Annotated in this window: 47 protein-coding genes and 3 tRNA genes (2 of these 50 only partly in view); 15 read left to right on the plus strand and 35 right to left on the minus strand. The window is 61.1% G+C overall.

Translation table 11 applies throughout. From position 1 onward, the window contains the following. On the plus strand, nucleotides 1-986 hold the 3' portion of the coding sequence (locus SHEL_RS13050; RefSeq protein ID WP_012799751.1) for a tyrosine-type recombinase/integrase. Its footprint begins 346 nt before the window's first position; 986 of the gene's 1332 nt are visible here — the last part of the coding sequence; the start codon falls outside the window, past its left edge; its stop codon occupies nucleotides 984-986. Nucleotides 987-1113: 127 nt separating this feature from the next. Here the strand turns inward: SHEL_RS13050 and SHEL_RS13055 are convergent. After that, nucleotides 1114-1189 (minus strand) — tRNA-Thr (locus SHEL_RS13055). Nucleotides 1190-1380: 191 nt separating this feature from the next. Between SHEL_RS13055 and SHEL_RS13060 the strand changes: the two genes are divergently transcribed. Then, on the plus strand, nucleotides 1381-2295 hold the full coding sequence (locus tag SHEL_RS13060; protein ID WP_012799752.1) for an SPFH domain-containing protein: 915 nt from the start codon (nucleotides 1381-1383) through the stop codon (nucleotides 2293-2295). 197 nt (nucleotides 2296-2492) lie between these two features. Further along, nucleotides 2493-3773: a cation diffusion facilitator family transporter gene (locus tag SHEL_RS13065; RefSeq protein ID WP_012799753.1), complete on the plus strand. Its 1281-nt coding sequence runs from the start codon at nucleotides 2493-2495 to the stop codon at nucleotides 3771-3773. Nucleotides 3774-3835: 62 nt separating this feature from the next. Here SHEL_RS13065 and SHEL_RS13070 read toward each other — a convergent pair whose 3' ends face one another. The 5 genes from SHEL_RS13070 to SHEL_RS13090 all read right to left on the minus strand — a co-directional run bounded on the left by SHEL_RS13070 (nucleotide 3836) and on the right by SHEL_RS13090 (nucleotide 8482). Further along, nucleotides 3836-4642: an amidohydrolase family protein gene (locus SHEL_RS13070; protein WP_012799754.1), complete on the minus strand. Its 807-nt coding sequence runs from the start codon at nucleotides 4640-4642 to the stop codon at nucleotides 3836-3838. A 426-nt stretch (nucleotides 4643-5068) separates the two neighbouring features. Further along, nucleotides 5069-5142, minus strand: a tRNA-Gln gene (locus tag SHEL_RS13075). A 53-nt stretch (nucleotides 5143-5195) separates the two neighbouring features. After that, nucleotides 5196-5271, minus strand: a tRNA-Lys gene (locus SHEL_RS13080). A gap of 463 nt (nucleotides 5272-5734) precedes the next feature. Continuing rightward, nucleotides 5735-7135: an argininosuccinate lyase gene (argH, locus tag SHEL_RS13085; protein WP_012799755.1), complete on the minus strand. Its 1401-nt coding sequence runs from the start codon at nucleotides 7133-7135 to the stop codon at nucleotides 5735-5737. Nucleotides 7136-7267: 132 nt separating this feature from the next. Continuing rightward, a complete protein-coding gene (locus SHEL_RS13090; RefSeq protein ID WP_012799756.1) occupies nucleotides 7268-8482 on the minus strand; it encodes an argininosuccinate synthase in 1215 nt (404 codons plus the stop codon). Nucleotides 8483-8896: 414 nt separating this feature from the next. On the opposite strand from SHEL_RS13090, the gene SHEL_RS13095 reads away from it, so the two are divergent. Next, nucleotides 8897-10039: a serine hydrolase gene (locus SHEL_RS13095; protein WP_012799757.1), complete on the plus strand. Its 1143-nt coding sequence runs from the start codon at nucleotides 8897-8899 to the stop codon at nucleotides 10037-10039. Nucleotides 10040-10080: 41 nt separating this feature from the next. On the opposite strand, the gene SHEL_RS13100 is transcribed toward SHEL_RS13095, so the two are convergent. Continuing rightward, entirely contained in the window at nucleotides 10081-11358 is a 1278-nt protein-coding gene (locus SHEL_RS13100) for a molybdopterin-binding protein (protein WP_012799758.1), read from the minus strand. A 504-nt stretch (nucleotides 11359-11862) separates the two neighbouring features. Between SHEL_RS13100 and SHEL_RS13105 the strand changes: the two genes are divergently transcribed. Next, nucleotides 11863-13017 (plus strand): hypothetical protein, encoded by a 1155-nt coding sequence (locus SHEL_RS13105; RefSeq protein ID WP_012799759.1) that lies wholly within the window; start codon nucleotides 11863-11865, stop codon nucleotides 13015-13017. A 168-nt stretch (nucleotides 13018-13185) separates the two neighbouring features. Here the strand turns inward: SHEL_RS13105 and SHEL_RS13110 are convergent, their stop codons facing one another. Both SHEL_RS13110 and SHEL_RS13115 read right to left on the minus strand, forming a co-directional pair. Further along, nucleotides 13186-15405 carry an oxidoreductase gene (locus tag SHEL_RS13110; protein WP_012799760.1) on the minus strand — a complete coding sequence of 740 codons (2220 nt, stop codon included), beginning with the start codon at nucleotides 15403-15405 and terminating at the stop codon, nucleotides 13186-13188. 154 nt (nucleotides 15406-15559) lie between these two features. Further along, nucleotides 15560-16444 carry a LysR family transcriptional regulator gene (locus SHEL_RS13115; protein ID WP_012799761.1) on the minus strand — a complete coding sequence of 295 codons (885 nt, stop codon included), beginning with the start codon at nucleotides 16442-16444 and terminating at the stop codon, nucleotides 15560-15562. 229 nt (nucleotides 16445-16673) lie between these two features. On the opposite strand from SHEL_RS13115, the gene SHEL_RS13120 reads away from it, so the two are divergent. Then, nucleotides 16674-17435: a sulfite exporter TauE/SafE family protein gene (locus SHEL_RS13120; protein WP_012799762.1), complete on the plus strand. Its 762-nt coding sequence runs from the start codon at nucleotides 16674-16676 to the stop codon at nucleotides 17433-17435. A gap of 578 nt (nucleotides 17436-18013) precedes the next feature. Here SHEL_RS13120 and SHEL_RS13125 read toward each other — a convergent pair. The 11 genes from SHEL_RS13125 to SHEL_RS13175 form a co-directional block, all read right to left on the minus strand. After that, nucleotides 18014-18388, minus strand: coding sequence for a hypothetical protein (locus SHEL_RS13125; protein WP_012799763.1), 375 nt, complete (start codon nucleotides 18386-18388; stop codon nucleotides 18014-18016). 167 nt (nucleotides 18389-18555) lie between these two features. Beyond that, nucleotides 18556-20682, minus strand: coding sequence for an NAD-dependent DNA ligase LigA (gene ligA / locus SHEL_RS13130; RefSeq protein ID WP_012799764.1), 2127 nt, complete (start codon nucleotides 20680-20682; stop codon nucleotides 18556-18558). Nucleotides 20683-20769: 87 nt separating this feature from the next. Further along, a complete protein-coding gene (locus tag SHEL_RS13135) occupies nucleotides 20770-21354 on the minus strand; it encodes a DUF308 domain-containing protein (RefSeq protein ID WP_012799765.1) in 585 nt (194 codons plus the stop codon). 128 nt (nucleotides 21355-21482) lie between these two features. Beyond that, nucleotides 21483-22073, minus strand: coding sequence for a holo-ACP synthase (gene acpS / locus SHEL_RS13140; protein WP_012799766.1), 591 nt, complete (start codon nucleotides 22071-22073; stop codon nucleotides 21483-21485). A 9-nt stretch (nucleotides 22074-22082) separates the two neighbouring features. Next, nucleotides 22083-23918: a glutamine--fructose-6-phosphate transaminase (isomerizing) gene (glmS, locus tag SHEL_RS13145; RefSeq protein ID WP_012799767.1), complete on the minus strand. Its 1836-nt coding sequence runs from the start codon at nucleotides 23916-23918 to the stop codon at nucleotides 22083-22085. A gap of 187 nt (nucleotides 23919-24105) precedes the next feature. Continuing rightward, nucleotides 24106-24963 carry a tetratricopeptide repeat protein gene (locus tag SHEL_RS14630; protein ID WP_083762383.1) on the minus strand — a complete coding sequence of 286 codons (858 nt, stop codon included), beginning with the start codon at nucleotides 24961-24963 and terminating at the stop codon, nucleotides 24106-24108. Then, a complete protein-coding gene (locus tag SHEL_RS13155; RefSeq protein WP_012799769.1) occupies nucleotides 24956-25366 on the minus strand; it encodes an HIRAN domain-containing protein in 411 nt (136 codons plus the stop codon). The genes SHEL_RS14630 and SHEL_RS13155 overlap by 8 nt, the downstream gene beginning before the upstream one ends. Continuing rightward, nucleotides 25356-26174 carry a molecular chaperone DnaJ gene (locus SHEL_RS13160; RefSeq protein ID WP_012799770.1) on the minus strand — a complete coding sequence of 273 codons (819 nt, stop codon included), beginning with the start codon at nucleotides 26172-26174 and terminating at the stop codon, nucleotides 25356-25358. The genes SHEL_RS13155 and SHEL_RS13160 overlap by 11 nt, the downstream gene beginning before the upstream one ends. Before the next feature lie 227 nt (nucleotides 26175-26401). Continuing rightward, nucleotides 26402-28873, minus strand: a complete 2472-nt coding sequence (locus tag SHEL_RS13165) for a YhgE/Pip domain-containing protein (protein WP_012799771.1) — start codon at nucleotides 28871-28873, stop codon at nucleotides 26402-26404. 9 nt (nucleotides 28874-28882) lie between these two features. Further along, entirely contained in the window at nucleotides 28883-29572 is a 690-nt protein-coding gene (locus SHEL_RS13170) for an ATP-binding cassette domain-containing protein (protein WP_012799772.1), read from the minus strand. A 187-nt stretch (nucleotides 29573-29759) separates the two neighbouring features. Further along, nucleotides 29760-30161 carry an RrF2 family transcriptional regulator gene (locus tag SHEL_RS13175; protein ID WP_012799773.1) on the minus strand — a complete coding sequence of 134 codons (402 nt, stop codon included), beginning with the start codon at nucleotides 30159-30161 and terminating at the stop codon, nucleotides 29760-29762. A 314-nt stretch (nucleotides 30162-30475) separates the two neighbouring features. On the opposite strand from SHEL_RS13175, the gene SHEL_RS13180 reads away from it, so the two are divergent. From SHEL_RS13180 to sufU, 6 genes are all read left to right on the plus strand, one after another. Next, nucleotides 30476-31474 carry an IS1595 family transposase gene (locus tag SHEL_RS13180; protein ID WP_012797493.1) on the plus strand — a complete coding sequence of 333 codons (999 nt, stop codon included), beginning with the start codon at nucleotides 30476-30478 and terminating at the stop codon, nucleotides 31472-31474. Nucleotides 31475-31563: 89 nt separating this feature from the next. Next, nucleotides 31564-32376, plus strand: a complete 813-nt coding sequence (sufC, locus tag SHEL_RS13185; RefSeq protein WP_012799774.1) for a Fe-S cluster assembly ATPase SufC — start codon at nucleotides 31564-31566, stop codon at nucleotides 32374-32376. A gap of 14 nt (nucleotides 32377-32390) precedes the next feature. Further along, nucleotides 32391-33800, plus strand: coding sequence for a Fe-S cluster assembly protein SufB (gene sufB, locus SHEL_RS13190; protein WP_012799775.1), 1410 nt, complete (start codon nucleotides 32391-32393; stop codon nucleotides 33798-33800). Nucleotide 33801: 1 nt separating this feature from the next. Beyond that, nucleotides 33802-35043 carry a SufB/SufD family protein gene (locus SHEL_RS13195; protein WP_012799776.1) on the plus strand — a complete coding sequence of 414 codons (1242 nt, stop codon included), beginning with the start codon at nucleotides 33802-33804 and terminating at the stop codon, nucleotides 35041-35043. Nucleotides 35044-35046: 3 nt separating this feature from the next. Beyond that, nucleotides 35047-36276: an aminotransferase class V-fold PLP-dependent enzyme gene (locus tag SHEL_RS13200; RefSeq protein ID WP_012799777.1), complete on the plus strand. Its 1230-nt coding sequence runs from the start codon at nucleotides 35047-35049 to the stop codon at nucleotides 36274-36276. Further along, complete coding sequence (gene sufU / locus SHEL_RS13205) at nucleotides 36269-36706, plus strand: Fe-S cluster assembly sulfur transfer protein SufU (protein ID WP_012799778.1); 438 nt, start codon at nucleotides 36269-36271, stop codon at nucleotides 36704-36706. The genes SHEL_RS13200 and sufU overlap by 8 nt, the downstream gene beginning before the upstream one ends. A 66-nt stretch (nucleotides 36707-36772) precedes the next feature. Here sufU and SHEL_RS13210 read toward each other — a convergent pair whose 3' ends face one another. Together SHEL_RS13210 and SHEL_RS13215 are read right to left on the minus strand one after the other, a co-directional pair. After that, complete coding sequence (locus SHEL_RS13210) at nucleotides 36773-37237, minus strand: type II toxin-antitoxin system VapC family toxin (RefSeq protein ID WP_012799779.1); 465 nt, start codon at nucleotides 37235-37237, stop codon at nucleotides 36773-36775. Between the two features lie 2 nt (nucleotides 37238-37239). Continuing rightward, nucleotides 37240-37536, minus strand: coding sequence for a hypothetical protein (locus tag SHEL_RS13215; protein ID WP_012799780.1), 297 nt, complete (start codon nucleotides 37534-37536; stop codon nucleotides 37240-37242). Nucleotides 37537-37890: 354 nt separating this feature from the next. Here SHEL_RS13215 and SHEL_RS13220 point away from each other — a divergent pair, with 354 nt between their 5' ends. Next, nucleotides 37891-38628, plus strand: a complete 738-nt coding sequence (locus tag SHEL_RS13220) for an NAD-dependent protein deacylase (protein WP_012799781.1) — start codon at nucleotides 37891-37893, stop codon at nucleotides 38626-38628. A gap of 113 nt (nucleotides 38629-38741) precedes the next feature. Here SHEL_RS13220 and SHEL_RS13225 read toward each other — a convergent pair whose 3' ends face one another. The 12 genes from SHEL_RS13225 to SHEL_RS13280 form a co-directional block, all read right to left on the minus strand. Continuing rightward, a complete protein-coding gene (locus tag SHEL_RS13225) occupies nucleotides 38742-39617 on the minus strand; it encodes a radical SAM protein (protein ID WP_012799782.1) in 876 nt (291 codons plus the stop codon). Between the two features lie 762 nt (nucleotides 39618-40379). Continuing rightward, the gene (gene larC / locus SHEL_RS13230; RefSeq protein ID WP_012799783.1) at nucleotides 40380-41957 is read right to left on the minus strand and encodes a nickel pincer cofactor biosynthesis protein LarC; all 1578 of its coding nucleotides are present in this window, start codon (nucleotides 41955-41957) and stop codon (nucleotides 40380-40382) included. A gap of 8 nt (nucleotides 41958-41965) precedes the next feature. Continuing rightward, complete coding sequence (gene larB / locus SHEL_RS13235; protein WP_012799784.1) at nucleotides 41966-42733, minus strand: nickel pincer cofactor biosynthesis protein LarB; 768 nt, start codon at nucleotides 42731-42733, stop codon at nucleotides 41966-41968. A 191-nt stretch (nucleotides 42734-42924) separates the two neighbouring features. Further along, nucleotides 42925-44562, minus strand: a complete 1638-nt coding sequence (locus tag SHEL_RS13240) for a helix-turn-helix domain-containing protein (protein ID WP_144298196.1) — start codon at nucleotides 44560-44562, stop codon at nucleotides 42925-42927. Nucleotides 44563-44566: 4 nt separating this feature from the next. Next, nucleotides 44567-45847 (minus strand): nickel-dependent malate racemase, LarAH6 family, encoded by a 1281-nt coding sequence (larAH6, locus tag SHEL_RS13245; RefSeq protein WP_012799786.1) that lies wholly within the window; start codon nucleotides 45845-45847, stop codon nucleotides 44567-44569. A 33-nt stretch (nucleotides 45848-45880) separates the two neighbouring features. Continuing rightward, complete coding sequence (locus SHEL_RS13250) at nucleotides 45881-46363, minus strand: hypothetical protein (RefSeq protein WP_012799787.1); 483 nt, start codon at nucleotides 46361-46363, stop codon at nucleotides 45881-45883. 75 nt (nucleotides 46364-46438) lie between these two features. Then, nucleotides 46439-47329, minus strand: a complete 891-nt coding sequence (locus SHEL_RS13255) for a CoB--CoM heterodisulfide reductase iron-sulfur subunit B family protein (RefSeq protein ID WP_012799788.1) — start codon at nucleotides 47327-47329, stop codon at nucleotides 46439-46441. Nucleotide 47330: 1 nt separating this feature from the next. Beyond that, nucleotides 47331-48278: a succinate dehydrogenase/fumarate reductase iron-sulfur subunit gene (locus SHEL_RS13260; protein ID WP_012799789.1), complete on the minus strand. Its 948-nt coding sequence runs from the start codon at nucleotides 48276-48278 to the stop codon at nucleotides 47331-47333. Further along, nucleotides 48278-49996, minus strand: a complete 1719-nt coding sequence (locus SHEL_RS13265; RefSeq protein ID WP_012799790.1) for an FAD-dependent oxidoreductase — start codon at nucleotides 49994-49996, stop codon at nucleotides 48278-48280. Before SHEL_RS13265 ends, SHEL_RS13260 begins: the two co-directional genes overlap by 1 nt. A gap of 11 nt (nucleotides 49997-50007) precedes the next feature. After that, a complete protein-coding gene (locus SHEL_RS13270) occupies nucleotides 50008-50571 on the minus strand; it encodes a Fe-S-containing hydro-lyase (RefSeq protein ID WP_012799791.1) in 564 nt (187 codons plus the stop codon). Between the two features lie 48 nt (nucleotides 50572-50619). After that, nucleotides 50620-51465, minus strand: a complete 846-nt coding sequence (locus SHEL_RS13275; RefSeq protein WP_012799792.1) for a fumarate hydratase — start codon at nucleotides 51463-51465, stop codon at nucleotides 50620-50622. A gap of 76 nt (nucleotides 51466-51541) precedes the next feature. Beyond that, the gene (locus SHEL_RS13280) at nucleotides 51542-53095 is read right to left on the minus strand and encodes an anion permease (RefSeq protein ID WP_012799793.1); all 1554 of its coding nucleotides are present in this window, start codon (nucleotides 53093-53095) and stop codon (nucleotides 51542-51544) included. Nucleotides 53096-53370: 275 nt separating this feature from the next. On the opposite strand from SHEL_RS13280, the gene SHEL_RS13285 reads away from it, so the two are divergent. Beyond that, on the plus strand, nucleotides 53371-54870 hold the full coding sequence (locus tag SHEL_RS13285) for an SLC13 family permease (protein WP_012799794.1): 1500 nt from the start codon (nucleotides 53371-53373) through the stop codon (nucleotides 54868-54870). A 229-nt stretch (nucleotides 54871-55099) separates the two neighbouring features. Beyond that, nucleotides 55100-56755 (plus strand): FAD-dependent oxidoreductase, encoded by a 1656-nt coding sequence (locus tag SHEL_RS13290; RefSeq protein ID WP_012799795.1) that lies wholly within the window; start codon nucleotides 55100-55102, stop codon nucleotides 56753-56755. A gap of 206 nt (nucleotides 56756-56961) precedes the next feature. On the opposite strand, the gene SHEL_RS13295 is transcribed toward SHEL_RS13290, so the two are convergent. Continuing rightward, nucleotides 56962-57671: the 3' portion of a LysR family transcriptional regulator gene (locus tag SHEL_RS13295; protein WP_012799796.1), read on the minus strand. Its footprint extends 241 nt past the window's final position; the window shows 710 of its 951 coding nt (coding positions 242-951); the start codon falls outside the window, past its right edge; the stop codon is at nucleotides 56962-56964.

Genomic DNA, 57671 nt, shown 5'->3' on the forward strand with positions numbered 1-57671 from the left:
TGAAGCTAAAGGACATTACCCCGCAGATGGTGGAAAGGCTCTACGACGCCATACGGGAGGACAAGCGCAAGACGGGAAAGCCCTACTCCGAAACGACAATGAACCGGATGCACGGAACCATGAGGCAGATCATGGACAAGGCGGAGCGTTACGACCTGATACTCAGGAACCCGTGCAAGCGGGTAGACCCTCCCAAGATAGAGGATTCGGATAGAAAGAGCCTCGGGCGGGCCGAATGCGTGAAGCTGCTCAGGGCGATAGACTCCGAGGAATCCGAAATGGAGCAGGGGTATAGGGCCAAGGAGCAGCGGCGCGAGGAATGGAACGCAGCCAGGAACGCGAAGAAAGGCCCTCGGGGCCGTCTCTACGGCCTGGGCAACCTGGGACGCCTCGAAGCCGTCAGAATCGGCCTCGCAACGGGAATGAGGCTCGGGGAAGTCCACGGGCTTAAATGGTCTGATGTGGTGTTGGCGGAACGAGGCGGCGAATGGGGCGGAGTAATCAGCGTGAGCAAGTCCCTCTCATTCAGCGGGAAACTGCAAAGCCCGAAAACCAAAGCGGGGAACCGAAGCATCAACATCGACGCGCATACTGCGGAAAGGCTCTCATGGTGGAAACGCACCCAGGCCGAAATGCTGGGCAAGATAGGCAGGGAGCAAGGGCCTGATACGTTCATTTGCTGCAACGACGAGGGCGGCTCGGGGAGCATCCCCAACTTTGAAAGATGGTGGAGGGAGTTCCGAACCCGTGCGGGTCTCCCGGGCTTGCGATACCACGAACTCAGGCACACCCAGGCAACCCAGCTTCTAGCGGCGGGCGTCGATGTGAAAACGGTGCAGAACCGGATGGGCCACGCGAACGCCTCAATCACGCTTGACTGGTACGCGCACGCGCAGCCCGAGAACGACGTCAAAGCGGCTGCTCTCATGGGAGCGATCATGGAGGAAGAGCCGCCCTCGAACGTCGTTCAAATCCGCACGGCATAGCGGAGAGGATAGCACCCGTGAACACAGGAGCTGCGGCGAATGTCCCCCAAATGTCCCCCGTTCGGAGAACCCGCCCCGCGAAAAGGAAACAGGCCACCAGGTTTCACCCTGATGACCTGCGGTTTCCTGGAGCCGATGACCGGACTCGAACCGGTGACCTACGCATTACGAGTGCGTTGCTCTACCAACTGAGCCACATCGGCATGTAGGTCTGCTGCGAACAGCTGCGTTATTGTACCTTGAAGCGCCTGATTATGCCACACCTCCAACAAGATTTTTCAATTGTCCACATTTTGCGCGTTTCGCTGGAGGATGCCGACCGTTGCCAAACCGATACGGAGCCCCGCCGATGATAGAATGAATGCACATGTAACGGCCCGTAGAAAGGATTGTCATGGGCTTCGGACTTTTCTTTATTCTCCTCATACTGATCATTGCAGCGCTGGTCGCGGACGGCTTCTACATCGTGAAGCAGCAGCACGCCGTCATCATCGAGCGGCTCGGTAAATTCAACCGCTTCACCGGCGCAGGCTTCCACGTGAAGATCCCCGTTATCGAGCGCAAGGCTGCCGTCGTGTCGCTGCGCACCATGAAGAACGGCTTCAAGATCGATGCGAAAACCGCCGACAACGTGACCATCGGACTTGAAGTGTCCGCGCAGTACCACGTCGACTATGCCATGGGCAACGCGCCCTACGAATCGGGCATCTACAAGAGCTTCTACATGCTGCAGGAGCCCGAGGAGCAGATGAAGGACTTCATTACCGACGCGTTGCGCTCGGCCATCCCCACCTACTCGCTGGACGAGGTTTTCGCCAAGAAGGACGACATTGCCCGCGACGTGAACAACACCGTGTCCTCGCAGATGTCCGGCTACGGCTTCACCCTGGTCAGCACGCTGATTACCCGCATCGCCCTGCCGCGCGAGGTCGAGGATTCCATGAACCAAATCAACTCCGCGCAGCGTACGCGTCTGGCCGCTCAGGACCTGGCCGAGGCCGACCGCATCAAGACCGTGACCGAAGCAATCGCCGAGGCCGAGAGTATGGAAAAGGCCGGCGAAGGCATCGCGCTGCAGCGCAAGGCCATCGCGCAGGGCATCAAGGATTCGCTGGAAACCATCAAAGAGTCCGGCGTCACCCCGCAGGAAGCCAACCAGTTGTTCATGTTCACCCAATGGGCCGACATGATGAGCCGCTTCGCCGACCAGAAGGGCGGATCCACGGTAGTGCTGCCGAACGATTTCAGCGCCACAGCCGGCATGTTCGAGCAGATGCTCGTGGCGCAGAAGGCCGACGACGAGCAATAACGGCCTGCAACATATCCCGTATCGACCGGCCTGCAACCCCGTTTGCGGGCCGGTTTCGTTTTGGCGAAGGTGCCTTCGAAACGCCCGCGCGCTGTCGCTCTCTTCATTACGCTGCCGCAACGAACGTTGTCATACGTGCAAGATCGGCCACAAACCGCTACACTATAGAATCAGTCGATTTTGAAGGAATGAGATACATGCCCCAACCCGTTACCAGTTCAGACAGCGGCCATCACATACAAACTCCGACCGATGATGCGCTGCCCGACGTAAAGCAGCCCCAAATCACATCGTTTCTGGATGATGATGACGATGATGAAGAGCTTAACTGGATACACGGCGACCTCGACGAAGACGATGACGACATAGACGACAACGTCAACGACACCTCATCAATCGCATTCAAACGACGCCAGGAGCTCCTGAATCAAGAGGAGCCTTCCATCGGCGTCAAGCTCCGCAGCAACCTGACCGTCGTCGCGGCGGTCGTCGCCGGCATCACGGTGGCGTGTGTGAAGTTCATCGCGTCCGCCATCACCGGTTCGGTCGCGATGATGTCCGAAGGCGTCCACTCGCTGGTCGACGCATCCAACGACGCGCTGCTGCTCATCGGCACGAAGAAATCGCAGCGCAAGCCCGACGTGGAACACCCCTTCGGCTACGGCCGCGAGCTTTACTTCTGGACCTTCGTCGTGTCCGTCGTGATTTTCTTCTTCGGCGGAGGCTTCACCCTGTTCCAGGGCGTGAAGTCCTTCATGGCCGGCGGCAACGTGGTCGAGAATCCCCTGATCAACTACATCGTGCTCATCATCGGCATCGTGCTGGAGGGCACATCGCTGACCATCGCCCTAAACGACGTGAACAATGCCCGTGGCGAGCGCTCCATCTGGGAATACATCCGCAACTCCAAGTCGCCCACCAACTTCACGGTGCTGCTTGAGGACTCGGCAGCCGTCGGCGGCATGATAATCGCGCTTATCGGCATCGCGCTGTCGCTGCTGCTCAAAATGCCGCGGCTCGACTCGGTGGCGTCCATCGTCATCGGCCTGACCATGGCCACCGTGGCCGTCATCCTGCTGCGCGAGACCCGAAGCCCGCTCATCGGCGAGGGCCTGACCATGGACGAAGTCGACGACGTGGTGTTCATCGTCGAGGAGGACCCCGCCGTCATCAAGTGCGGCCGCGTCCTGTCGATGTACATGAGCCCCCGCGACATGCTGCTCAACCTTGACGTCACCTTCGACGATGAGCTTGACGAAGGCGACGTGCTGCAGGCCATCGACCGCATCGAAGCCGAGCTGATCGACGAATATCCGCAGTGCACGTCCATCTTCATCGAGGTCGAGTCTCTGAACCAGGTGTACCGCCAGCGCCGCGACCGCCGCGAGGCCTTCGAGGAGGCCGAGGAGGACGACGACGAGCCGCGCATCCCCGGACCGCGTTTCCCGAAAGCCCGGTTCGCCCGCACCCGCGGTTAGCTTCATCAAAACGAAAGCCCCTCATCGGAGGGGCTTTTTCATGTACTGGGCAGGTGCGTTCGCTAACTCAGCTCCACGTTGGCGAACCGCTCCGCCGTGCGCCAGAGCACGTTCTCCAATTCGTCCTCGGTCAGCTCGCAACGCATCATTTTGTCCAGCTCGCTGCCAGGATTCCACATGGGGTAGTCGCTGCCGAACATGACGCGCTCGGACCCCCACATGCGGATGAGCTCGCGCATGTGGCGGCAACCCGTCATGAAAAAGGCGCTTGAGGCGTCAACGTACAGGTTGTCGAAGCTGCTGAGCGCTGCATGGTATTCGTCGAACGCGACATCGTATATGGACCATCCGCCCAGATGGGCTGCATCAACTACCAAGTCCGGGAAAGCCTTCATGACGTTGATGAGGCGCCGCGGGTGCGAGTAGTCGTAACGGTAGTCGCCCGTGTGGACGACCAGCGGCAGCCGGCCGGCGATGATTTCGTAAAAGCGCATGAGACGGGGGTCGTCCATATCCACTTCCTGGGTGTCAGGATGCAGCTTGAACCCATGGAGCCCCAGTTCAATGGCACGTTCAACTTCGGCTTCCATATCCTCGAAGTCCTGATGCATGGTGCCGAACCCGATGAATTCCGGATGCTCCTCGCACGTTGCAGCGATGTAGTTGTTGATAGTCGTGACGGATTTCGGGGTGGTGGCCACGGAGTGCACGATTGCGTGCGTGATGCCCGCCTGTTTATGGATGGCCAGCAGCTCCTCCGGCGTGCCCGCGCCCGCCATCTTGATCGTGTAGAACTGCCCCACAGCCTCGACCGCCCGCGGGGCGATCTTGCCAGGGTATATGTGCGCATGCGCGTCGACAATCGGCATGGTTATCCTTTCACTAGCGTGTGGTAAAGCGAATCTAGCACAAATCCGGATGGCGGCAAGCGCACTTCGAACAATGCCGCCGCAAAACCACGAAGGACGAGGCACCTCCCCCAACCCCGGGGCCCTGGGGGCACAGCCCCATCCCAGAACCCCGAAGGGGCGCGCTTTTGCCGAAGGCAAACAGCCGCCCGGCGGGACAGCCCCCCCCCGAGCAATGCAGCGAAGGGGGCGCGCTTTGCGAAGCAACAGCGCCCCCGGCGGGACGGCCCCCAACTGGGATCCCACCAGCAGAATTAGGCAAAGACAGCGAGGTCCGCTCTGGCGCCCAAGATTGGCTTGACACGCGAACGTAGCGTACTAGGCGTACGTGAGTGAGCGTGGAATGCCAAGATTGGGCGCCAGAGCGGACCGCAGCGGCGATCGGAATGGCTGGGCCACCAGGACTCGAACCCGGACTAAGGGCACCAAAAACCCCTGTGCTGCCATTACACCATGGCCCAATACAAGAAGCGCGCCCTTGAATCGGCGCGTCACAAGAACGCATGCAAAAAAGTGGTGGGCCGTGAGGGTCTCGAACCCGCGACCTTGGGATTAAAAGTCCCCTGCTCTACCAACTGAGCTAACGGCCCACTTCAAACTTCGCGCACATGCGCATTGACGTATTGTAACCACACAACCACCGATGGTCAATCATAAAACCCGACCTGCCCATTTACCCCACATTAACCGACGAGACCGACGGAGCTGCAGCCCCACGAATCCAGACGGTCGAGCTCGCGAAGGACATGTCTTGCTCCGGCACACATCGCATCGTATTGCGCCTTCTTTCAGATTCGTTTAAGGAAGGCGTCGCATAATGAAACCATCGCAAGGGGGCAACCCCAAGCGAGCACCTAGACAAACATCTCGTAAGGAACCGGCCCCACTCCTTCCTGCATACCCAAGGCCGCGTTTCGTTGAGGCATCAGCGCGAAACCCTACCCTCCCTTCCATCTTGCACCGCGCCGACGCCCACAACAACAAAAGGCCGGCGAGAAACCGGCCTTTGTTGTGTTTTCGGGAAGGACATGACGCCTTAAGCGCCGCCCGTTATTATTTCAGGGTGTCGAGAAGCTCCTTGTCGGCAGCAAGCGCCTCGGCGGCTTCGCCCATCTGGACCTTTACGGCCGAATGCCCCGTTCCGCCGTAGGTGGTACGGGCGCGGACGATGGCCTCCAGGTCCAAAGCGGACACGATGTCCTCCTCGAACAGGGCCGATGCCTTCTTGAACTCCTCAAGGGTCAGATTTTCCAGGCCCTTGTGGTTCTTCTCGCAGTACAGGACCAGATTGCCCACGACCTCATGCGCCTGACGGAAGGGCATGCCCTTTTTGGCCAGGTAGTCGGCAACGTCGGTTGCCGCGGTAAAGCCCTTGCCGGCGCCCTTGCGCATGGCCTTCGGATGCACCTTCATGGTGTCGATCATGCCGTCCATGATGATCATGCAGTCGTTCAGGGTCTTGGCGGCGTCGACGGCGCCCTCCTTGCACTCCTGCAGGTCCTTGTTGTATGCCAACGGCAGCGACTTCATGGTGACCAGCAGGCCGACCAGATCGCCCACCACGCGGCCCATCTTGCCACGGGTCAGCTCCGCGAAGTCGGGGTTCTTCTTCTGGGGCATGATCGACGAGCCCGTGGAATACGAGTCGGCCAGCGTGATGAAGGCGAACTCGGTGGTGGACCACATGACGATCTCCTCGCAGAGGCGCGACAGGTGCATCATGGCCACGCTGCACGCATACTCCAGGTCAAGCAGGTAGTCGCGGTCGGACACGGCGTCCAGCGAGTTGGGTGTGGGGTGGTCGAAGCCCAGAAGTTCGGTGGTCATCTGACGGTCGATGGGGTAGGTGGTGCCTGCCAGCGCGGCGCTTCCCAACGGGTTGGCGTCGGCGGCCTGATAGGCGCTGTACAGACGCTTGTAGTCGCGGGTGAACATCCAGAAGTACGCCAGCAGATGGTGGCTGAACAGCACCGGCTGGGCATGCTGCAGATGCGTGAAGCCCGGCATGATGACGCCGTAATGCTTTTCGGCCTTGTTGTAGAAGCTCTCGCGCATGCGGCAGTTCTGCTCCATGAGCTCCTTGATCATGAACTTCGCATGCAGGCGGATGTCCGTGGCCACCTGGTCGTTGCGGGAGCGGCCCGTGTGTAGGCGCGCGCCAGACTGACCGATGTCCTCGATCAGGGTTTTCTCTACGGCCATGTGGATGTCTTCGTCATTGATGTCCCAGGTGAAGAGACCCTTGTCGATCTGATGACGGATCTCCATCAGGCCGACTTCGATGCGGTCGGCATCGAACTGGCTGATGATGTCCTGCTTGGCGAGCATCTTCGCATGGGCGATGGAGCCCTGGATGTCCTGGGCGTACATATGCTTGTCGATGGGCAGCGACGCACCGAACTCCTGCGTGAACTTGCCGACGCCCTCTTCAAACCGTCCGGACCAAAGTGCCATGTTCAACCTCTCAACTACATGCGTATGCGGGCACACGGCCCGCATACGTGCTATTCCTCTCTCATACGCACAGCGGAAGCACCGCACGCGCGCCACGAATAACGCGCCGATGCCCGAGTGCGCCGCGAAACGCTACTCGACTTTCGCGCCCTGAACGCCGGCCCACACGCTGATGGGAAGGCTGGTCAGGTCGATAAAGCCCTTGGCGGCAGAACGGTCGAAGGTGTCCTCCGCGCCGTAGCTGGCCAGACAGAAATCATACAGCGAAACGTCGCTCTTCATGCCGACCACGGTGGCATTTCCCTTATAGAACTTGATTTTCACCACACCGGTCACAAAACGCTGGGTTTCGGCCATGAAGGCATCCAGAGCCTGCTTGAGGGGCGAGAACCACTTGCCGAAGTAGACCTCGTGAGCCCACTGGTGCTCCAGGTTGAGCTTGGTGAAGAGGGTCTCGCGCTCGAGGCACATGGTCTCGAGGGCCTTATGGGCGATGATCAGGGCCGTTGCGGCCGGGGTCTCGTAGCATTCGCGGGACTTCACACCGATCATGCGGTCTTCAATCATGTCCAGGCGGCCGACGCCGTGGTTGCCTGCGATGGCGTTCATCTTGTTGATGACGCTCAGGAAGTTCATCTCCTCGCCGTTGACAGCGGTGGGCACGCCCTCCTTGAAGGTGATTTCGACATATTCGGGAACGTCAGGTGCGTTCTCGGGGCTGTTGGAGATGGTCCAGATGTCCTCGGGCGGCTCGTTCCAAGGATCTTCCAGAACGCCGCATTCGATGGCACGGCCCCACAGGTTGTCGTCGACGGAGTAGGGCTTCTTCTTGGTGGTGGGCACCGGCACGCCGTGGGCGACGGCCCAATCCATCTCGTCGTCGCGGGTCAGCAGGTCCCACTCACGCACGGGAGCCAGAATCTCGATCTTCGGGTCAAGGGCCTTGATAGAGGTTTCGAAACGAACCTGGTCGTTGCCCTTACCGGTGCAGCCGTGGGCGATGTAGTCGGCGCCGTGCTTGTGGGCCACGTCCACCATGTACTTGGACAGCAGCGGGCGGGACAGTGCGGACAGCAGCGGGTACTTGTTCTCGTACAGACCGTTGGCCGCCAGGGCCTTGGTCAGGTACTTGTCGGCGTATTCTTCACGCATGTCGACCGCGTCGGCGGCGATGGCGCCCATATCGAGGGCCTTCTGCTTGATGAAGTCCAGGTCTTCGTCGTCCTGACCGACGTTTCCGCAGATGGCGATAACGTCGAGGTTCTTCTCAACCTGCAGCCACTTCAAAACGACGGACGTGTCCAGACCGCCGGAGTACGCCAATACGACCTTTTTCTTTTCGCTCATGATCTTTATCCTTTGCCTTCCGTATCGTCGGATCTTTACCTTTGTGCATGCTGCCTGTCTTCTCGGATCTTTCCGCATGCACAAAAAGACCCGGCGACGCCGGGTGCTGCCTAGAGTCCTATGTTCATGCGACAGGAGATTTTACCTGGTAGGGACCGCAGACAACACACGCGCACGTCGCAGCGTGATTCGTCGGCCCTGGCGTCGGAGGGATGCCTGCAGCATGGTGATCATATGTGCGGCTCCTTTCCGATGCCGTGTCCCGCAAGACTATTGCCAAGTAAAGTGTTTTTACCCTAACGGTTCATGAAGAATAATGCAACCCATTATAAAAAAATATTCAGAATTCTTTCCACACTTGCATATTTATGCATTCGGTCCTTGTGCATATACCACGCGTGATACACTTACCGCATGGTCAAGCACGTCGTCATAAGCGCCACCGTCCGCCTTTGGAACACGAAGGCCTTGCAGACGTTTCTCGCATGTGCGCTGGCGATCGCCGTTGTGCTGTGCGCCTCCTGCGACGCCGCTGACGAGCCCAAGCCCGATTCGGCGACGGGAACCACCGGACCCGCCACCGAAGCACCCGAAGAGTCCGCCGGCAAGGAAACGCCCGGCGTCGTCCGCGGAACCGGAACCGCAAGCATGCCGGAGGTCCAGAAAGCCGCGCGCGAATCCCGGGCGTCGGTGGAGCTGACCTGTGAGCTTCTGGACGACATCGCATCCACGCCCGATTTGCAGGTGTTTTCTTTGTCCGAAGAGCCGGCCCCGGCCCTGGAAACCAAGACCTACGACAACCTGACCAAGGCGATGCAAGCCATCCAATCCAAGGGTGACCTGGGCTTTTTCATGATGGATGTGGAATCGGGCGCAGGCATCGCCTACAACCTGGACGAGCCGTTCTACGGCGCGAGTTCCTTCAAGGGGCCTTACGCGGTGTTCCTGTGCCAGGAGCTGATCGAGACCGGCAAGGTGAAACTGGACGACGAGTGCAAGATCTGCACCCGGGTGGACAAGCTGGGGTCCTATCCGTTCGGCGGCAGCGACACCGTCCAGAATCTGATTTACGCCGCGGTGGTCGAATCCGACAACAATGCATACGTTTCGCTGCGCGACACCTTCGACACCTTGGGATACGACGAATGGGCCACGGGACTCGGCGTAAAGGATTGCCCCTGGACGCAAGGTTTTCACTACCCCACCTACTGCACTCGCAGCTCAGCGAAGCTGTGGCTGAACACCTACCGGTATTTCGAGACGGGCAGCGACACCTCCGTGTGGCTTGAGGCCGTCATGCAGATTGCGGAGGATTCGTTCATCCGCGAGGCCCTCAAGGGCACCGATGCCGTCGTGGCCGACAAGGGCGGTTGGATTGCCAGCGACGACGAGCCCGAGTATAACGTACTTGTGGATGCAGGCCTCATCGAGTACGAGGGACGCACCTATATCATGTGCGTCATGGCCGGCCTGCCCGACTGCGAAGAGCACCGGGCGTTATGCTCCGATCTGGCCGCAGCCCTGTTCGCAACCCATGAATCGCTGTCCTGGAAATAGCCGGGCACGCCGTCTGATAAGGTTTTTTCTTGCTCCAATCCCTATGCCCAAGGCTTCAGGTCGACTTCGATGAAGTCTCCCACCTGAGGCGGATTGACCCCCGTCCCTGACGGCATCATGTAATAGCCGTTGACGGCATCTTCGGACAAGCCGCCTGGTTTGCCTGGGACGCCAACCGCCTCCAGCACGCCATCTTCCGCCTGGCGCACGATCATGAACTTCACGCCGTAAAAAATCGAGCCGTCGGCGTTTTCGGAAGGCCTGACCTCGCCAGGAAGCTGTTTGGCGCCGGCCATGTGCTTATGGGCGCCCGGCCCGCCAGGACGGATTTCGGATGCAAGGCGGGCTTTCACCTTCGGCAGATTCTCAGGCTGACGCAGATAGCGCTTGATGACGGGCCGCAGATAGAAATCGGCCGTAAAGCCTGCTCCGCGAGGCGGTCCCGAGATGCCCACGACAGGCGTGCCGTCCACCACGGCGGCGCTGCTGTGGTGGCCTGGCCCGTGATTCGTCTGGTGGTAGAGCACCGTGCCGACCTCGTCGAGCATTTCGATGTTCCAGTCGTCGGAACCCTTTGAGCTTCCGGCGTTGACCACTACAATGTCGGCCTTGGTGCAGGCCTCGCAAATCGCCGCCGTGATGCGTTCGCGGTCATCTGGAACGATGTCCCAAAGAACGGGTTCGCCGCCCCACTGGCGGATCTTCTCAGCAATCAGCAGCCCGTTTGTTTCGAAATGTCCGCCGCGCTTCAGCTCGTCGCCGATGCGCGTGAGCTCGTTTCCGGTGGGGATGAAGGCCACCGTCGGGCGTGCGATAACCGACACGTCAGTCACGCCGCCCATGGCCATACGGGCCATGATATCTACCGTGACCAGGGTGTTTTCAAAGGCCAGCACCTCGCCTTGCCTCATTTTGCTGCCTTGCGGGTTCGTACCTGCGAATTTTGCCGAAGGCGCCGCATCGATGGTAATGTGCCGTTCATCATCGGACACCGTGACGTGCTCGATGACGATGGCCGTATCGAATCCCTCCGGCATACCGACGCCGGTGTTCGCGAACTCCCAGTCGACGCCTCGCACCCATTCCGACGTATCCGGCATGCCGTTTTCGAAATCCGCATAGTGCACGGCCACTGAGTCCAAGCAGCATTCCAGGCAGTTCGGAATGTCGGTCTGAGCCTTCGCATCCTCAGCCAGCACTCGACCGCAAGCCTCTTGAACAGGTATGGTTTCCTTACGCCGATCAAATTCGCACGCATCGCGCAGAAGTTCGACGGCCTTCTCGCGTGTGACTTGCACATGGTTTGAGTGGTCGCGCATGGGCAATCCTTTCGTCATCCACGTTCGGCGCACCCGGTGCAGCCGCAAAGATTCCGCATCGAATTCCGATGGCCAGAGGAATCTTGCGGCAACACGAGCTTGGTGCAAACCGAGTCCGACCCGTGTAGCCTTCGAGCTCGCATTATAGTGATGCGTGCCAAGCGCGACGCCGACCGATGCAGAAATCCATGATTCCGAATTCGCCGTCCGCCTTGTGATTGCCAGCGTTTTCGCCCAAGCCGCAGATAAGGCAGCGCTTTCCTGGCAATGGGCTAGGCAAGCGAACTGAACTGCGCACCTGAGGCAATATGGCAACATCACATGGCCAGCCGAAATGCAATCGGCTTAAGCCCGAACGCAGCGGTGCTCGAAATAATCCAGTCGGGTAAAGCGTTTGATCTTCTTGAAGGCATACATGCTGTATCATTCCCGTTCAAGCGGAGCCCGTGTGTCGCACGTGTGTCCGGCCTCGCAAGTACTGAGCTGTGCCGAAGGGTGGTTGAAGTGAAGAAAGCGCTGATTCTTGTCATGATGATGGCCTGCTTGCTGGGCGTCGTCGTGGGGTGCGGGTCCCAAAGCAACACGGAGCCGAAAGACTACGGTCCGCCCATGGACATAAGCTTGAGTACCGAGGAGACCGAAATGTATGGGGTTCATCTGCTTCTCCCCGACAACTCCCCGCTCGAACAGAGCGAGTCGGACCCCAATTACGCCCAAACAGTCGCGAACCTCGACGATTCCCTCACGATTGAAATAGTGGTTAGTATGAGCTATTTCCCCGGTGATGAGCAAAGTTACACCACCAATCCGAACAGCGAAGAGACGTATACGCCTGCGGCGATTCTGAAAGACTGGGCCGACGCCTACTCTGACCCTGATTCAATAACGGTTGAGGGTAAGACGCATATCGGCGGCACCGCTGCGCTTGTTACAACGTCGAGTGCAGAAAGGAAAGAGAGGGGCGGCATCTACGATCTCACCACTATTAGTCTTGCCATGAACTCGGGGTATGTTGTCATCTCCTACGAGGATCGCGGTGGACGGTATGGCGACCTTATCCAGCAAAGCATCAAAAGCATCTGGATCGACGAAGAAGAGATTCCCGACTTCGTTCGCGCGACGAGCCCTGAAGGCTTGCAGGCTGCCGGATTGATGGAGCAGCCCTGGCAGATTGACTGCGACATGTTCAGCATCTACGTGAATCCCCCTGCGGATTTCATTCCTCTCGAGCGAACCGAAGGGAACTACGAATGGATAGCCCCCGACGGGAACACGGTGATTTCGGCGACGGTCACCGACAGGTCCACATTCGGTCTGTCCGAGGAAGATCTGGAGCAGCTGGAACAACGCATGGCTTTGACCGCACCAGGGTTTAGCGACCTCGAATATAGCTCCGGGGTACATAACGACATGGACGCTTCTAAGATGAAGTACAAGATTGAAAACGAAAACGGCACGACATGGATGTACGTGGTTACGGTCGCACCTGAATACTCTAATGAAGCAATCGCTGTAACAGTGGGCAGCCGGTCCGAGGACAACGTGGAGCTGCCCGAGATGATGAACATCCTGCGCTTTGCCGACGGGTGGAACAACGGCGGCGTTCTGAACATGGAAGAAATCGCCGTGGCCCCCGAATCCGCCGAAGACCAAGGATAATCGGCCACGCAGTCGTTAGCGTCAGAGGGGTAGGCAGCGACCATCGCGTTCGTTCGAGGCCCGCTCGCGAATACTACGATACGAAATCGACTCGCAACAACAAAAGAACCGGCTCAGCTTCGTTGCTGGGCCGGTTCTATATGGAGGGGACGCGCAGGTTGCTGCAGGCTAAATGGCACGGCCCACGTCGTTGCCGCCGCGGATGGCCAGCGCGATGTTGAACGGCGCTTCGCAGTCGCCGATGGAGTAGCTCTCCCCGGCGAATCCGTCAAGCAGGCTCTTGTTGGGCAGCATGTCGGCCGCATTCACCACGCTGTCGCAGGCAACGGACACGGTCGCGTCGAAATCTGCGGAATACACCTTCATCACGCCGTCGGCTACCGATTCGATGGAGGCTTCGGGAATGATGCGGACGCCCAACGCCGCGAAGGTGGTGGTCATGAAGCGCTTGGCATGCTGGCTCTGCTGCATGTCGACCTCATCGTTGGTGCTGGGCGTGACGATGGTCACGTTCTTCTTGTGCACGGTAAGCCACATGGCCACGTCGATGGCCTGCTCGTTGCTGCCGTACACCACGATGTTGTCGCCCGTCGCTTCCATATAGTCCTCGATGGCGAACACATCCGCCCCGTCGACCTGGAGCTCGTCGCGCAGGCCGCCGCAAGCAAGAATAAGCACGTCGGGGTTTGTTTCGGAAATGGTTTCCGCCGTCACCTCGGTACCCGTCACGACGTCGACCCCAGCCAGCTCGCACTGGCGCTCCAGGTAGGCGCGCAGGTCGTCCAGGTTCTCGTGCGGTCCTTTGACCAGGCTTGCGAAGGCGAGCAGGCCACCAAGTTGGCCGCTCTTCTCATACAGGCTCACGCTGTGGCCTCGCAGCGCTGCGATGCGCGCCGCCTCCATACCGGCGGGACCGCCGCCGACAACCATGACGGATTTCGGCTCGGCTGCCGGCTCAAGCTCGTAGGTGGCAGGGCCGTTTTCGGTCATGACGCGCTGGGTCAGCGCATTCACGCGGCAGTAGCTCATCGCGCGGTTCATCTCGTTGCTGCCGGCGTGGCAATGCAGGCAGCGGGTGCACGGCGCAATCTCGTCCAGACGACCGTCCTTGATCTTGTTCACATACTCGGGATCGACGGTCAGCGGGCGCGTCATCAGGTAGTAGTCGGCGCACCCGTCGGCCAGCGCCTGCTCGAAGTAATCAGGAGCATGGGCCGGATCCATGTAGGTCACAATGCCGCACGGGATGGACAGCTCTTCCTTATAGCGCTTCGCGATGTTGAACAGCATGCCGGCGCCGCTGTGGTTGCCGACCAGCTCGCCGCCGAAATGCCGGCCGAAATTGAACTGGGTGCCGTAGCCGGTCGCGCCCTCGACGCCGTTCACAATGAAGTAGAGGTCGGAAGCGAACTGGCAGGGATGGTTGCCCAGCGGACCGAGGCGCAGGTGCATGGAGTCGGCACCGGCCTTCTCGAACTCCTTGGCCAGCGCGATGCCTTCGTCCACCGACGTCACCTTGGTGCGCTTCGCCGTGAAATCGCTGTCCAGGGTCATGAGCGTGGCGCCGTTGGCGATGTCGTCGTACTCCTCGACGCAGTCGATCAGCACCTGGACGAAGAAGTCGCTGCCGCAGGCCTCCTTAATCTGCTGGATGCATTCCACCACGAAGCGGGCGCGGTTCTCGATGGAGTCTGCGCCGTATTCGTCGGTACGGGTATTGTGGAACCGGGAAAGGAACTGCTCGCCCTGGTTGAAGCCGGCCGCGTTGATCTCGATCCCGATAAAGCCCATGTCCTTGATCTGCTTGGCAAGCGCCACGCCAGCGGTCTCGATGCCCTTGATCATTTCGACCGGCATGGACTCTTCGTCCACAGGCAGGCCGAACGGGGCCCACTGGAAGAAGAAACGCGAGTTGTATTCCGCCGCGTCGGCAGTAAGCTTCTTGAAGAAGTCGACGGCTTCAGCAGGCACTTCGCCCTCTGCCGGCATGGCGAAGGCTTCGCCCTCCATACCGATCAGTTCGACGCCGCCGCGGGCGAAATTCATGTAGTACTCGTACATCTCGTCGGTGTAGCCCGCAAGGTAGGTGGCGGAACCGGCCGCCGACTTCGCCATGCGGTTGCCGAACTCGTGACCACCGATGCTGAACGGGCTGAGCAGCGTCGCGAAATCGGTCGTGTTTGCGCGGTAGTCGTAGTCCTGAGGATTGACGTACGCCTGGGCGATGAGCTCCGTCTCTCCGGATGCAGCCGCCGTGCTGGCGGCCGGCTCCGCGGTGGATGCGGCTTCGGTGCCGGTTGGCGCGCAGGCCGCCAGGCCGAACGCCGCAGCACCTGCGGCAACAGCAGATCCCTTTAGAAACGAGCGGCGTGAAACATCGAATGTCATGGTTCCCCCTCTTGGTTGAGTTTCTGCCTTCAAGCTGGCTTCATTCAAACAAAGAGGGTATGCATCGGGAAGAATCGGTTTGGCACCGGGTGTAAACCCCAGGTTGCATCCTTCGCGGTTGCAGCCCGTCCGCCATGCGACGCTCCGCCCGAAGTCATTCTTTCGAATCGGCGTATCCCCTGATGTAGTCCATAACTGCACGCTCCGCTTCGGTACAGGACCGCCCGATGCAGACGAAATCGATCCGCCAGCGCAAGCCTGGGTCCGGGGACGGAACGAAGACCAGGTCCTTGCCGTCTATCCTGCGCCGCACGCTTTCCGGCGCCATGCAGACGCCCTGTCCTGCGCGTACCTTGCTCAGGATGAGCTCGTAATCGTTGTACTGCCCGTTGGTGCATACGTCCACGCCGCAGCGTGCGGCAAGCTCGCTCAAGCCCAAATCGCTTAAGTCTCCCTTGCCCACGGCGAACACCGTTGACCCCCGCAACTGATCGATGCGGAAGCTCTCAGGTTCAACATCGAGCATCGATCGGCTGAACACCAGGTAAACAGGCTCGTCGGCCAGCGCGACACGCTCGGCGCCTTCCGTCTTGAGGGGCCCCGGCACAATGGCGAATTCCACGCGGCCCGCCTCGAGCAGCTCGGTGCAGCGCATGTAGAAATGCTTTTCGACGTGGATTTCCACCCAGGGGATGTCTTTCTCCATGGTCTCGAAGAACCCATCGGGCAGCGATTCCAGCACGCCGTCCGCAATTGCGATGGTGATAACGGGGCGCCTGCCGTCGGCCATCGCCGCCGTCTGGCGGATGGCCTGCATGTTCTTCAGGCAGCGCCATGCGAAGGGGAAGATGTCGTCCGCCGCCTCGGTCGGGTGCGCGCCGCTTTCATCGCGCACGAACAGCTCGACGCCCAGCTCGTCTTCAAGCGTCTTGATGGCCTTGCCGAACGCCTGTCGCGATACGTAGGTCTGCTCGGCCGCCTTCGCGAAAGAGTGCGTTCTGTACGCAGCGCAAAACCACTCGAGCTGGTTGAAATTCATTTCCGAAGGCCTCCTTTCGACGCTCGCAGGCATGTGTTCGTTTCGGCTGATTCTACCCCGACGCTGGACCGACCGCCACCTCGCCCTCATGCTGTTACCCGACGCCCTCAAGCCGACCATCTTATCCGAACATGTCGACTGTGTCCGATTGCTCCAACGTCGCCAAACGGTGCCTGCCTCGTAGCTATACTGTGGGGCATTGTTCCCTTTTCGACCGACCCAGGATTCCATGGACCCCATTGCGCTGCTCATCGTGTGCCCGTTGGTATTTCTCGCAGGATTCGTCGACGCCATCGCGGGCGGCGGCGGACTCATCTCGCTGCCGGCCTACCTGCTTGCGGGGCTGCCGGCCCACATGGCGCTGGGCACCAACAAGCTGTCGAACGCCATCAGCACCTCCGTGGCAACGCTGCGCATGGCGCGGGCCGGCTACATCAAGCTGCCCCTGGCGGTGCCCGCCGTCATCGGCGCGCTTGTCGGTTCGGCCATTGGTGCAAAGTTGGCTCTGCTCACGCCTGAGGGCGTCTTCCAAATGCTTCTGGTGGTGGCCCTTCCCGTGGTGGCCATCCTGGTGCTGCGCAAACGCGACTTGGACAACGGCGGCATAGCCGAGGCCGCACCGACGCCAAAACTGCTGGTCATCATTGGTATTTGCGCCATCGTCACGGGCTTGTACGACGGATTCTACGGCCCTGGCGCCGGCACCTTCATGCTGTTGTCTTTCGTGACCTTCGCAAAACTGCGGGTCCGCGAGGCATCCGGAACCATGAAGATGTGCAACCTGGCGTCGAACATTTCCGCCTTGGTCATGTTCCTGAACGCCGGAGCCATCTATATCGCGCTTGGCCTGATTGCTGCGGCCTTCAACGTTGCCGGCAACTACATCGGCGCAGGTCTCGTGGTCAAAAACGGCTCGAAAATCGTGCGACCCCTCATCGTCGTGGTGCTCTGCGCGCTGTTCGCCAAGGTGCTTTTCGACCTGGTCGCCTAGCCGACTGGCGTGCCGCCTCGGTCGGGTGCGCCTTCCACATGACCGCAAAGCGGCAAGCCGCCGCAGCTGCGTCGCATTCGGACACACGCCAAAAACTGGCGATTCGGCCCATGCATGAAGGGTTTCGCCCTTCCGGGGCCCCGCCGTGCAACGAAATTTCAATCCGCGGAGCACTTGAGGGGATAATCCGCGCAGACGGCCTCCCGAGGCGGCGTCGCGAGCCTAGCAAATGGCGCGTTTCGCCACATATTCGACTGTTCTGTTGCGTATCGTCCGATGCATTTGCCGTGCTACAGCCTTCAAAGCACGTCTGAAGGACGGTTCCGCGCGGATTATCGCCTTAAGTGCTCCAAAAATCGGATTCTTGTTGCACGACCCCTTCAGGCAAGGAGGCATCCCGCCCGAATCAGGGGCCGCCGCCGATAGTTCGAATGCCATCCACGTCAATGCCCGCAAATCCCACCGAGCTTCACGGCGAATTCGGATCAGCCAACCAGTCTGGCGCCCGACTTGACCCCAACGCAAAACGCCCGCAAGGGCCAGGCCCCACAGGCGTTTGAAATCTATGTAGCCAACAACTAGAAGCGACCGAGGAAGAAGCCGATGACCACGCCGGCAATGCCGATGATGGCGGTCAGCACGCTGATGGCGATGTCGTGGCGGCGATCCTCCTGGCGATAGCGCTCTACACGCGCGATGTCGGCATGTTCGGCATCGGATTCGCTCACGTAGGAATAGCCCAGGCCCAGCACCTCGAGCACCAGCGGATTGCCTTCGCGGTACTGCGCGGCGATTAGCCCCAGCTGGTCGAGGCGTCGCATGGACGCACCCGCCTGGGTATCGCGGCGCACGTACGCAAGCGGCTCCTGTTTGCCGTCGCGTCGATTCTGGGTTTCGATTTGGATGAGACGACGGAGAACTCGTTCGTCGTATTCGCTAAGCCTGGCTTCCATAGGCTGTGCTCCTTTTTGTGCTGCGTTTGCCGCGCGGCTGCCCGCCACACGACGTGTTGTGGTTACCTGAAAGTATAGCGAATGCGCGCCACGCTGTGCGTAACGCGCTGGAAAATCTCACATTGAGGGACCGACGCCCGACAAAGGTGGCGAATCGGGCAGCTCGCCTACGCCAACCCCGCCGCCTCCAGCGACCCCGCCTCCAGCAGGCGTAGGAACTCGGCCTCTGTCAGCACGGGCACGCCCAGCTGCACGGCTTTGTCGTATTTGCTGCCTGCGGCCTCGCCGGCCACCACGTAGCCGGTCTTCTTCGACACGCTGCCGGACACCTTCGCACCCATCGCCTTCAGGCGGTCGCCTGCCTCGGTGCGGGTCATGCCGCTTTCCGTCAGCGATCCGGTCAGCACGAACGTGATGCCGGCAAGCGTCTGGGGGATGTCGCTCTCTTTCACCTCGTCGGCCATGGTCACGCCCGCCCGCTCGAGCCTATGGATGACCTCGCGGTTGTCCTCGGTGGCCAAAAACGTCACGATGCTCTTCGCGATGACCGCGCCGATGCCGTCCACCTGGGCCAAGCCCTCCTCGGTGGCGTTCATCAACTTCTCCATGCTTGGGTAGGCCGCCGCAATGGCCTCGCCGGTGGTCTTGCCCACATGGCGAATGCCCAAACCGAACAGCACGCGGGCGAAGGTGCGGGACTTCGACGCCTCCAGCGACGCCATAAGCTTGGCCGCGATGGTGCCGCCCAGATGGATGGGCTCGCCCTCCTTGTTGATGCGGCCCGTTTCCAGCGTGGCCAGGTCGTATTCCGTCAGGTTGTAGTAGTCGGCCACGTCCAGCACGCGCCCGGACTCCACCAGGCGCGCGACAATTTCGTCACCCATGCCGTCGATGTCCATGGCGCCGCGGCTGGCCCAGTGGATCAGGCGCTCCATGGCTTGCGCCGGGCAGTCGATGGACACGCAGCGGAAGGCGGCCTCGCCCTCTTCGCGAACCAGGGGGCTACCGCAGCTCGGGCAGGTGGCGGGCATCTCCCAAGGTTTCGCGCCTTCGGGGCGCAGCGAAAGCACCGGCCCCAGAATCTCGGGAATCACGTCGCCGGCCTTGCGCACGATAACCGTGTCGCCGATGCGCACGTCCTTGCGGCGCACCTCGTCCAGATTGTGCAGCGTGGCGCGGGCCACAGTGGAACCATCCACCAGCACAGGGTCGAGCTCCGCCACGGGCGTGCAGGCGCCGGTGCGACCCACCTGCACGGTGATGTCGTGCATGACGGTGGTCTTCTCCTCCGGCGGGAACTTGTACGCGATGGCCCAGCGCGGCGCACGGGCCGTAAAGCCCATATCCCGCTGGGTGGCGAAATCGTTCACCTTCACCACCACGCCGTCGATGCCGTACGGCAGGCTGTCTCGCTTTTCGGCCACTTGCTCGCAGAAGTCGTGCACTTCCTGCGGCGTGTCGCACAGCTTGACGTCCGGATTGACGTGAAAGCCGCAGTCGCGCAACCATTCCAGCAGGTCATTCTGGGATTCCGCACGAATCGGGGCGTCGTCGGCAATGGCGTACAGGAACGTTGCCAAATCGCGGTTCTGAGTGATCTTCGGATCCTTCTGGCGCAGCGAGCCCGCCGCCGCGTTGCGCGGGTTGGCGAAGCCCTGCTTGCCGGTGGCCTCGGCGGCCGCGTTCAGTTTCTCGAAGCTGCTCTTGGGCATGTACACTTCGCCGCGCACCTCGATGCTGGCGTCCGAATCCCGCAGCCCGGCCATGCCGTCGTCCCGCAGGCGCAGCGGGATGTCGCGCACGGTTCGCATGTTCACCGTCACGTCTTCGCCCGTGGTGCCGTCGCCGCGGGTAGCCGCCTTCGTCAACACGCCCGCCTCGTAGGTCAGCGCGATAGACGAGCCGTCAATCTTCAGCTCGCAGCAAAACTGCACCGGGTGCCCGATGGCCTCCAGCGTGCGGGCCAACCATTCGTCCAGCTCATCGAGACCCATGGCGTTGTCCAGCGAATACATGCGCACGGCGTGGCGCACGGGGCTGAACTGCTCGCCCACGTAGCCGCCGACGCGTTGCGTGGGGCTGGTAGGGTCGATGTACTGGGGATTCGCCAGTTCCAGCTCGCGCAGCTCGCGCATGAGCGAGTCAAATGCCGCGTCCGAAATCTCAGGAGCGTCCTTGGCGTAATACAGATAGGTGTGGTGTTCGATTTCCTTACGCAACGCGTCGATGCGGGCCTTCACATCGCTGACGGTTGCCGCGGATTCGTCGGCGTCGAACAAACTGGTCTGTTCCATGTGCACTCCTCAAAACAGGGCCGGGCCCGAGAATTCAAATGTATTGGAAATGATACCCCGAGACGTGGGGCGAGTCGACGGTCGGCGCTAATGCCAGCTGCCGTTCATACGTTCTTCTTGCGGCAGCGAGCTGATGATCAGCAGCACGCCGTAGGCGATGGCGAAAATGCCGCCCATTATGGTAATCCATTCGGGCTTGACGAACGTGATGATGCCGATGATGATCATGAGCAGACCCACGATGCCGGACGCCGTTCCGATGCGGCTTTCCAGCAGGCCGAGCTGCAGACCGATGAGAATCTGGAAAATGCCCGACACCACCAGCGCGACCGCCGTAACGGCAGCGACCAGTTTGATGCCTATCAACGGATGGGCTATCAGGGCAACGCCCACCAGCAAAACCAGCAAACAGCTCCAAAGCGAGGCCGTGTCCTGGGCAAACAGCGTATTGCGGGTCCTGATGTACGCGACCAGCATGGTGATGCCCACAAGCAAAAACCCGCCGGCTGCCAGATACGTGGCGAAGGTCATGGTGCCTATGGGACGGAAGACGCATACGACGCCGAGCATCGCCATGACGAGGCCCGCCACCAACAGCCCCGAATTGGGGCCGCCGCCGTGGCCAAGCTCTTCACGCGAATCGAGCAGGGTGATTCTGATGTTGCCCGACACTTGGTCCTCCTTCGCCGACACATTGCCGAACTGCCAGCACTCCTTATCGAATATACCTTATCACGCCCAACCCGCAAGTGAAAAAACGTCAACAGACTTGGGTCGGGTGACGCCCATTTGCACCGCGACTACTGTGCATCTTTGTCGGCCTCGTCGACCGGCGGCAATTCGGCCTCCTCGTCAAGCGCGGGCGGTTTCGGAGCCGGGGATGAAGCCGTCGCTTCCGTCGCCGCCTTGGCCGTGGATACGCTCAGATCGTCCAGCATGCCGCGCAGCTCCTTGAACTGGCCCGCAAGCTCGGCCTTCACGTCGCGGCGCTTTTCCCGCTCCGCCTGGGAGTCGCGGGTGATGGCCACGGCGTTGGCCACGGCCACCTCCTGCGTGAAAGACAACGACAACGGGATGTCGACAACGCCCCGCTCGCGGGCGATTTCCACCGCACGGCCATGGAGTTTGACAGCCGGGTGCCCGCGGAAATCGCGAACCACCTCCACGTCCTGCACCCGAAGCCCGTCGGCCATGATGCCCACGCCGAGCGCCTTGCCCACAGCCTCCTTGGCCGCGAAGCGGGCGGCGTAATGCTGCGCTGGATTCGCCTTGCTGTTGCAGTACGCTTGTTCATCCTCGGTGAACACCTTGCGCGCGAACGATGGCGTGCGCGCAAGAATCTTGCGCATCCGCTCAATCTCGACTATGTCGACACCCAGACCGACCGGCATATGACTTCCCTATTCCACCGTGACGGATTTGGCCAGGTTGCGAGGCTGGTCCACGTCGCACCCGCGCAAAAGCGCGATGCTACGGGCGAACAGCTGCAAAGGCACGCTGGCCGTGATGGCGCTGAAGCAGTCACGGACCTTCGGAACGTAGATCACGTAATCGGCGTGCTTCTTAATGTCCTCGTCGCCTTCGGTGGCGATGGCCACGATGAGCGCGCCGCGGGCCTTGCTCTCCTGGATGTTGGAAACCACCTTGTCATACGTGGGGCTCTTGGTTGCAACCGCGATGACCGGGAAGCCCTCGTGAAGCAGCGCGATAGGACCGTGTTTCATCTCGCCCGCCGCGTAGGCCTCGGCGTGCAGGTAAGAAATCTCCTTCAGCTTGAGAGCGCCTTCGTAGCAGATGGTCGCGCCGATGCCACGCCCGATGAACAGCGCACTCGTGGCGTCCTTGCAGGCCGCAGCGGCTTCGTCGATTGCCGAGGTGTCGGCAAGAATCTGCTCGATCTGCAACGCCGTGTCGGCAAGCTCGCGGAAGAGCATGCGAATCTGGGCCGTTGTCAGGCCGCCCTTGATCTGGCCCAACAGCATGGCGAGCATGGTCAATGCAGCCACCTGGCCCAAGAAGCTCTTGGTTGCGGCCACAGCGATTTCCTTGTTCGCCTTGATGTAGATGACGCCGTCGCTTTCGCGGGCCACCGGGCTGCCCACCACGTTGGTGATGCCGAACACCTTGGCGCCCTTGATGCGGGCATCGCGGATGGCGGCCAGCGTGTCGGCGGTCTCGCCGGACTGCGATACGGCCACGACCAGGGTGGACGGCGTGATGATGGGATTGCGGTAGCGGAATTCGGACGCCACTTCCACCTCGCAGGGGATGCGGCTCCACATCTCGATCAGGTTCTTCGCGATAAGGCCCGCATGGTAGCTGGTACCGCACGCGATGATGTACACGCGGTCGATGGCGGCAAGCTCCTCAGGGGTCAGCGCCAGCTCGTCGAACTGCAGATGGCCGTTGACCAGGCGCCCGGCCAGCGTATCGCGCACGGTGCGGGGCTGGTCGTAGATCTCCTTCAGCATGAAGTCGGGATAACCGCCCTTTTCAGCTGCGGAAATATCCCAGTCCACATGGATGGCCTCGACCTCGACGGGGTTGCCGTACAGGTCGTAGTAGTCGATGGTGGTTTCGCCGTCCTTGCATTGCAGCTTGGCGAAGGTGTCGTCTTCGAGCACGACCACGTCACGGGTCTCGTCGATAAGCGCCACGATGTCGGAAGCGACCAGCGCGCCGGTTTTGCCCTTGCCCACGATGATGGGAGAGTCCTTACGCGCCGCGATGATGACGCCCGGCTCCTGTTCGCACACCACGGCGATGCCGTAAGCGCCCGCCAAACGGCGCACGGCCGCGCGGGTTGCGGCCAGCAGGTCGCCTTCGTAGTTCTCTTCAACAAGATGGGCCACGACTTCGGTATCGGTTTCACTGGTGAAGGTGTGGCCTGCAGCGATGAGCTCCTCTTTCAAGCTGGCGAAGTTCTCGATGATGCCGTTGTGGACCACCGCGATGTCGCCCGCGCAGGAGGTGTGGGGATGGGCGTTTGCCTCGGTGGGTTTGCCATGGGTGGCCCAGCGGGTGTGACCCACACCGCAGGTGCCTTCCAGGTCCATGGAGGCCACGGTTTCCTCGAGGCCCGCCACCTTGCCCACGCGGTGGACGACGCTCAGCGCGCCGTTCTTTTGGACTGCGATGCCAGCGGAGTCGTATCCGCGGTACTCCATGCGCTTCAGGCCGTTGATCAACACGTCCTTGGCCTGCAGCGTTCCTGTATATCCGATGATGCCGCACATAGGCGTTCCTTTCTTAATCCAACGATATCGCGCCGTTGCGCGACACGCGTATAAGAACTTGTATTGTACCGCTCCAATCAACGGCACCATCGCGCCTAACCAAATCAACGCATGAACCCCCGCCCCCGCACAAAACGGGACAAAAGGGGGCTGTCCCCTTTGTCCCATCCACGGCGGCATGACAGGGCTATTCGTCTGCCAGGGATAGTTCCTGCTCGCAGCGTTTGACGCCCTGTTCGGCTCGGGCAAGCACGCCTTCGTAGTACCAGTCGCCGCTGGTGACGGCCGCTCTCAGCCCGATGACCGCTTTGCGGTACCACGCATGGGCGCGCGCAAAGTCCTGTCTGCAGCCGCGGCCGTGCTCGTAGGCGTCGCCCAGCCGAAACCCGATACTGCCCCAGACGACGGGACCGTCCGCTTCGGCCAGTTTAGAAGCGCGCAGGTAACAGTCGAAGGCCTTCTTGTCGCTCGGCTCGCATCCCATGCCGCGCTTGTACAAATCGCCCAGCTTGTAGCAGCCTTCGGCCAGCCCCGAATCGGCCGCAACCTCCAGGCATTCAAACGCCCTGCGCTCACGGGAGAACGGCTCACCCGCCCCGAGCGGGCCGATGCCAGCCGGTTCGTTCGCCTCGTAGAAACGGCCTTCGCAGCGGTTGTAGCTGTACACATAGCCCAGGCACAGGAATGCGTACGCGTTATGTTTCATGGCCGCGTGCAGATAGAGCAGCTCCGCGGCCCGGAAGCAGTCGATGCGCCGTTCATGGTCGGCGGCATCGATGCATTCCATCCCTTCATCGTAGTAGCGACCACCAAGGCCGAGCGCCGAGGTCCCATATGGATCGCCGTCTGGATTGTGTGGGTCGGGATACCTTCCTACCCGCCTGCGACCTGCGTAGACTCCGTTTTTATCCCGTTCGGGAACCGTTATCCACACGTCGGGATAAGGGTTCGAACCCGATGCGTCGCCGCAAACCGTGTCAAACACCGGCACGTCGGCCTTGCTGGCAAAGCCGAAAGCATCTGCGCTGGCGTGTGATTTAGTCATCCAGGTACACCTCCATGTAAATCCGCGAGCCGGCCTTTTCGTATCGAACAAAACGGGCGCCTAGGCTTTTCCCGGCATCCATCAGTCGCGCGAGAATCTCGTTGCAGTCGACGGACACGTAGCCCAGACGGTTCTGCCCCGCCATGACGCGGATGGCCCACGAATCGCGAAGATTGGCGACGTCGCGCTGCAAGGTCAGCTCCTGCCCCTCCTTCAGCTTTTTGGCCACCTGGTCCGCATTGTGCACTAACCGTGTGCCCGCCAGGCACGTTTCTTCCAAAAGCACGATGCGGCTGGCGTATGGCATGGGTATCCCCAGGTCATGACCGCTATCCAGCAAAGACCCCAGCTCGGTGGACGCAATCGGCGCAAGCGCGTTTCCCTTTTGCTCGTCAGTCGGCATGGCCGCCCTCCTCTAACGCGTGGCATCTGCTGTCGTATTCTTTCTTCACCTTGTTCTGCTCTGCAATGCGCGCCCTGATGTCGTCGACCCTGGCGCACACCCAATCGATGTTGCGCAGCTTGTCCCGCAGGTTGTACGGAGCCGAAGCCTCCAGCTGCTCAAGACGCCGCTTCGTCATTTCCAACTGAATTTCCAAAAGTTCGCATTCGACAGCAAGCTCGTCTTCGGTCGCGTACGCCAATACGTCGCGCTTGGCCAAATACCGCGTGGCCGCTTCCAACGAACGCAACACATCCAAGTCGCCGGTTTTGAAGGCCGCCTGAGCCACATCGAACAACTGGCGCTCTCGGTCGGACTGGTTTCCGTGCAGGTCGGGATGCAGTCGTTTGACCAGCTCGCGATGGAGGGCCTTCAGCTCCTCGGCATCCTGCCCGATCATAGCCTCGGAATGGGTGCGCTTCTTGAGTTTCTCCAGGTAATCGTCGACTCTCGCCTGAAGCTGAGCCTCCCATGCGGCAAGCTCGGCGTCGAGCTGATTCTCAATTTCGAGCGCATCCACCGTTTCACCCCGATTGATGCGCGCCTGGACAAGCGCCAACCTGCGTTTGGACCGCCTTGCGGCTATCTGGGCCTGAAGCAGCTCGTTCTCGTAGCAGCCGATTTTAACCGCATAATCGGCTTCTATCTGCGGGTTTATCTGCAGTGTTATCTCATCGATGCGCAGCAGCGCGCTCGCGATGTCGCGCCGCATGCCTTCGATACGTTCGCGCAGCATCTGCCCGCGATCCAGCTCAACCGCTTCTTCCATGGCACCCTCCTTCCGAGTTTCCTTCTCTTATATATTAGAAGAGCATCTGGATTCAACGTGTACCGCAGACGGGACATCCATATTTGCAAAACACCCCTTGTCACGGCGCCCGGCTTCGTTTTGGAAACCAGCCGCGCATTGCAGCCCGCCCGAAACGAAGGCCCCGGCGATTGCCGAGGCCTTGGAAAAGCACGGTTCAAGCGCGGTCGGTCTGCCCGAAGCCTGCATTACACCAGCACAGGGGTGGTATCGGGCTTCAGTTCGGACATGCGGACGGTGCCGCGCCTCCAAGCAACCACCGACGTCAGCACCAACGCGCCGACGCCCAGGGCAGCTAGGACGGCCGCATCGTTCATGGCCAGGTCGACGCCGATGCCGGTTATGATCTGACGCATGCCTTCCACCAGGTAGGTCAGCGGAGACAGAGGCGACAGAGCCTGGAACAGGGGCGATGCAGTCTCTATCGGGAAGGTGCCCATGCACGCGGGCAGCTGGATGGCAAGCCAGACGATGCCGAATAAGCGCCCTGCCAGGCCGAATGCCGCGCTCAGCAGCTGCAGGATAGCGGCGAAAGCAAGCGCCGCCACGAAGCCGAACCCGTAGTATGCGAGAACGTTGTCGGGGTTCAGATGCAGCCCATACTGCAGCACCAGCAGCAGCAACAGCGCCTGCACCAGGGCAAACAGTGCATAGGGAAGGTATCCGGACAGCGCCACGGAAACGGGGTTGCCACCTGCCAGCGCCATGCGGCGGTTCAGGGCGGGCAGCACGAAGGATGTCAGGATGGCAGCCACCCACAACCCAATCGCCACGAAGAAAGGTGCCATACCGATGGCATAGGACTTGGTGGTCGTGTAGTAGGTCTCCTCGATCTTCACGGGGTTGCTCAGCGCCTCGGCCCGTTCGGAAATGATCGCGTCGGGCGTACGCAGCGCATCCGCGTTCTCCTCCAGGTCGGCGGCCATGGTCTCGTTGGTCTCGCCAATCATGGCCAGGCCTTCGCCGACAGCGGAGGCGCCTTCGGCCAGCGCATCGGTGCCGGTGGAAATGGACGATGCCGCATCGGCTATCTGGTACAGGCCCTCGGGCATCGCGGCCGCGCTCTCGGCCACCGCGTCGACGCCCGCCACGTACACGCCCATGCCCTGGGACAACGCATCCGCTCCCTGCCCCAGCTGATTGGCGCCTTCGCCCAGAGCCTCGATGCCCATGGCGATGCCGGACATGCCTTGCGCTGCCGCTCCGAGCTGGGCCGCAAGCCCTGTCTCGGGGTCGGTCATCGCCTGGATGCCCGCAAGCATCTGGGCAATCTCGCCGCCGTTGAGGGACTCGGCGAACCCCTGCAGCTGCGTGTAGTACTGACCGGCCTGTTCAGAATACAGCGGCATATTCGCGGCCAGCTCGGCCAGGGACTGCTTGACCTCGGGGTCGGCCTGCGCGCTCAGGATGGCCGCCGACGCGCCCAGCTGCTCCGCAGAGGCGGACAGCGTGGCCGCCGTGGCATCAAGGTTGTCGGCCAGCGTCAGGAGCTGGGCCTTCGTATCTTCATCTTCCGTCGTTTCGGCAATGGAGCGAAGCTGTGCAGCGGTGTCGGCCGCCTCCTGCGCGGACTCGAGCGCCTGCTGTGTGACAGCCTCCTCGGTGGCCGCTGCATCGCCCACCACTTCGGCGGCAGTTGCGGCCGTATCAGTGGCGTCGTTCAGCCCGTCGACCACCACGCCGGCCACGGCCACCATACCGGGATTCTCCGGCGTGCCGTCGCCGTTCAACGCGGTGTTCGCGGTTTCAAGGGCCCCATCCAGGTCGATCTCGCTGTTTCCCAAGGCCTCGCCCATGCTGCTGGAAGCGGCGTTCAGCCCGTCCGCCAACGCATAGGCGCCCTCGGCCAGCGGCTCGGCGCCCTGCCCGATGGCTGTAATGCCCTGCGCGATGCCTGACGTGCCTGTGACCAGGACATCTCCGTTGTCGGCCAGCGCCGTCAGACCCGTGCCCAGCATCTCCGACCCCTCGGCAACGGCGTTCAGGCCCTCGCCCAGCGCGTCGGTGCCTTCGCCCACGGCCGAAATGCCTTGGGCCAGCGCATCGGTGCCTTCGACAGCGGCGTTGGCGCCGTCGGCAAGCTGCTGCGACATCGTGGCGGTGGACGCAACGGAATCGCCGGCCTTGTCGTAGGCCTTCAGCATCATCTCTATATATTGGTTGGTCACGTCGATGTCGACCTGCGACAGCACGCGGTTGAACACCTCCTTGCCCATCTGGCTGGCCATGGCGTTGCTTGACTGGTCGTAGGTGATTCCGAAGGACGCGCGCTTGGGGTCGTTGGTATCCAGCGACGCGATGCGCTCCGAATAGTTCTCGGGAATGGTTAGAATCATGTAGTAGGTTCCGGCCCGCATGCCCTGTTCGGCCTCGTCTGCGGTAACGAAACTCCAGTTCATGCCATCGGTTCGGGAACTGAGCGTGTCGCAAAGCTCCTCACCCATATTGCGGTCGACGTCACCGATGGTGGCGCCGGCGTCGTTGTTGACCACCGCCACCGGAATGTTGCCCAGATTGGCGGAGGGGTTGTTGTATGCGAACAGGTAGAACGCCGCCAGCAAGCACGGGATGACCACAGCGGCGATCAGGGCCGCGCGAAGGCCCTTGGATGCCAAGGCGTCTTCGAGCTGCAGGCCGGCGAATTTGAAGCCTTTGAACATTGGTACCCCCTAGCCCATCACGATGACGTGGTCGGCCTGGTCGGAAAGTTCCCGAGACACGCACCCGACGACCACGGTGATTCCCCGGTCATGGGCGATGTCGGACAAGCAATTCATGATGCGACGACGATGGGCCTCCATCAGGCCGTATTCGATGTTGTCCACCACGATGGCCTGCGGGTCGCCCACGCAGGCAAGCGCAATGCCGAACATAGCCAGCTGATCGGCGGACAGGTCGCGCACATAGGCGAAAGCGACCTCGGACAAACCCCATTCGCGCAGGTAGTCGCGGACTTTTTCGGAAGAGGCGCCCTTTGCCCGAAGCGAGAACTCGGCGGAAGTGGCCGAAGCCAGCGTGGCGTTGGCGGGCAGATCGTTCACGCCCTTGAACAGGCCCATGCCTATGTTGCGGGCCACGACGCGACGCTGTTTGGGCATCGTCCTGCCCAGGACGGTCAATGTTCCGTCGGTGAAGGACATGCGCCCGGCCAAGGTCAGAAGCAGGGCGGTTTTGCCGCTGCCGCTGCGACCTCGGATGGCTGTGACCTGCCCCGACGGGATTTCGAAAGTCATGTCGGCGTAAGGGCAGCCTTCGCGCGTACGCAGCGTCAACCTGTCGGCCGTGGCGAAGGGTTCGCGGATGCCTGCGGTCGCAGGCATCGACCCCGCAAAGAGGGCATCGTCTGCAGTTTCGCTCATGGCCGTTCCTTTCCCTACCCCCATGCATACACACGCATATATACGGTCTGTCGGCCGCACGGGTTCATGGTACCCAATGGAAGTCCGTTTTGGGTGATGGAATCGTCAATTCCCTAAGTCGTTGCCGCAGCGTTACGCAGAGGCGGCTCCGTTCCGCCCGCCGCGAACAGCGGATGTGCACGCGAGCCTATTCCACGATGATGTCTGCCAGCGTAACTGCGTCGACGTAGTCCTCGATGACGCGGTCGAGGCCGACCCAGAAGTTGATGGACGCGCATTCCGTGGTGCGGGGGCAATCCTCAAGCAGGCCGTTGCATGCCACAGGAATCGTGGTGCCTTCAGCCGCGCGCAGGATGTCGCCGGCCTTGATCTCGGATGCAGGGCGCGTCAGACGGTAGCCGCCGCCCTTGCCGCGGGTGCTGTGCAGCAAATCGGAATGAACCAACGGACGTGCCAGCTGTTCCAAATACTTCACGGAGATGTTCTCGCGTTCAGCCACATCGCGCAACGGCACGGGGCCCAGACACTGGTACCGAGCCACGTCGGTCATCAAGCGCATCGCATACCGGCCCTTGGTGGAAACAAGCATCCTTCGACCCCCTTTCTATCCATGCGTCGGACGCGGCCACTCCCGTACGTGTCCGCTTAAACTTCAATCTGACCTAACCCCTCTGAACAGGGGTTTAAATTCCGACAAATTTACTATGACTTTTGAAACTATATATTGACTTATCCTACAGTCAACCAACGTAGGCATGCTAGGCACTCCCGAGCAGTCGGCCGCCGTGCTGTGCAAAAGGCTATAATGGCGGAGCCAAACAATGATCAGCCCAGGTGCCCATCCGGTCCATTGTTTGGCGACGATCCCGATCGGATGGGCGCCTGGGCGGATGGGATACCGCCATGTCCACCCGTACGAACCCGTTCGCGAAGCGGGTCAACGCCCTCGATGAGGGCGATTTCGCGCTCTTGCAAGAGGCCGTCGAGACGAGAAGGTGCCGCGAGTCCGTCGGCGTCGGAGATTACGACGAGGCTGCCGACGAGTGGAGGCCCCGGCCCCCGTGCCCGAGATGCGGTTCCGGCGAGACCGTCGGCCGAGGCCGCACGGGTGCCGGCCGCAGGTTCTGGGAATGCCGCGACTGCGGTCGCAAGTACACGTCGTTGGCCGGCACGATATTCGAATCCTCGAAGAAGCCCCTGTCCGCATGGGTCCTCTTCATCCGCCTCATGTGCTACAACGTGCAGCTCGACGCTGCGGCGGAGCTCTGCGGGATGTCGCACCAGACGGCCTGGGAGTGGCGCCACCGGGTCATGAGCACGATAGACGGCTACCAGGACCGCATCGTCCTGCGGGACAAGGTCTGGATAGACGAGATGTACGTCACGGACTCCGACCTGAAGGGAGGCCCGGGCTGGAGGCCGAAGAGGGGCCTGAGCAAGGACAAGGTCTGCATAGCGGTCGCGATCGACGTCCACAAGAACGTGGTCGCCGTGCGCTGCGGCCACGGCAAGCCCTCGGCCAGGCGCATCAAGGACGCGCTGCAGGCCAGCATCGCCGAGGGCTCCGAGATCTTCCACGACATGGAGAAGTCCCACAAGTCGCTGGTGAAGGCCGTGAAGGGCGTCGACCGGCCCTACAAGGCCGACACGAAGGACCCGGAGTACCTCGAGAAGATGGCGATGGTGAACAACCTGTGCTCCTGGATCAGGCGCTACCTGCACGGCTACGTCGGCATGGACGTCAAGAACCTGCAGTCATATCTGAACTGGTACGCGTACCTGTTCAGGGTCAAGCGGGCCGAGGAGAAATGGCCCAAAGTGGAAAGGGTGCTCCGCCATTTGTTCATGGCCGACGCCACTTTCCGCAGCTCGCGCAAGCGCGGTCACGCCTACGTTGGTTGACTGTAGGGTTGACTTAATTGGAAAGACAAGTATCTTAATCCTAGAATTTTAATAGGATTTAAATTGGCTTGCGAGAAAGGCTTCCCACAATGTCTGAACCACTGTTGAACGTGACGGAGCTGTTCGCCTCCGTCGACGACAAACCGATCCTGAAGAACGTCGACCTGTCCCTCAACGCCGGTGAAACCCACGTGCTGATGGGTCCCAACGGCGCCGGCAAATCCACGTTCGGCCACGTGGTCATGGGCAATCCCGTCTACACCGTCAACGGCGGTTCCATCGTGTTCGACGGACAGGACATCACCGAGCTGTCCCCTGACAAGCGCTCCCGCGCCGGCCTGTTCTTGAGCTTCCAGGCTCCGGTGGAAATCCCCGGCGTGCCCCTGTCCAGCTTCCTGCGCGCGTCCATGGCCGGCCGCGCCGAGAAGGAACTCAAGGGCAAGCAGTTCCGCAAGCATCTGCAGGAGCTCGCCGAAGAGCTGGACATGAACCCCGACTACCTCGACCGCGAGCTGGGCGTCGGCTTCTCCGGCGGCGAGAAGAAGAAGGTCGAAATGCTTCAGCTGCTGCTCCTGCAGCCCAAGCTGGCCATTCTGGACGAAACCGACTCCGGCCTTGACGTCGACGCGCTGTCTGTCGTGTCCCGCGGCATGGAGGCATACCGTCGCCGCTGCAACGGTACGCTGCTGGTCATCACCCACAACACCCGCATCCTGGAGCACCTCAACATCGACCGCGTCCATGTCATGATGACGGGCCACATGGTCGCCGAAGGCCCCGCCAGCCTGGTGGAATCCATCGACGAGCAGGGCTTCGACCAGTTCTCCGACATCGAAGCCGAAGCGGCAGCGCACGATTGCGAGCTTCTCGCTGCGCTCAAGGCCAACGCCGAAAACGCGTAAAGGGAGGCGTTTCCATGGCAAAGAAAAGGACCGAGGTCGCCGATATCGACCGTTCGATGTACGACTTCCGCTACGGCGAAGAAGGCTTCGAGCGCGTCGCTGAAGGCCTGACCCCCGATATCGTTCGGGAAATCTCCGAACGCAAGAACGAGCCCCAGTGGATGCTTGAGCATCGCCTGAAGTCGCTCGAGATCTACAACCAGATGCCGGTGTCCGATTGGGGCCCCGCCATCGATGGCTTGGACATGGATCACATCGTCACCTACGTCAAGCCCAACACCGACCAGCGCGCCGACTGGGACAGCGTACCCGACGACATCAAGAACACCTTCGAGCGCCTGGGCATCCCCGAGGCCGAACGCACCTACCTGGCAGGCGTCGGCGCCCAGTACGACTCCGAGCTGGTCTACCACAGCATGCAGGATGCGGCATCCCAGATGGGCATCGTCTACTCCGGCATCGAAGAAGCCCTGGACGGCCCCTACGCCGACCTCATCAAAGAGAAGTTCATGACGCTGATTCCGCCCACCGACCACAAGTTCGCGGCCCTGCACGGCGCCGTGTGGTCCGGCGGCTCCTTCGTCTACGTGCCTAAGGGCGTCAAGCTGGACTACCCGCTGCAGAGCTACTTCCGCCTGAACGCTTCCGGCGCCGGCCAGTTCGAACATACGCTCATCATCGTCGAAGACGACGCCGACCTGCACTTCATCGAAGGCTGCTCTGCCCCGAAGTACAACGTGGCCAACCTGCACGCAGGCGCTGTGGAGCTGTTCATTGGCAAAAACGCACACCTTCGCTACTCGACCATCGAGAACTGGTCGAAGAATATGTACAACCTGAATACCAAGCGCTCCATCTGCGACGAGGGCGGCTCCATCGAATGGATCAGCGGCTCTTTCGGCAGCCACGTGGGTTACCTCTACCCCATGTCCATCCTGGCGGGCGCCCGCTCCACCTCCACCTTCACCGGCATCACCTTCGCCGGCGCAGGCCAGAACCTGGACACGGGCTGCAAAGTCGTCATGGCCGCGCCCGACACCTCGGCAGCCGTCGAGACCAAGTCCATCTCCAAGGACGGCGGCGTTTCCACGTTCCGCAGCTCCGTCGTGGCCACCGAAAACGCCCACGGATCGGCCGCAACCGTCTCCTGCCAATCGCTCATGCTTGACGACATCAGCCGTTCCGACACCATTCCCGCCATGGACATCCGCTGCAAGGACATCGATGTGGGCCACGAGGCAACCATCGGCCGCATCGGCGACGAAACCATCTTCTACCTGATGAGCCGCGGAATCCCCGAGGAAGAGGCCCGTACCATGATCGTCAACGGCTTTGCGGACCCCGTGTCCAAGGAGCTGCCGCTTGAGTACGCAGTCGAAATGAACAACCTGATCAAGCTCGAGATGGAAGGAGCGATTGGTTAGCATGGACGCCATCACCTTGCAACACGTCAACGCGATGCCCGCTCCTACGTGGCACCGCCTGAAGATGAACGACACCGACGTCGAACTGCCCGAGGGCCTGGAGCAGGTATGCTCTGTGGCCATGGACGTCGACGCAGCACTGATCGCCGACGAAGGCGCCTTCGAACTCGCCATGGGCGAGATGCAGGAGCGCTTCGAAGCTGCACTGGCAGCCGCCGGTCCCCGCGTCCCCCTGGCCGGCAAGCCCGCCACCAGCCTGGACGATACCGCCTATTCCAATTACCAGATCGCCGCGGCAGCCGCCGAGGCCGAAGAGGACGTGGCCGCCACCTTCGAGACCGGCATGGGCAACGACACCCACGCCTTCCTGCTGGAAGCAGCCGGCGCCCCCACGGTCATCGCCACCCAGCCCGGCCAGACCGGCGCCAAGGCAACCCTGCATATCGACGGCATCGACGGCGCCCTGAACGCCGCGGCCATCGACGTGGTCGCAGCCCCGGATAGCGAAATCGACGTGGTCATCGCCTTCGACACCCCCGAAGCCGGCACCGGCGCGATCGGCGCCACCCTGCGCGTGTTCGCAGGCGCCCGCTCCCGCGTGGGCATCACCACGGTGCAGACCGTCGACAACGACTGGATCACCATGGATGACGAAGGCTACATGGTGGACGACGACGCCCGCGTCGAAGTGGTCCACACCGTGCTAGCCGGCAAGAACGCCTACGTAGGCATGGCCGGCGACCTGCGCGGCAAGCAGGCCGACATCGACGTGCAGACCCACTACCTGGGCCACGACGAGAATGAGATCGACTTCAACTACGTCCTGCGTCACCACGGCGTTCGCACCACCTGCGAACTCAACGCCCAGGGCGTTCTGGCCGACGCCAGCTACAAGAACCTGCGCGGCACCATCGACCTGATCAAGGGCGCGAAGGGCGCCGTGGGCCACGAAGTGGAAACAGTGCTGATCACCGACGATCGCGCCCACAACCTGACGGTGCCCATTATCCTGTGCTCCGAAGACGACGTGCAGGGCAACCATGGCGCCACCATCGGCCATATCCAGCCCGAGCAGCTCTTCTACCTGGGCAGCCGCGGCCTGTCGCCGGAGCAGGCGGAAGACATGTTCATCCGCGCCCAGCTCGAGCGTGCGGCCATCTACGCCACGGACGACCAGATTGCAGCTGGCGTAGCTCGTCTGGGCAAGGCCCTTCTCGGCGAATTCGAAGAAATTGGGGAGTAAACCGTGTCTGCAGTCGATATCCACACCAACCCTTATAAGCAGGACTTTCCGCTGCTAGCCAACAACCCGCAGCTGGCGTTCATCGATACGGCCGCCACGGCCCAACGTCCCGCGGCCGTCATCAACGCGCAGATGGAGTTTTACCAGACGCTGAACGCCAACGCTTTGCGAGGCCTCTACAAGCTGTCTGCGGAAGCCACCTTGGCCATCAACGGGGCCCGCAAGCACATCTGCGAGTTCATCAACGCCGACGACCCCAAGGACATCGTGTTCTGCCGCAACACGTCCGAGGCTCTGAACATACTGGCCAAAGCGTTCGCGCCCACTATCCTGAAGCCCGGCGACGAGGTGTGCATCTCCATCATGGAGCACCACAGCAACCTCATCCCCTGGCAGCAGGTGTGCCGCGAGACCGGCGCCAAGCTGGTGTACATGCGCCCCGACGACCAAGGCTTGATTACCGACGAGGAAATTGCCTCGAAGATCGGCAAGAACACCCGCATCGTCTCGGTCATGCAAGTGTCCAACGTGCTGGGCGTGGAAAACCCCGTGAAGAAGATCTGCGCAGCGGCCCATGCGGTCGGCGCCTATATGATCGTCGACGGTGCACAGGCCGTGCCCCACATGAAGGTGGACGTGGCCGACCTGGGCTGCGACTTCTACGTGTTCTCGGCCCACAAGCTGTTCGGACCCATGGGCATCGGCGTGCTGTGGGGTAAGAAGAACCTGCTGGAGGCCATGCCTCCCTTTCTGACCGGCGGCGAGATGATCGACGCCGTGACGGAAACCGACGCCTCCTGGGCATCCGTGCCTGAGAAGTTCGAAGCCGGCACCCAGGACGCAGCGGGCATCTACGCCACCGACGCTGCCATCACCTATGTGGAATCCATCGGGTTCGACGCCATTCAAGCCCGCGAGGCCGCTTTGGTCGAGGAGTGCATGAAGCGCCTGGCCGAGCTTCCCTTCGTGGAGATCATCGGCCCGGACGACCCGGCGAAGCATCACGGCGTGGTCAGCTTCAACGTCAAGGACATCCATCCGCATGATGTGGCCGGCATTCTGGACACCGAAGATGTGGCCATCCGCGCCGGTCACCACTGCGCACAGCCGCTTTTGTCGTGGCTTGGCGTGGATTCTTGTTGCAGAGCGTCATTTGCGTTCTACAATGATGCGCAGGATATCGAAAAGCTCATCCATGGGCTCAACACCGTTTGGGGGATGTTCAATGCCTAGCATTTATACCACTGCGCTGATGGACCACCACGCCCATCCTGATTATAAGTACGAGATGGATGACCCCACGCATTCGCACGAGGGCATCAATCCCAGCTGCGGCGACGAAATGGTTCTGTCGCTGCGCATCGAGGACGGCGTTATCGAAGAGGCCGCCTTCACCGGTCATGGCTGCGCCGTGAGCCAGGCGTCCGCCGACATGATGGCCGACCTGATCACCGGCGAAACCGTCGAAGAGGCCCAGCGCTTGTGCGGGCTGTTCATCGGCATGGTGCAGGGCAAGCCCCTGTCCGAGCAGGATCGCGAGGACCTTGACGAAGCCGCCGAGCTGGAATCCATCGCCCGCATGCCTGCCCGCGTGAAGTGCGCCGAGCTGGGCTGGCGAACCCTTGAGGGCATCCTGAACGACCCGGAAGACTCCCGAGCCTAACCGCCACGCATTCCATACCCGCGTTTATTTGTGGGACAAGGGGGACAGTCCCCTTTGTCCCACTTTTTATTGCAAGATTTCGTCGTAGTCGACCCCGTAATCGCGCCTTAGCATGTCGAAAAACCCGCCGCAATCATACGCGGGAAGCAAGTCCGTTTCCCGCAGCACTGCGTCTCGTGAGATCACGGCATCAGCCCTGATTTTAAGCGCCAGGTCTACGAGCAACGCATCTTCAGGGTCGGACCATGACGTAGCAAGTATCCGATCGACATCGGCGTCCGACACGGGAACCACGTTCACGAACGTCCGAAGATATCGGAGCCGTTCGAGGGTTTGGGGGACAAGGTCCTTGCGACCTCCTTGGGACACGATGTAAACCAGGTCGGTTACCTGCGACGATGATATCCATAGGCTGAATTCGCCCACCCGTCCGCAGATCATGAGCAACCGTGCGTCCTCAAACCAGGGTTCCCTTCGGTTCAGGAAGTCCACAATGATGTTCGTGTCCAAGAGCAGCTTCTGCTTGGCCATGGCTACCCCTGCTCTCGCGTGAGGAACCGATGCAGCTTGATTTCTCCACGCGTCATTCCGTCGAAGGGCGTTTCGATGGGTTCAGGTGCCGCCAAGGCATCAACAAACCGGGCCGCGACCTTCCACTCGTTGGCCGATGGCGTTCGCTCGGTCAGAAAGCCGGCGTCATGCTCTTCGATAAGCCGGTCGTATAGCAGATTCACCGCTTGCGACGCGTTGAGTCCGGCCTGACCCAATATGGCATTCCCTTCGGTTTTCTTGTCTGCCGGCATGCGGCCGGTCACCATGGCATCATCCACGACGGCCTCCTTCGAACATTTCGCGCCCAAACGCAGCGACAGGGCAGCGACATTATGTGTTGTACATATATGTACAACTACTCAGACCGCCCGTCAAACCCGGGACAATGGGGACGGCCCTTTGTCCCGTCCAGCCGGCGGGACGACGGGACGCCACGGACGGGGCGGGAGCCTTTTGCCCGCACCCCCGTCCCCTTTGTCCCATCCCAAAGATGCGTCCCCGCTGACACAAAAATGAGTCAAAAGGAAACGTCCCTACTGACACACAAACGGGACAAAGGGCTCCGTCCCCGCTGTCCCGCTGCGAGGCGTACAATGGACGGGTGAATTAAACGGACGTTGGAGGGAGTCGCAATGGCAACGGACATCGAAACGCTGCGCACATGGATTGACGATTGCAAGCCGGGAGGCATGGTGTTTTTCGGCGGTGCCGGCGTCTCCACCGAAAGCGGCATCCCCGATTTCCGGAGTCCCAACGGCCTGTACGCCCAGAAATATCCCATCCCGCCTGAGGATATGGTCTCCCACTCGTATTTCGTGCAGCATACGGCCAGCTTCTTCGAGTTCTACTGCGACCGTATGATCGCCCCCGACGCCGAGCCGAACCCAGCGCATCTGAAGCTGGCGGAGCTCGAAGCGCGCGGTACGCTTTCGGCGGTCATCACCCAGAACATCGACGGCTTGCACCAGAAGGCCGGCAGCAAGAACGTGTTGGAGCTGCACGGCAGCACCCTGCGCAACTTCTGCGAGGACTGCCACGAGCCCTACAGCTTAGACGAGATGCTCGCACACCGCGCGGCCAGCAGCAACGGCGTCCCCCACTGCAAGAAGTGCGGCGGCATCATCAAACCCGACGTGGTGCTCTACGAGGAGCCGCTGGACAACGACATCATGATGCGCTCGCTTATGGCCATCGCGTCGGCGGATCTGCTGGTCATCGCGGGAACTTCGCTCGCCGTGTACCCCGCGGCAGGCCTGATCGATTACTTCAAGGGCAGCCACCTGGCCATCGTGAACATGTCCCCCACCCCGCGCGACAAGCAGGCCGACCTGTGCATTTCCGCCCCCGTCGGCCAGGTATTCTCCTGGTAGAAACGAGTCGCGAACACAACGGGCCGCAGGATGGAAACCCTGCGGCCCGTTTCATGCTATCGGCCGAGCCCATCAGGCCCGGAATCGTTCCACGCTCAGAGTCTTGCGAGGCCCTACAGCACGTGGATGATATTGCGATGCAGCTTTTGCAGCTCCTCGTCTATGGTGTCGATGCCTTCGCGAAGCTCCGCCATGATTTCCGGCTTGTCCTCTGGAAAATGCCCGAACACGGGGATGACCGACGTGTGGTGGCAATTCACGTCGCACGGCCTGTCCACGTGCTCCAAGAACGTGTAGAACTCTTCGGCACGCTCCTTTTCGGTCATGTCCGTAAACAGGCCCGCCTGCTTTTCGGCGTACAACTGCGTATCCGGGAACAGCGTCAGCGACCCTGACCCCAGCTTCGTGCATTTGAGCTGGTTGAACACCTTGGCCGAGTTCACGGCGTGCTGGTGCGACAGTTCGCGTCCGCCCACGCCGTTCAGGAACGTGAAGAAGTAGTCGATGCCCGCGTCGTCAAGCTTGCCGCACTGCTCCAGAATGTCCGCCGACGTGCAACCCTTGTTCACCCGGGCCAGCACCTCGTCGTCGCCGGACTCGTGCCCGACATACAGGAAATCGACCCCGCGGTTCTTCAAATCCACCAGCTGTTCAGGGGTTTTCCTAATTATGTCCGTCACGCGCGCCATCATGTTGATGTGTCGGATGTTCGGCATGATCCTGTTCACGAGCTCGATGCGCTCCACCAGGCGGTGGTACGGCAGGCAGAACGCGTTGCCACCCAGAAAATGCATGCGCGTGGCGTCCGGAAACTGCTGGGCGAGCTCGCGCAGGTCCTCCTCCACAATCTCCAGCGGCAGGACCTCGAATTTCACGTCCTTGTACATGCTGCAGAACTTGCATTTGTTATGGCTGCAGCCGTTGGTCACGGGCAGCAGCGGGTTGTAGGCCTCCTGCGGCGGACGGTATACGGTTTCGGGATAATGCATTGGCAACCCCCTTCGAACGATTGAATAAACGAGCGTTGTTCATCCACAATGGTACGCATACCTTTATCCATCGTCAACGAGTCCACCTGGGCTGATACCTACCCGTAACGTCACCAGGCGCCTCGCCATATCGCCCACAACGAATTGCCCATACCGAACTCCGCGGTCAGCTCGCGCGTTGGACCGCGGAGCGCACTTTCGGCCGGCAACCCCCCCCTCGCCGACGCGAGTCAGGATGGCGGCAAGGGCGTCCGTGCAACGAGAATCGCGATTCGTGTGCACTTAGGGGGATAATCTGTAGCTCAACCTCCAAAAACAACGCTGGATGAGCCCAAGGGTATGCCTGTTTCGCCACAGTTTTACAGTATGTGTTACTTATCTAAGGCCCAAACCTCAGCAGAACGCCATATTGGCGCCTTTGAATTACAGATTATCGCCTTAAGTGCACAGCAGAGAGCGTTTTCGTTGCACGGCCCAGGCAAGGCGTTTGCGTTGGCAAATCTGCCGAAATCTGCACGAGATTCGAAGTTGTGCATTGTCTTGCGTGAACCGAGGCTTGCCGTCGGCGCGTTTGCCCAGGTGGGACTTCGCCAAGACGCCCGAATTCGGAGCATGTGCCCAAAACAGAATGCACAACTTCGAATCTGGTGCAAAAAACGGCGATTTCGCCAACTGAGTTCGGCCGTCTGCGCACGGGGCGGCTACCGTGGAGCGCCTACGACTCCGACGAGGACGCCTGGGTCCGGTCTGCGCGCGGGGCGGTTACTTTGCAGCGGTGTAGGCTGCGGCGTAAACGTCCTGATAGGGAGCGTTTTGGGTTCGGGCGGCTTCGGAGACGGAGTCGTATTCGGGGTAGGCGCGCAGGGTGCCGTCGGGCAGCGCAACTTCTTTCACGCGGATGTCGCCGTAAGGCGTTGCGACCGTCTTCTGGGTCCGCGGCAGCGGCGTACGCTCCATGGGAATGCGACGGATGCCAATAGTGGTCGTCTCCTTGAACAGGACATTCTCCATTTTCGGGATGTCCGCCTCGCGGCAGAGCACCTCGATCTGGTACGCCGGGCGGTTCTTCTTCATGAACACGGGCGCATAGTGGGCCTCCAGCGCACCCTTGGCCAGCAGGCGTTCGAGGGCGTAGGCCAGCTGCTCGCCTGAGCAGTCGTCGATCTCGGTCTCGAGCTTCCAGATGAACGGCGGCGTCATGTCCTTGTCCAGCGTGGCCTGCGGATCACCCGCATCATGCACCAGCATGGCCCGCAGGATGCTCGGCTGCTCGTACGTGCGCTTGCCGGCGCCGATGCCCACCTTGTCGACGGTGAACCGCGCGGGCAGCGCATCGCGGGTGCGCAGGGCCGCGGCGATGGCGGCGCCCGTAGGCGTGACGAACTCTCCCTCCAGATCCATGAACGTGAAGGCCAGGCCCTCGTCGGCGGCGATATTCGCAACCGCGGGAACGGGAACGGGAAGGATGCCGTGCTGGCAGCGCACGGTGCCCTTGCCCTCGTGTAGGGCAGGCACCACGCATTCGGATATGCCCAGGTCGTCGACGCAAACGGCTGCAGCCACGACGTCGACGATGGAATCCACCGCGCCCACCTCGTGGAAATGAACTTGGTCGACAGGCACGCCATGGGCCTTGGCTTCTGCCTTGGCGATAATGGCGAAAATGCGCTTAGCGATGGCTCGCGCGTTGTCGGTCAGATCACCGGTGTCGATGATGGCGTCGATGTCCGCAGGGCTGCGGTGCTCATGGTCGTGGTGGTGATGATGGTGGCCATGGCCATGTTCGTGATCGTGGTCGTAATGGTGGTGGTGATGCTCAGGACTCGAAAGGGTGTAATCCCCTTCACCTGCGGCAACATGCATATGCTCGACATCCGAAGGCTCCGCAGGCTCGAGCGTTCCCGCCCTGTGGCCGTGCAGCACAACGCAGGGATCGTTGTACCCCTGCTCAGCGGCAAGCTGCGCCATGAAATCGGAAGATTCCGATAGGCCTTCGCAGGTCCGGCACACGCGCTCGGGCTCGTCCGAGTGGTCGTGGCCGTGGTGATGGTCGTGTCCGTGCCCATGGCCGTGGTGATGCTCGTGCCCATGGTCGTGCCCGTGCAGGTACTCCATGTCGTGGTCGTGGTTCTCGTGGGCTGCATCCAGCACCACGTCGAAATCGCAGGCGTCAAGTGCGGACTTCTTCACGCGGGAAATGCGGATCTTATACCCGTCGACGGGAAGACTCGCCAGCGCAGCCTCGAGTTTCGCCTGGTCGGCGCCAAGATCCAGCATCGCGCCCACGAACATGTCGCCGGAGATTCCCGACGCGCATTCCAGATACAGCATATTCGACATGGACTCTCCTATTCGCTTTTCGTGCGGGCGTGGTCGATCAGCGCCGCCTGGTATCCCGCCCCGAAACCGTTGTCGATGTTGACCACCGACACACCGCTGGCGCAAGAATTCAACATGGAAAGCAAGGCAGAAAGCCCGCCGAAGGATGCGCCGTACCCCACACTGGTGGGCACTGCGATCACCGGGCAGGCCGCCAGCCCGCCCACCACGCTGGCAAGCGCGCCTTCCATACCGGCCACCGCCACGACGGCCGTGGCCTCCATCAGGTCGTCCGTATGCGCCAGCAGACGATGGATGCCTGCGACACCCACATCATAAAGCCTGTTCACACGGCTGCCGAGCATCTCCGCCGTAAGCGCGGCCTCTTCGGCGGCATACAGGTCGCTCGTGCCCGCCGCGCATACGACCACCGTGCCGTTGCCGTCGGGTTCGGGCGCGCTGCCGACGATGCCCACACGGGCAAGCTCGTGGTAGACGAAGGCGTCGCCTAGGGCCTCGGCAAGCACCGCGGCCTTATCGGCGTCTAACCGGGTGATAAGCACCCGCTCCTGCCCCGCTTCGCGCATGGCCCGCACGATTCCAACCATCTGGCCTGCGGTTTTGCCGGCGCCGTAGATGACTTCGGAAACGCCTGTACGCACGCCGCGCTGCATGTCGGGCTTGGCGTAGCCCAGATCCACGTAGGAATCGGCGCGAAGCTGCCGCGCAGCCTCTTCAACACCCGTCGTACCCTCGGCCACAGCCTTCAGCAGCGTTTCAAGATCCCGCGTTTCCACGAACCCTCCTTGTACATACATTGATTGGTCAAGCATACCACCCGAACGACCCATCGCAATCAACAGGAAGCCCACGTATGCCTATCGAACGAATTCCCTACGAGATGCGCAGCGCCGCATTGCAGCGGAAACCGCAAAAGGGCCGCCAGGCGCCTTCCCGCACCCGACGGCCCTTCGTTCGGCCCTCAAGGTCATGCGTTGGCACTGTCCCTGCGGTCTTTCTCCTGCTGGGCACGCACCAGGTCAACCATGTCGATTACATCTTGCCGGCTATGCACATCGAGCTTCGTATATATGTTGCGCATATGCATCTTCATGGTGTTGAGCGAAATGCACATGGTGTCCGCCATGGATGCAAGGCTGTACCCGTGGGCAAGCTGTTCAAGCACCTCGGTTTCGCGGCGCGTCAACCGATACGTCTTCGCAATCAATTCGCAAGGCATGGACCAATACATCGTCTCGTAGTCCACCGCCTGGTTTTCCTCTTCCAAAACGTCCTCCACGTTTTCGGGGTCAGCCCCGGCAACCTCAATCTCTTGTTGTTCGATGAGCTTCGGTGCCGTGCTCACGTACACGTATTCGTCCTCGACGCGCAAAGGCGGTTTCATGCTTGGGTTCTTCAGGATGATGAGCAGCATCATGATGTACGAGAACGTGACGAGCATGCCGGAAATGATCGCTGCATCGATAGGGTTGTCGCTTGCCGCGATGCCTGCCACCACCGCCAGCGTACCCAACAGGTGGCCCACAACCACGGCGAACCTCGTGCCGGCCGCCGTGCGCAGCGGCTCAAGGCAGTTGCGTGCGGCCCACACCACAAACACCCACACCACAACCTCGAACAGGGCCGTGCCCACGTTTCTCAAAACCAGAGGGAACTCCTCCGAGATCATGCTCAGGAACGGAAGCAGCAGGATGCTCGCGGTCGCAGTCATGAACGCTACGTAGAACACATGCTCGACCCGCAGCTGGCGACACCCGACAGCGACGAAGATCAGAATCGGCAGAACCAGGATCGAAATCGGCTGGGCATGGGCGTCGATGCTTAAATATCCGCTTCGCAGGTAGCCGAGCATCATGGCCGAAAAGACGAGAAGGCACACCAAACCCGACGTGACGACCTGCGAGGCCGGTCGTTTCACCACGTTGAAATTCAGCATGTCGCTTCCCGAATACGGCATGTCGCCCAGGGCTTTGTCGCTCAACCCCATGGCCCCGAAGAAGCACGCCAGGAACATGAGCACCACAGACGTCAACGCCGATTCGGTCTCAGGCGAAATCCACGGCAGGCTGGTCTGATGCGCGATGGTGTAGATCAAAAACGCTCCCAGCATGCCGACCGTCGAGGCGTGCAAGACATGGTTCGCCCGCATTTGGGCGAACACGCAGACCAGGCCGACGGACACAGGAGCTCCCACGACCTTCGTGCGGAACAGGGCGAACCAAAGAACGCCCTTATCCAGAACGCCCCCGCCCTGCATGTTCTCGTACAGGAAGATGGCCATCCCCACAAGGAACGACACGGCGCCGACGGTCACGGCTTTGGAGAAGAACCTATGGAGTTCAACAGGGTCTTGGGCCGTCACCCGGACGGAGATTACGAAAAACGCAGCATAGATGGCCACCGAGAACACACGCATGACGAATACGGCATGATCGCTGTTCAGGGTGCTTGCAGCCAACGAATCGCCGATCCAGATGCCGCCGAACATGCAGGCAAGACCAAGGCACGAGCACAAAAAAGTCAGTGCCCTCTCAGATACTTGTCCCCCGTTCAGTACGACGCTCCTTAGTCGGGTCACGATGCTTATGGCTTTCGCCTGCTGCACGATACTACCTCATTTCCGCATCAGCATCGTGCTGCTCGCCGATTACTTTAGGAACCGTAGAACCACCATGAGGCATCACAAGAACCTGGGCGTCGTCACCCATCTTCTTGAGGGCGGCCTCGTAGGCTTCCTCAAGGGTGCTGAACGGCGTGAAGAAGCAGTTCCGGGCAAGTTCGGGATCGAGCTCGGAAACCAGATAGATGTCGGCCATGAGCATGATCTTCGCCACGGCGGAAGCCTTGTGTCCGCCCAGCTTGAAGTCCTCCTGCACGAAGCGGATGATGTCGGCCGGCTCTTCGGCCTTGAGCATCCATTCCTGGAAGGTTTTCTGGCCCAGGCCCTCCTTGCAGCAACCCACCAGAATGATAACGCCGCCTTCCTTGATGGCGTACTTGGCGTTGTCCAGCGCCTTCTGCGTCTGATACAGATTCATGTCCTTGGGGGCGCCGCCCTGCGAATCGATCACGATGTCGGCGCGCTTCTCGATCTCGATGCGGTACAGCTTGTCCAGGAACTTGCAGCCCTCGCGATGGGCCTTCACCACGTCGCCCGCCACAGCCTTGATGACCTGCTTGTCTTCGTCAAGCACCACGTTCACGATGAAGTCGACGCCTACGATTGCGCCGGCCTCGTCGATGTCCTCGCGCACGGGGTTGCCGTCAAGCTTGCCCGCGCAGGAGTTCGGATCGACCATGCGGGTGTGGTTGGCCTCGATGGCCTCCATGGTGGACACGCCGGGCATGACGGCCTTATAGCCGCCCGAGTATCCTGCGAAATAATGGTACTCGATGTTGCCGAGGCACACGACGACGTCGGCATCGGCCACGGTCTTCATGATGTCGATGGGCGTTCCGCCCTTCGTGGTGCCGTAATGGACGAAGGGGTCCTCGTTGGAGTCTTTCAGATTGATCTCGTTATAGGCGCGCTCGCCCGCAAGCTTGAGCTTTTCCTCCTCGGTGTGGGCGCGGTGGCTGCCCAAGGCGAACACAAGTGTGATGTCCTTCGGCTCCACGCCGGCCGCATACAGCTCGTCGAGCACGGGCGGAAGCACCGTGTAGGTGGGCAGCGGTCGCGTGATGTCGCTCGTGATGATGGCCACCGTGTTGCCGGGACTGACCAGCTCGGAGAGCTTTTTGGAGGCGATAGGATGCTGCAGGGCCCAGGCAACTTCTTCGGCGCCGGTCCGCTCGTACTCCACTTCGTTGGCCTTCATGATGCCCATCAGGTTCTTTTCGTCTATGTCACACCATTGCACGGTATTGTCGTATCCAACTTCGATTCGCATGATTCGTCTCCTATTGAAAAAGGTTTGAAAGGCTTATGCGTATATGCCGATGGCTGCCTTCTCAACGGCATGGCGGTACTCGGGAACCTCAAGCGCGCTGTTCAGCTGGGCTACTACCTCGGGAAACTCGTTGAGGTCGTTTTTCCAGCACGCGTCTTGGGTTTCGGGGTCTACTTCGACGCGGCCTGCGGACACGTGCACCCAACGGCCGTCCTCGTCCGCCTGGAAGTAGCCGTCAATCTCGATAGAGCCCGGCAGAAGGGGCTCGTCTTCGGCGTACACCACGCCTGCGACGATGCGAAAATCGTCCAGTGCGTCATGCAGCCAGTCTTGTTCGGAAGGAATCGCCCACATGAAGGCGTCCCCCTGCTTGTGCGTCAGTTTGACATGGAGGCTCATGACGCCTTCGGGCTCCTCTTGCCCCGCAGCGTCGTCCTCCCCCTCTTTCTCCATGTAGGTGCGCAGTTCGTCGATCTTCTCCAGCGCGTTTTCTGCAATCGGTTCTGTCGTGGTCATCCCCTACCTCCGTCGTCAATCCATTGCAAAAGTCCGGATGCCGCAGGTTGGAGCGGCATCCGGACGGTAAAGCCGTTAGCTCAGGACGCGGTCGAGCATCTTCGTCGCGTTGACGATGTGATGGTTGATTCCCAGCTCTTTGGGTGTGAAACCGAGGGCCAGGCCGACCATCTGCGGAACATGCAGGATGGGCATGGTGACGTCAGCGTTGAAGTACTGCTGAGAGTCGGCCTGCCACATGTCGATGGCCATATGGCACAGCGGGCAGGGCGTCACGATGCAGTCGGCCCCCGATTCGCGGGCGACCAGGCAGCTCACGCCGTTGGAAACCTCGGCCTGCTCTTCTGCGGGGTAGATCGAATGGAATCCGCAGCAGGCAAGGCGCTGCTCGTAGTCAACCGGATTGGCGCCCAGCGCCTCGCAGAGCATCTCCATGGACTGCGGGTTGCGCGGGTCCTCGAAGCCCATGATCTTGGGCGGCATGAGGATGTGGCACCCGTAGAAGTTGGCAACGTTGAGGTCGCTCAGGGGCACGGTGACCTGCTTGGACAGGCGATCCAGGCCGTAGTCGGCCACGAGCGCCCACAGGTAATGGGTCACTTCGGCGGTGCCTTTGTACTCGAGACCGATCTCGGCCAGTGCGGCGTTGCACTTGGCCTTGAGCTCCGGGTCGTTGTCCAGGCGGCTCTTGGCGGTGCGCAGCATGAGCGTGCAGGTGTTGCAGACGGTCATGATCTTGTCGAACCCTTGGGATTCGGCAAGGGCCAGGTTGCGTGCGTTCACGAGCAGCGCGAAGAAGTCATCGACGTCTTGGACCTGGGCTGCGCCGCAGCAGGTCCAGCCTTCGATCTCCACCAGCTCGATACCCAGCTTCTTGCAGGTGCGCTCTGTGGAAACCTTCAGTTCGGCAGCGGCGGACTCAAGCGTGCATCCCGGGAAAAACGCATAGCGCAATGTGTTCGACATGCTAGTCCTCCTGTTCCGATTTCTTGGCGATCTCATACAGCTTGCGCACGCCCTCGATGCCCTTGACGGGCTTCTGGATGTGCAGCGGATTCATCTTTCCCGAGGTCACCATGCGCACCGCGAAGGGAACGCGGTTTTGCGCGGTCTTGTACAGACCCTCGGTTTTGAGCGCGAGCATGGTCTCGTTGAGCATGCCCGTCTTGAGAACGTCGTGATGGAAGGCGTAGGCATGGCGTGCGCCCTGGGACTTGTCCTCGCCCATGCGCAGCGCGCGGCGGCGCATGTAGGAGATTTCCTCGGCGATGGGGATCTCCTTGGGGCACTTCGTGGTGCACTGCTGGCAGTGGATGCATTTCCACAGGTTGTTGTCCAGAACGGCCAGGATGCGCTCGTCGCCGCATTCGTCGCGGGAGTCGCGAATGAACCGGAACGCCTTGTTCATGATGAACGGCTCAAGGTAGGTGCCGTCGTCGTAGACAAGCTCGCGGCACTCGGAAGCGCAGCAGCCGCACAGGACGCAGTCCGTGGCCTCCATGTACTTGTGGTAATCGGCTTCGGTCTGCTCGTGGCCTTCGCGGTTCTTGTGCTCGCACATCCAAGGCATGACCTTCTTCATCTTCTCCGCCTTCTCGTCGAAGGAGACCACGAGGTCCCTCACCACGGGGAAGTTGTTCAGCGGAGCAAGCTCGAAGCGCGTGGTCTTGAAGGTGTCGATAAGGTCGTCGAGCTGCGTCTCGCAAGCGAGGTAGGCCGACCCGTTGACCTGAACGGCGCAGCTGCCGCAGATGGAGTGGCGGCACGCCTGGGTAAAGCACAGGGAGTCGTCCTGCTCTTCGCGGATCTTGTTCAAGCAGCCCAGAAGCGTCATGACCGAACGCTCGAAACGGTATTCCTGCTTCCAGGATTTCTGGCCGTCAAAACGTTTGACGATGAAAGTGATCGTTTCCATTAGTACTTCCTCTCCTGCGGCTGGTAGCTCGTGACAACTACGTCGCGCCAGTCAATGGAGTAGCTGCCGTCGGGTTCGAGGGAGATGAGGCTGTGCTTCATGAAGTTCACGTCGTCGCGGGTCGGATAGTCGCCGCGGGAGTGGGATCCGCGGCTCTCCTTGCGCTCGAGGGCGCCGAGGCACACGGCGCGCGCGATGGTGAGCACGTTGCCCAGCTCCACGTAGTTCATGAAAGCGTTGTTGTACACCTTGCTGGTGTCGTCGATGCGGGCGTCCTTGTACTCCTCGATGCACTCGTCGACAACGCGCATGGCCTCTTCGATCGCCGGACCCTCGCGGAAGATGCCGACGCCGTTCCACATGGCCTCGGCCATCTTGTCGCGGATCTCGTAGATGTGCTTGCCGCTGGACTTGGCGCGCATCGTGTCGAAACGCTCCTGCCAGGCAGCCGCGGTCTCTTCGAGGTTCTGGGAGCCGCCCAAAGTGCGGCCCTTGGCGGCGGCAGCGGCACCGATGCCCGCCTGCTTGCCGAAGAAGCACACCTCGGACACGGAGTTGCCGCCCAGACGGTTGGCGCCGTGCACGGAGATGTTGCTGCATTCGCCGGCTGCGAACAGGCCGGGAATCTTCGTTGCGCAGGTCCTGCCGTTGACGACGTCGATGCCGCCCATGCTGTAGTGGTTGGACGGGCGGATGGGCACCGGGTCGGTGATCATGTCGACGCCTTCGAACTTGATGGCCAGGTCACGCACCTGGGGCAGACGCTCCATGATCTTCTCGCGGCCCAGATGACGCATGTCCAGCATGACGTAGGACTTCATGCCCTCGCCGAAGCCGCGACCCTCCTTGATCTCGGTCTCGATGGAACGGGCCACCAGGTCGCGGGGGCCGAGCTCCATCTTGTCCGGGGCGTAGCGCTCCATGAAGCGTTCGCCCTGGTTGTTGATCAGGTAGCCGCCTTCGCCGCGGCACGCCTCGGAAAGCAGGGTGCCGGAGCTTGCAAGTCCCGTGGGATGGAACTGGACCATCTCAGGGTCTTTGATGGGCACGCCGACGCGCATGGCCGCAGCCACGCCGTCGCCGGTCATGTTCGTCGCGTTCGTGGTACGGGTCCAGTACACGCGTCCGAAACCGCCGGTGGCCAGCACCACGCACTTGGCTCGGAACATGACGATTTCTCCGGCACGCAGGTCGATGGCCACCAGGCCCTCGATGCCGCTCTCGTCGACGGCCAGGTCCAGCAGGTTGTACTCGTCCAGGAACTTGACGTTGTTCTTCAGGCAGTTCTCGAACAGGGCATGCAGAACCACATGGCCCGTCTTGTCCTGCGCGTAGCAGCAGCGCGGATGCGAAGCGCCGCCGAAGGGACGCTGGGCAACGCGGCCCTGCTCGTCTCGGGAATAGGGAACGCCCATGGACTCCAGCTCCCTGACCAGGTCAGGCATGCCGTTGCAGAAGAACTCGACGGAATCCTGGTCGGCCAGGTAGTCGGAACCCTTGATGGTGTCGAAAATGTGGCTTTCGATGGTGTCCTCAGGGTCGCGGTAGCACAGCGCGGCGTTCATACCGCCCTGGGCAGCGCCCGTATGGGACCTGGTCGGAAACACTTTGGTGATGACCGCAACGCTCAGGTCGGGGTCTTTGCTCGCGTTGAGGGCGGCTTCCATGCCGGCACCGCCGGCGCCCACAACTACGATATCGTATGTATAGCTACGCATGCCTGCCGCTCCTAGTCTTCGATTTTGAACTCTGCGGGGCCGTTCTCGTAGATGTTGTTGCCCTGGGCATCGATGGCGACGATGCAGGGATAGTCCTCGACGACCAGACGACGCACGGCCTCAGGACCCAAGTCGTCATAGGCCACAACATCGCATTCCTTTACTGACGCAGCAATAACGGCAGCGGCGCCGCCGATGGAGGCGAAGTAAACGACCTTGTTCTTGACCATGGATTCGACGACCTCGGCGGAACGCGGGCCCTTGCCCACCATGCCCTTGAGGCCGGCCTCTTCGATCATCTGGGGCGTGTAGGCGTCCATACGGCCCGAAGTGGTGGGGCCGCAGGAACCGATCACGTGGCCAGGCTTTGCCGGCGTGGGGCCTGCGTAGTAGATGATCTGGCCGTGGAAGTCGACGGGCAGTTCTTCGCCGGCGTCGAGCTTTTCGGTCATGATTTTGTGGGCGGCGTCGCGGCCGGTGTAGATGACGCCGGAAATGTTGATCATGTCGCCGCAATGCAGCGTTTCGATAACCTCGTCGGTCAGCGGGGTCGTGATGTTCTTGACTTCTGCCATTGTTGGATTCCTCTCAGATGTCTTCCGTCTTTGCCTGATGACTGCTCGCTAGAGAACGACGTGCTTATGACGCGCGGCATGGCAGTTGAGGGTGACGCCCACCGGCATGGTTGCGATGTGGGTGGGATACGTCTCGATATGCACGGCGAGTGCAGTGGTCCTGCCGCCGAAGCCCTGGGGGCCGACGCCGGACTTGTTGATGGCTTCGAGAAGCTCCTGCTCCAGCTTTGCGTACTCAGGGTTCGGGTTGGGAGCGCCAGCCTCGCGACGGAGGGCTTCCTTGGAAAGCTGCATGGCCTTGTCGGCGTTGCCGCCGATGCCCACGCCGACGATGGTCGGAGGGCAGGGGTTGCCGCCGGCGTTGACGACGGAGTCGATGACGAACTGCTTGATGCCTTCCAGACCCTGCGCGGGCTTGAGCATCTTCAGCTGGGACATGTTTTCGGAACCGGCGCCCTTGGGCATGATGGTGATGGAAAGCTCATCGCCGGGCACGAGACGGGCGTAGATGATGGCCGGGGTGTTGTCGCCGGCGTTCTTGCGGTTCAGGACAGGGTCGATGACCGTGGACTTGCGCAGGTAGCCGTCGATGTAGCCCTTGGCCACGCCCGCGTTCACAGCGTCTTCGAAGCTGCCGCCCGTGATGTGGACTTCCTGGCCGATTTCGGCGAAAACGATGACCATGCCCGTGTCCTGGCACATGGGAACGTTGGTTTCGCGAGCTATCTTGACGTTCTTGCACACCTTTTCCATGGCGTATTTGCCGAACTCGGATTCCTCTTTGTCGGTTGCCTCCTGGATGAGCTTTTCGACATCCACAGGCAGGTCGCATGCGGCCTCGATGCACAGGCGGGCAACTTCCTCGGTAATCGTTGCGGTGCTGATTTCCTTCATAGTTCGATAGCCTTTCTGGTTAGATAGCCGCGCGCCAGGCGCGCGGCCGAGAATTCATCAGGATGCTTGGTTCGACTTACATGTAGCCGATGACCGACCACCAGCCGAAACCGACCGTGAACAGGATGATCATTTCGATAACAGCGCAGACCAGACCGATAGTCCACCACTTGCCCTGGGTCACGTAGCCGCTGCCGAAGTAGACCGGTGCGGGGCCGGAACCGTAGTGGGTCAGGCAACCGTAGAAGTTGGAGATCATGCCCAGCAGCATGGCCGCAGCCAGAGGAGGCGCACCTGCAGCGAGGCAGACAGCCAGGAATGCGGAGTACATTGCCGACACGTGAGCCGTGGCGGATGCGAACAGGTAGTGGGACAGGAAGTACACGACACCCAGAATGATGAGCGCGACGAGCCAGGACATGCCGCCGACGGCGCCGGCCATGATGTCGGAGAACCACGGGATGAGACCCAGGGTGTTCAGGTAGGACGCCATCATAACCAGGGCGGCGAACCAAACCAGAGTGTCCCAAGCGGCCTTCTCGTTCTTGATGTCTTCCCAGGTAAGAACACCCAGGACCAGAAGCATGGCCAGACCGATGAACGCGGTGACCGTAGCGTTCAGGCTGATGGAGCTGCCGGCGATCCAGAGAACCAGGATGACGAGGAAAACCAGGATCATGAGCTTCTCGGAGGTCTTCACCGGGCCCATTTCCTTCAGCTTCTCGTGAGCAAGGTCGCTTGCTTCAGGCGTTTCCTTGATCTCGGGCGGGAAGATCTTGAAGATGACGAACGGAACGACGATCAGGCACACGAGGCCGGGCACGCATGCGGCGATGGCCCAACCGGCCCAGTCGATGTTGATGCCGGCCAGTTCAGCCGCGAGGGAGACTGCCAACGGGTTGGCGGCCATGGCGGTCATGAACATGGCGGAGGTGATCATGTCGGCCTGGAATGCCGTGACGTGCAGGTACGAACCCAACTTGCGGGCGGTGCCGTCGTCAGGGTTGGAGCCGAAGACGCGGGACAGCGACGAAACGATCGGGTAGATCACGCCGCCGGCGCGAGCCGTGTTGGACGGCATGGCCGTTGCCAAAATCAGGTCGGTTGCGGCCAGAGAGTAGCTCAGGCCCAGCGTCTTCTTGCCGAACTTGCTCATGAACAGGTAGGCGATGCGATTGCCCAGACCCGTCTTGATGAAGCCGCGCGAAATGAAGAACGCGATGACGATCAACCAAATCGTCGTGTTGTGGAAGCCAGAGAGCGTGTTGGTGATGTAGCCGCTGGAGCTTCCGTTGTCCAGAAGCTTCGTAAGCATGATCACCGTGAGCGCGAGAATGGAAACCGCGCCCATAGGCATGGGCTTGAGGATCAGACCCACGATGGTCGCCACGAAGATCGCGAACAGGTGCCAGCAGTTCGCCGCTAGAACCGCGCCATCGATGTCTTCGAAGCCCTCAGCGGATTGGGCGAACTCGACCAAGCCTGCCGGAACCGGGATGAACCACAGAACCAGGCCGACGAGAACCGTCACCGCCAATGTAATCCAGTTTACCCCCTTTTTCTTACCCCCTTGATTTCGCTTGGATACCGCTTCCTCGGTTTTCTTGCCAAGCTGATGCTGTGCAACCATGGCCCACCTTTCTCTCGTGAACGGGCGTTGCTACACACGCATGCTGTCAAGATTTCATGAAAAGCAAAACGCACACCAGGGGTGTAATTTACATATCCCCTGTTCAGAAGGGGTGTGCCTTGTGTCTCATTTGATGATTATCTACGGAAATATATATCGCACTATCCGAATACATCCGCCCCGATTACACCAGTTATGGGCGTTCCGCCCGAGCCCCGTTTTCCCAATAATCGAAGCTGCGTTCAAAGGCGTTTCGAGGGAGCGGGGGGTTTGCCATGACATTCGATCGTGCAAGACAAGCCGTAGGTTTGGTCGGAGGGCCCCTGTGCGCTCTGGGCGTGTACGCACTGCCGATTCCCGCGCTGTCGCCAGGGGCCCACACGCTTCTCGCGATTGTGACGTTGGTGTGCCTGTGGTGGATTACCGAGCCGGTACCCATCCCTGTCACCTCGCTCATCGGTCCCATGCTGGCCGTCATCTTCGGCGTGGCTGCAGTCGGCGACGCTTTCGACGCGTTCTCCAGTCCTGTCATATTCCTGTTTTTGGGAGGATTCATCCTTGCCCGAGCCATGACGCTGCACGGCCTGGACCGCAGGTTCGCATACAAGATCCTTTCCCTCAAATGGGTGGGATCCAGCCCCACGAGGATCTTCCTCGCCGTGGGCATTGCGACCATGCTGTGCTCGGGGTGGATCAGCAACACGGCGACCGCTGCCATGATGCTGCCCATTTCCATCGGTCTTTTGGAAGCCATTCAGGAGATGATGGCCGCCAACGGCAAAAACGTCGACCTGCATACCTATAAATACGCCACCGGATTGATGATCATGACGGCCTACGCCGCATCCATCGGCGGTGTGCTCACGCCCATCGGAACGCCGCCGAATTTGATTATGGTGGGGCTTTTGGACACCATGGCCGACATCCACGTCTCGTTCTTCCAGTGGATGGTCTGGGGGTTTGTCGCCATGTCCGTGTATTTCGCCATTGCAGCCGCCGTGCTGCACTTCCAATACCCCGCCGACATTAAGCGCATCGACGGAGCCGAAGATGTCATCCGCCGCAAGGTGGAGGAGCTGGGTCCATGGACCTTCGGGCAGAAGGCGACGCTTGTCGCGTTTCTGGGCGCCGTCGTCCTTTGGACCGCCCCCGGCGTTCTCAGCATCGTATTCGGATCGGACAGCCAGATACTCTCATCCTACAGCGTCATGCTCCCCGAGTCCGTGGTCGCCCTGCTCGCCGCCGTGTCGCTTTTCCTGATCCCCACCGATTTCGAGAACCGCGAATTCGTCATGAACTGGAAGGATGCCGTCGCGGGCGTCGATTGGGGAACGCTTTTGCTGTTCGGCGGCGGATTATCGCTGGGCACCCTGATGTTCTCCACCGGGCTTTCCGAGTGGGTCGGTGCAAGCATCGTCGCCGCTTTCGGCGGCGAACCTTCCGAATTCGTGTTCGTAGCGGTGTTCTGTGTGCTTTCGCTGGGCTTGTCAGAACTCGCTTCCAACACCGCAGCCGTGAACATGGTCGGCCCACTGGCCATCACGGCTGCGACCACAGCCGGCTTCGACCCGATTCCCGTTGCCGTGGGCGTGGCGCTGTCGGCATCCCTCGGCTTCATGCTGCCCGTGTCCACCCCGCCGAACGCCATCGTGTACTCCACCGGCTACATCCCCATCACCAAGATGATCAAATCAGGGTTCATCATCGACGTAGTCGGGATCTTCTGCGTCACCATTCCCCTGTGCCTGCTGCTCGTCAAATTCGTCATCGGGTAGCAGCGGCATGCCGCGCGCCAGGCACCTCAACCGAACACAACCCCTGGCGCGCGGCCTTCTCCATCGCATCGGCCGCAAAGCCCATAAAGGAGTCGCCCATCCGGCGTCCACCTATGCCAAAAGGTGATAACTGCTAGTCGGAACAGCTATTTCACTTCGGAAAATGCCCTCCATATAATCGGTGCCAGCACATGAAGTTGCTGAAAACCAAGACTACAGGAGGGGACACATGACAACGACGTACAAAGGCATGGACCGCCGCTCGTTTCTGAAGGGAGCTGCTCTGTTTGGCGGAGCCGCCGCAGCGATGGGCATGGCCAGCTGCGCTCCCAGTGCAGCCGGCGAAGGCGGCTCGAGCAGCTCGGACGGCGCAGGCGACAACGTCACCTGGGACGAGGAATACGACTTCGTGGTCGTCGGCGGCGGCAACGGCGCGTATGCAGCCATTCTTGCCGCGCAGGCCGGCTACAAAACCGTGCTGGTGGAGAAGGGCGCCAGCTACGGTGGAACCACCGCGTTCTCCCACAACGGCATGTGGGTCCCCAACAACTGGTTCATGGCCGACGAGGTCGCGAACTGGCCGCAGATCGTTCCCGACACCGATGCCGACATCCCCGAGATCGTCGATTACGCGCTTTCCTGCGACACGTCGGGCGCCGCGGACCGCGAGCTGGTGACCGACTACGTGACCAACTTCGCCCCTGCCCTCAAGAAGTTCGGCGAGATGCTGAACATCGAGTTCGCCATGGGCCTCATCGACGACTACTACGGACTGCCCGGCGCCAAATTCGGCCGCCAGGTGAACTTCGCCAAAGACGGCGAAGCCACCGGCCCCGGCACGTTCTCCAGCATCATCGAGCCGCTGGTCAAGGAGCACAACGTGGAGGTGCGCACGAACACCCCTGCCACCAGGCTGTACCGCGACTCCGAAGGCCGCGTAGTGGGCGTGCAGGTGGAAGGCGCGTCCGGCACCGTGAACATCAAGGCGAACAAGGGCGTGCTGCTGAACACCGGCGGCTTCGACCACAACGAGAAGATGGTCCACGACTACCTGCGCGGCCCCATCATGGCATCCAACGCCGTTGAAACCAACACGGGCGACGGCCACCGCATGGCCGTCGATGTGGGCGCCGACCTGGGCAACATGTCCTCCGTCTGGGGCGTTCCCTTCTACATCACCGCCGACGACGCACCGCTGACCGGCAACATCGTCGACTGGATGGTGTGGCGCTACGGCGACCATTCGATCATCGTGAACAAGCACGGCAAGCGCTTCGGCGACGAGACCGCGTCCTACACCGCCGCCAACCTTGCCTACTACCAGTACAGCACGCAGTACTTCGGGCTCGAGAACGTGCCCGCGTTCCACATCGGCGACCAGAGCTTCGTGAACATGTACGGCTACCCCACCGTCACGGATGCCGCAGCCGAGCTGCCTGAATACATCAAGCAGTACGATTCCCTCGAGGAACTGGCCGCTGATCAGGGCATCGACGCTGACGCTTTGGTGGCTCAGGTGGAGCGCTGGAACGAGATGTGCGACAAGGGCGCCGACGAGGATTTCGGCCGCCCGTCCAGCCAGTGGCCGAAGGGCCCCTTCTTCGTGCACGAGGACGAGACCTGCATGGGCAAAATCGAGCAGGCGCCGTTCTTCTGCGTGAAAATCGGCCCCGGCACCTGCGGTACCAACGGCGGCATGCGCGTGAATGCCGACGCCCAGGTTCTGGACCGCGACGGCGAGGTCATCGAAGGCCTGTACGCCGCCGGCAACTGCTCGTGCGCGTTCTTCGGCAACGCCTACCCCGGCCCCGGCTCCACCGTCGGATCGGCCGTGTACCGCAACATCCGCGCTGCCAACCATGCGCTTGATCTGGGAATCATCTAGCACCCTTTACAACGCATGCTGTTCGCACCGATCTCGAAAGCTACCGGCATCCGATACTAAGACGCCGGTAGCAACGCAAGGTCTCGACACCACTCCCCCTCCCTGCAACAGAGTGGTTGCGAGCATACAATGCCCCGACGCAGTACGCGCCGGGGCATTTTTTCATCTGAACGATGTTCGACGAAGGCTTCGACGGGCCGAACGGATCAGGAACCACTTTCCATTTCCTGCGCGATGCGCTTCAAGACCGAACAACACGTAGCGCGGCGCGCCGCCTGTTCGCTCCCGTCATCGTCGTATACGGCCACGACCTCGAAATACGCGTTGTGGTCGGTGGGAAGCACGCGCACCATATGCGAGATGTCGGGCCCGGGAATGTGATGGGCTGCCGAAGCAGGAATAATCATCAGCTCGTCAGGCTCCACACCTTGTGCCATGTCGCCCATGGAATCGTAGTAGCTTCGCCTGAATACAGGGTGTATTCCCAGTTCATCGCAAACATCTTGGACGCGCTGGTTGTACGTTTCATACACCGTAGGACGGATGAACGCGAGCCCTTCCAAATCCCTCAGCGAAACCTGGGAGCCAGCCTCGAATCCCGCCTCCACCGAAACGAACAACGCGAACGAATCTTGGTACAAGCGCACCGACTTGCGTCCATCCATGGCCAAATTGCTGCAGGAGAACGTGATGATCACGTCGTCGAGTCCGTCCTCTATCGAGTCCGTGGGCTCAACATAGCCGGAGACCAACGAGTCAACCAGCAGAAACGCCCTGTTCACCTCTATCTGGAACGGCATCTCCTGGTTCTTCGCATAGGCTGCAGCGCTTTCCGCAAGCGAAAGAATCTTCGAATTCGCGTAGTTTCCGCCCAGCGTCACCACGGCCACGTCGGATTCCTGTTCGCCGCGGGCGC

Source organism: Slackia heliotrinireducens DSM 20476 (assembly GCF_000023885.1).
Lineage (GTDB): Bacteria > Actinomycetota > Coriobacteriia > Coriobacteriales > Eggerthellaceae > Slackia > Slackia heliotrinireducens.

What these genes read in the sequence shown, in the direction of transcription:
- SHEL_RS13065 (WP_012799753.1), top strand. Translation starts at nt 2,493, where the DNA reads ATGCCCCAACCCGTTACCAGTTCAGACAGCGGCCATCACATACAAACT.
- SHEL_RS13100 (WP_012799758.1), bottom strand. Translation starts at nt 11,358, where the DNA reads ATGCGCGACCACTCAAACCATGTGCAAGTCACACGCGAGAAGGCCGTC.
- SHEL_RS13280 (WP_012799793.1), bottom strand. Translation starts at nt 53,095, where the DNA reads ATGGTTGCACAGCATCAGCTTGGCAAGAAAACCGAGGAAGCGGTATCC.
- argH (WP_012799755.1), bottom strand. Translation starts at nt 7,135, where the DNA reads ATGGCACTTTGGTCCGGACGGTTTGAAGAGGGCGTCGGCAAGTTCACG.
- SHEL_RS13260 (WP_012799789.1), bottom strand. Translation starts at nt 48,278, where the DNA reads ATGGAAACGATCACTTTCATCGTCAAACGTTTTGACGGCCAGAAATCC.
- SHEL_RS13070 (WP_012799754.1), bottom strand. Translation starts at nt 4,642, where the DNA reads ATGCCGATTGTCGACGCGCATGCGCACATATACCCTGGCAAGATCGCC.
- SHEL_RS13175 (WP_012799773.1), bottom strand. Translation starts at nt 30,161, where the DNA reads ATGCTTGTTTCCACCAAGGGCCGGTATGCGATGCGCTTGATGACCGAC.
- SHEL_RS13265 (WP_012799790.1), bottom strand. Translation starts at nt 49,996, where the DNA reads ATGCGTAGCTATACATACGATATCGTAGTTGTGGGCGCCGGCGGTGCC.
- SHEL_RS14630 (WP_083762383.1), bottom strand. Translation starts at nt 24,963, where the DNA reads ATGACTAAATCACACGCCAGCGCAGATGCTTTCGGCTTTGCCAGCAAG.
- SHEL_RS13155 (WP_012799769.1), bottom strand. Translation starts at nt 25,366, where the DNA reads ATGCCGACTGACGAGCAAAAGGGAAACGCGCTTGCGCCGATTGCGTCC.
- SHEL_RS13290 (WP_012799795.1), top strand. Translation starts at nt 55,100, where the DNA reads ATGACAACGACGTACAAAGGCATGGACCGCCGCTCGTTTCTGAAGGGA.
- SHEL_RS13090 (WP_012799756.1), bottom strand. Translation starts at nt 8,482, where the DNA reads ATGAGCGAAAAGAAAAAGGTCGTATTGGCGTACTCCGGCGGTCTGGAC.
- SHEL_RS13285 (WP_012799794.1), top strand. Translation starts at nt 53,371, where the DNA reads ATGACATTCGATCGTGCAAGACAAGCCGTAGGTTTGGTCGGAGGGCCC.
- SHEL_RS13180 (WP_012797493.1), top strand. Translation starts at nt 30,476, where the DNA reads ATGTCCACCCGTACGAACCCGTTCGCGAAGCGGGTCAACGCCCTCGAT.
- sufB (WP_012799775.1), top strand. Translation starts at nt 32,391, where the DNA reads ATGGCAAAGAAAAGGACCGAGGTCGCCGATATCGACCGTTCGATGTAC.
- SHEL_RS13225 (WP_012799782.1), bottom strand. Translation starts at nt 39,617, where the DNA reads ATGCATTATCCCGAAACCGTATACCGTCCGCCGCAGGAGGCCTACAAC.
- SHEL_RS13160 (WP_012799770.1), bottom strand. Translation starts at nt 26,174, where the DNA reads ATGGAAGAAGCGGTTGAGCTGGATCGCGGGCAGATGCTGCGCGAACGT.
- SHEL_RS13060 (WP_012799752.1), top strand. Translation starts at nt 1,381, where the DNA reads ATGGGCTTCGGACTTTTCTTTATTCTCCTCATACTGATCATTGCAGCG.
- larC (WP_012799783.1), bottom strand. Translation starts at nt 41,957, where the DNA reads ATGTCGAATATGCTGTATCTGGAATGCGCGTCGGGAATCTCCGGCGAC.
- glmS (WP_012799767.1), bottom strand. Translation starts at nt 23,918, where the DNA reads ATGTGCGGCATCATCGGATATACAGGAACGCTGCAGGCCAAGGACGTG.
- sufU (WP_012799778.1), top strand. Translation starts at nt 36,269, where the DNA reads ATGCCTAGCATTTATACCACTGCGCTGATGGACCACCACGCCCATCCT.
- SHEL_RS13270 (WP_012799791.1), bottom strand. Translation starts at nt 50,571, where the DNA reads ATGGCAGAAGTCAAGAACATCACGACCCCGCTGACCGACGAGGTTATC.
- SHEL_RS13095 (WP_012799757.1), top strand. Translation starts at nt 8,897, where the DNA reads ATGGTCAAGCACGTCGTCATAAGCGCCACCGTCCGCCTTTGGAACACG.
- SHEL_RS13170 (WP_012799772.1), bottom strand. Translation starts at nt 29,572, where the DNA reads ATGAGCGAAACTGCAGACGATGCCCTCTTTGCGGGGTCGATGCCTGCG.
- SHEL_RS13220 (WP_012799781.1), top strand. Translation starts at nt 37,891, where the DNA reads ATGGCAACGGACATCGAAACGCTGCGCACATGGATTGACGATTGCAAG.
- acpS (WP_012799766.1), bottom strand. Translation starts at nt 22,073, where the DNA reads ATGCCGGTCGGTCTGGGTGTCGACATAGTCGAGATTGAGCGGATGCGC.
- sufC (WP_012799774.1), top strand. Translation starts at nt 31,564, where the DNA reads ATGTCTGAACCACTGTTGAACGTGACGGAGCTGTTCGCCTCCGTCGAC.
- SHEL_RS13115 (WP_012799761.1), bottom strand. Translation starts at nt 16,444, where the DNA reads ATGAATTTCAACCAGCTCGAGTGGTTTTGCGCTGCGTACAGAACGCAC.
- SHEL_RS13125 (WP_012799763.1), bottom strand. Translation starts at nt 18,388, where the DNA reads ATGGAAGCCAGGCTTAGCGAATACGACGAACGAGTTCTCCGTCGTCTC.
- SHEL_RS13165 (WP_012799771.1), bottom strand. Translation starts at nt 28,873, where the DNA reads ATGTTCAAAGGCTTCAAATTCGCCGGCCTGCAGCTCGAAGACGCCTTG.
- SHEL_RS13195 (WP_012799776.1), top strand. Translation starts at nt 33,802, where the DNA reads ATGGACGCCATCACCTTGCAACACGTCAACGCGATGCCCGCTCCTACG.
- SHEL_RS13210 (WP_012799779.1), bottom strand. Translation starts at nt 37,237, where the DNA reads ATGGCCAAGCAGAAGCTGCTCTTGGACACGAACATCATTGTGGACTTC.
- ligA (WP_012799764.1), bottom strand. Translation starts at nt 20,682, where the DNA reads ATGGAACAGACCAGTTTGTTCGACGCCGACGAATCCGCGGCAACCGTC.
- SHEL_RS13250 (WP_012799787.1), bottom strand. Translation starts at nt 46,363, where the DNA reads ATGACCACGACAGAACCGATTGCAGAAAACGCGCTGGAGAAGATCGAC.
- SHEL_RS13275 (WP_012799792.1), bottom strand. Translation starts at nt 51,465, where the DNA reads ATGAAGGAAATCAGCACCGCAACGATTACCGAGGAAGTTGCCCGCCTG.
- larAH6 (WP_012799786.1), bottom strand. Translation starts at nt 45,847, where the DNA reads ATGCGAATCGAAGTTGGATACGACAATACCGTGCAATGGTGTGACATA.
- SHEL_RS13255 (WP_012799788.1), bottom strand. Translation starts at nt 47,329, where the DNA reads ATGTCGAACACATTGCGCTATGCGTTTTTCCCGGGATGCACGCTTGAG.
- SHEL_RS13120 (WP_012799762.1), top strand. Translation starts at nt 16,674, where the DNA reads ATGGACCCCATTGCGCTGCTCATCGTGTGCCCGTTGGTATTTCTCGCA.
- SHEL_RS13110 (WP_012799760.1), bottom strand. Translation starts at nt 15,405, where the DNA reads ATGACATTCGATGTTTCACGCCGCTCGTTTCTAAAGGGATCTGCTGTT.